At 39.9% G+C, this 57,671-nt stretch carries 49 protein-coding genes (1 of these 49 cut by a window edge); 20 read left to right on the top strand and 29 right to left on the bottom strand.

Annotated elements, in window-relative coordinates; translation table 11 throughout:
- Positions 1-524: 524 nt before the first annotated feature.
- The 5 genes from J2X77_RS19950 to spt are packed head-to-tail and all read right to left on the bottom strand — an operon-like array spanning position 525 to position 4,951.
- The gene (locus tag J2X77_RS19950; RefSeq protein WP_209580620.1) at positions 525-923 is read right to left on the bottom strand and encodes a GtrA family protein; all 399 of its coding nucleotides are present in this window, start codon (positions 921-923) and stop codon (positions 525-527) included.
- Between the two features lie 2 nt (positions 924-925).
- Positions 926-1,618: a CDP-alcohol phosphatidyltransferase family protein gene (locus tag J2X77_RS19945; protein WP_209580619.1), complete on the bottom strand. Its 693-nt coding sequence runs from the start codon at positions 1,616-1,618 to the stop codon at positions 926-928.
- 9 nt (positions 1,619-1,627) lie between these two features.
- Entirely contained in the window at positions 1,628-2,620 is a 993-nt protein-coding gene (locus J2X77_RS19940) for an NAD-dependent epimerase/dehydratase family protein (RefSeq protein ID WP_209580616.1), read from the bottom strand.
- A complete protein-coding gene (locus tag J2X77_RS19935) occupies positions 2,617-3,738 on the bottom strand; it encodes a hypothetical protein (protein ID WP_209580614.1) in 1,122 nt (373 codons plus the stop codon). Before J2X77_RS19935 ends, J2X77_RS19940 begins: the two co-directional genes overlap by 4 nt.
- A 13-nt stretch (positions 3,739-3,751) precedes the next feature.
- A complete protein-coding gene (spt, locus tag J2X77_RS19930; protein WP_293883857.1) occupies positions 3,752-4,951 on the bottom strand; it encodes a serine palmitoyltransferase in 1,200 nt (399 codons plus the stop codon).
- A gap of 411 nt (positions 4,952-5,362) precedes the next feature.
- Here spt and smpB point away from each other — a divergent pair, with 411 nt between their 5' ends.
- Positions 5,363-5,818: an SsrA-binding protein SmpB gene (gene smpB / locus J2X77_RS19925; protein ID WP_209580610.1), complete on the top strand. Its 456-nt coding sequence runs from the start codon at positions 5,363-5,365 to the stop codon at positions 5,816-5,818.
- Between the two features lies 1 nt (position 5,819).
- Here smpB and J2X77_RS19920 read toward each other — a convergent pair whose 3' ends face one another.
- Positions 5,820-6,722, bottom strand: a complete 903-nt coding sequence (locus J2X77_RS19920; RefSeq protein ID WP_209580608.1) for an AraC family transcriptional regulator — start codon at positions 6,720-6,722, stop codon at positions 5,820-5,822.
- A 174-nt stretch (positions 6,723-6,896) separates the two neighbouring features.
- Here J2X77_RS19920 and J2X77_RS19915 point away from each other — a divergent pair, with 174 nt between their 5' ends.
- On the top strand, positions 6,897-8,399 hold the full coding sequence (locus J2X77_RS19915) for an aldehyde dehydrogenase family protein (RefSeq protein WP_310082178.1): 1,503 nt from the start codon (positions 6,897-6,899) through the stop codon (positions 8,397-8,399).
- 138 nt (positions 8,400-8,537) lie between these two features.
- Positions 8,538-8,915, top strand: coding sequence for a DUF779 domain-containing protein (locus tag J2X77_RS19910; protein WP_293883848.1), 378 nt, complete (start codon positions 8,538-8,540; stop codon positions 8,913-8,915).
- Positions 8,916-9,075: 160 nt separating this feature from the next.
- Here J2X77_RS19910 and J2X77_RS19905 read toward each other — a convergent pair whose 3' ends face one another.
- From J2X77_RS19905 to J2X77_RS19885, 5 genes are all read right to left on the bottom strand, one after another.
- Positions 9,076-9,477, bottom strand: coding sequence for an acyl-CoA thioesterase (locus tag J2X77_RS19905; RefSeq protein WP_209580604.1), 402 nt, complete (start codon positions 9,475-9,477; stop codon positions 9,076-9,078).
- 68 nt (positions 9,478-9,545) lie between these two features.
- On the bottom strand, positions 9,546-11,369 hold the full coding sequence (locus tag J2X77_RS19900) for a MutS-related protein (RefSeq protein ID WP_209580602.1): 1,824 nt from the start codon (positions 11,367-11,369) through the stop codon (positions 9,546-9,548).
- Positions 11,370-11,495: 126 nt separating this feature from the next.
- Complete coding sequence (locus J2X77_RS19895) at positions 11,496-12,152, bottom strand: protein-L-isoaspartate(D-aspartate) O-methyltransferase (protein ID WP_209580600.1); 657 nt, start codon at positions 12,150-12,152, stop codon at positions 11,496-11,498.
- Positions 12,153-12,262: 110 nt separating this feature from the next.
- The gene (priA, locus tag J2X77_RS19890; RefSeq protein ID WP_310082176.1) at positions 12,263-14,746 is read right to left on the bottom strand and encodes a primosomal protein N'; all 2,484 of its coding nucleotides are present in this window, start codon (positions 14,744-14,746) and stop codon (positions 12,263-12,265) included.
- A 241-nt stretch (positions 14,747-14,987) separates the two neighbouring features.
- Positions 14,988-15,377 (bottom strand): DUF423 domain-containing protein, encoded by a 390-nt coding sequence (locus tag J2X77_RS19885; RefSeq protein WP_293883841.1) that lies wholly within the window; start codon positions 15,375-15,377, stop codon positions 14,988-14,990.
- A 404-nt stretch (positions 15,378-15,781) separates the two neighbouring features.
- Between J2X77_RS19885 and J2X77_RS19880 the strand changes: the two genes are divergently transcribed.
- From J2X77_RS19880 to J2X77_RS19870, 3 genes are all read left to right on the top strand, one after another.
- Complete coding sequence (locus tag J2X77_RS19880; RefSeq protein ID WP_310082173.1) at positions 15,782-18,421, top strand: hypothetical protein; 2,640 nt, start codon at positions 15,782-15,784, stop codon at positions 18,419-18,421.
- A 118-nt stretch (positions 18,422-18,539) separates the two neighbouring features.
- Positions 18,540-19,550, top strand: a complete 1,011-nt coding sequence (locus J2X77_RS19875; protein WP_310082171.1) for a DHH family phosphoesterase — start codon at positions 18,540-18,542, stop codon at positions 19,548-19,550.
- A gap of 23 nt (positions 19,551-19,573) precedes the next feature.
- On the top strand, positions 19,574-20,581 hold the full coding sequence (locus tag J2X77_RS19870; protein WP_310082169.1) for an FKBP-type peptidyl-prolyl cis-trans isomerase: 1,008 nt from the start codon (positions 19,574-19,576) through the stop codon (positions 20,579-20,581).
- Between the two features lie 77 nt (positions 20,582-20,658).
- Here the strand turns inward: J2X77_RS19870 and J2X77_RS19865 are convergent, their stop codons facing one another.
- The 3 genes from J2X77_RS19865 to J2X77_RS19855 are packed head-to-tail and all read right to left on the bottom strand — an operon-like array spanning position 20,659 to position 24,186.
- The gene (locus J2X77_RS19865) at positions 20,659-21,822 is read right to left on the bottom strand and encodes an ABC transporter permease (RefSeq protein WP_310082167.1); all 1,164 of its coding nucleotides are present in this window, start codon (positions 21,820-21,822) and stop codon (positions 20,659-20,661) included.
- A gap of 11 nt (positions 21,823-21,833) precedes the next feature.
- Positions 21,834-22,790, bottom strand: coding sequence for an efflux RND transporter periplasmic adaptor subunit (locus J2X77_RS19860; RefSeq protein ID WP_310082165.1), 957 nt, complete (start codon positions 22,788-22,790; stop codon positions 21,834-21,836).
- Position 22,791: 1 nt separating this feature from the next.
- Positions 22,792-24,186 (bottom strand): TolC family protein, encoded by a 1,395-nt coding sequence (locus J2X77_RS19855; protein WP_310082163.1) that lies wholly within the window; start codon positions 24,184-24,186, stop codon positions 22,792-22,794.
- A 358-nt stretch (positions 24,187-24,544) separates the two neighbouring features.
- On the opposite strand from J2X77_RS19855, the gene J2X77_RS19850 reads away from it, so the two are divergent.
- Both J2X77_RS19850 and J2X77_RS19845 read left to right on the top strand, forming a co-directional pair.
- Complete coding sequence (locus J2X77_RS19850; protein WP_310082161.1) at positions 24,545-25,312, top strand: TatD family hydrolase; 768 nt, start codon at positions 24,545-24,547, stop codon at positions 25,310-25,312.
- A gap of 12 nt (positions 25,313-25,324) precedes the next feature.
- Positions 25,325-26,344, top strand: coding sequence for an asparaginase (locus J2X77_RS19845; protein ID WP_209580582.1), 1,020 nt, complete (start codon positions 25,325-25,327; stop codon positions 26,342-26,344).
- Between the two features lie 96 nt (positions 26,345-26,440).
- Here the strand turns inward: J2X77_RS19845 and J2X77_RS19840 are convergent, their stop codons facing one another.
- The 11 genes from J2X77_RS19840 to J2X77_RS19790 form a co-directional block, all read right to left on the bottom strand.
- Complete coding sequence (locus tag J2X77_RS19840; RefSeq protein WP_310082159.1) at positions 26,441-27,748, bottom strand: folylpolyglutamate synthase/dihydrofolate synthase family protein; 1,308 nt, start codon at positions 27,746-27,748, stop codon at positions 26,441-26,443.
- An 11-nt stretch (positions 27,749-27,759) separates the two neighbouring features.
- Positions 27,760-28,587, bottom strand: coding sequence for an energy transducer TonB (locus tag J2X77_RS19835; RefSeq protein WP_209580580.1), 828 nt, complete (start codon positions 28,585-28,587; stop codon positions 27,760-27,762).
- A 58-nt stretch (positions 28,588-28,645) separates the two neighbouring features.
- Complete coding sequence (locus J2X77_RS19830) at positions 28,646-29,056, bottom strand: biopolymer transporter ExbD (protein WP_209580579.1); 411 nt, start codon at positions 29,054-29,056, stop codon at positions 28,646-28,648.
- A complete protein-coding gene (locus tag J2X77_RS19825) occupies positions 29,056-29,763 on the bottom strand; it encodes a MotA/TolQ/ExbB proton channel family protein (RefSeq protein ID WP_209580578.1) in 708 nt (235 codons plus the stop codon). The genes J2X77_RS19830 and J2X77_RS19825 overlap by 1 nt, the downstream gene beginning before the upstream one ends.
- A 25-nt stretch (positions 29,764-29,788) precedes the next feature.
- Positions 29,789-31,216: an SPOR domain-containing protein gene (locus J2X77_RS19820; protein WP_209580577.1), complete on the bottom strand. Its 1,428-nt coding sequence runs from the start codon at positions 31,214-31,216 to the stop codon at positions 29,789-29,791.
- Positions 31,217-31,256: 40 nt separating this feature from the next.
- Positions 31,257-32,999 carry a TonB-dependent receptor gene (locus tag J2X77_RS19815; RefSeq protein WP_209580576.1) on the bottom strand — a complete coding sequence of 581 codons (1,743 nt, stop codon included), beginning with the start codon at positions 32,997-32,999 and terminating at the stop codon, positions 31,257-31,259.
- A gap of 6 nt (positions 33,000-33,005) precedes the next feature.
- Positions 33,006-36,044, bottom strand: a complete 3,039-nt coding sequence (locus tag J2X77_RS19810; protein WP_209580574.1) for a tetratricopeptide repeat protein — start codon at positions 36,042-36,044, stop codon at positions 33,006-33,008.
- Positions 36,045-36,376: 332 nt separating this feature from the next.
- Positions 36,377-37,315: an aspartate carbamoyltransferase catalytic subunit gene (locus J2X77_RS19805; RefSeq protein ID WP_293883811.1), complete on the bottom strand. Its 939-nt coding sequence runs from the start codon at positions 37,313-37,315 to the stop codon at positions 36,377-36,379.
- Positions 37,316-37,408: 93 nt separating this feature from the next.
- The gene (gene pyrR / locus J2X77_RS19800; RefSeq protein ID WP_209580570.1) at positions 37,409-37,972 is read right to left on the bottom strand and encodes a bifunctional pyr operon transcriptional regulator/uracil phosphoribosyltransferase PyrR; all 564 of its coding nucleotides are present in this window, start codon (positions 37,970-37,972) and stop codon (positions 37,409-37,411) included.
- A 246-nt stretch (positions 37,973-38,218) separates the two neighbouring features.
- Complete coding sequence (locus tag J2X77_RS19795) at positions 38,219-39,616, bottom strand: amino acid permease (protein WP_209580569.1); 1,398 nt, start codon at positions 39,614-39,616, stop codon at positions 38,219-38,221.
- A gap of 308 nt (positions 39,617-39,924) precedes the next feature.
- Positions 39,925-42,939: a protein O-mannosyl-transferase family gene (locus tag J2X77_RS19790; RefSeq protein ID WP_310082153.1), complete on the bottom strand. Its 3,015-nt coding sequence runs from the start codon at positions 42,937-42,939 to the stop codon at positions 39,925-39,927.
- A gap of 801 nt (positions 42,940-43,740) precedes the next feature.
- Between J2X77_RS19790 and J2X77_RS19785 the strand changes: the two genes are divergently transcribed.
- The 3 genes from J2X77_RS19785 to pth all read left to right on the top strand — a co-directional run bounded on the left by J2X77_RS19785 (position 43,741) and on the right by pth (position 46,509).
- A complete protein-coding gene (locus J2X77_RS19785) occupies positions 43,741-44,697 on the top strand; it encodes a ribose-phosphate pyrophosphokinase (protein WP_293883805.1) in 957 nt (318 codons plus the stop codon).
- A 570-nt stretch (positions 44,698-45,267) separates the two neighbouring features.
- Complete coding sequence (locus tag J2X77_RS19780; RefSeq protein ID WP_209580563.1) at positions 45,268-45,864, top strand: 50S ribosomal protein L25/general stress protein Ctc; 597 nt, start codon at positions 45,268-45,270, stop codon at positions 45,862-45,864.
- A gap of 81 nt (positions 45,865-45,945) precedes the next feature.
- Positions 45,946-46,509 (top strand): aminoacyl-tRNA hydrolase, encoded by a 564-nt coding sequence (gene pth, locus J2X77_RS19775; RefSeq protein WP_310082149.1) that lies wholly within the window; start codon positions 45,946-45,948, stop codon positions 46,507-46,509.
- Between the two features lies 1 nt (position 46,510).
- Here pth and J2X77_RS19770 read toward each other — a convergent pair whose 3' ends face one another.
- The 4 genes from J2X77_RS19770 to J2X77_RS19755 all read right to left on the bottom strand — a co-directional run bounded on the left by J2X77_RS19770 (position 46,511) and on the right by J2X77_RS19755 (position 49,149).
- The gene (locus J2X77_RS19770) at positions 46,511-46,651 is read right to left on the bottom strand and encodes a type II toxin-antitoxin system YoeB family toxin (RefSeq protein WP_310082147.1); all 141 of its coding nucleotides are present in this window, start codon (positions 46,649-46,651) and stop codon (positions 46,511-46,513) included.
- 75 nt (positions 46,652-46,726) lie between these two features.
- Positions 46,727-46,930: a hypothetical protein gene (locus tag J2X77_RS19765; RefSeq protein ID WP_310082145.1), complete on the bottom strand. Its 204-nt coding sequence runs from the start codon at positions 46,928-46,930 to the stop codon at positions 46,727-46,729.
- Positions 46,931-47,000: 70 nt separating this feature from the next.
- Positions 47,001-48,782 carry a M56 family metallopeptidase gene (locus J2X77_RS19760; protein ID WP_310082143.1) on the bottom strand — a complete coding sequence of 594 codons (1,782 nt, stop codon included), beginning with the start codon at positions 48,780-48,782 and terminating at the stop codon, positions 47,001-47,003.
- Between the two features lie 4 nt (positions 48,783-48,786).
- Entirely contained in the window at positions 48,787-49,149 is a 363-nt protein-coding gene (locus tag J2X77_RS19755) for a BlaI/MecI/CopY family transcriptional regulator (protein ID WP_310082141.1), read from the bottom strand.
- Positions 49,150-49,485: 336 nt separating this feature from the next.
- Between J2X77_RS19755 and J2X77_RS19750 the strand changes: the two genes are divergently transcribed.
- The 9 genes from J2X77_RS19750 to J2X77_RS19710 all read left to right on the top strand — a co-directional run.
- Positions 49,486-50,856: a hypothetical protein gene (locus J2X77_RS19750; protein WP_310082139.1), complete on the top strand. Its 1,371-nt coding sequence runs from the start codon at positions 49,486-49,488 to the stop codon at positions 50,854-50,856.
- A 5-nt stretch (positions 50,857-50,861) separates the two neighbouring features.
- Positions 50,862-51,869, top strand: a complete 1,008-nt coding sequence (locus J2X77_RS19745; protein WP_209580552.1) for an SPFH domain-containing protein — start codon at positions 50,862-50,864, stop codon at positions 51,867-51,869.
- 6 nt (positions 51,870-51,875) lie between these two features.
- Positions 51,876-52,121: a hypothetical protein gene (locus tag J2X77_RS19740; protein ID WP_209580546.1), complete on the top strand. Its 246-nt coding sequence runs from the start codon at positions 51,876-51,878 to the stop codon at positions 52,119-52,121.
- Positions 52,122-52,310: 189 nt separating this feature from the next.
- The gene (locus tag J2X77_RS19735; RefSeq protein ID WP_209580544.1) at positions 52,311-53,597 is read left to right on the top strand and encodes a citrate synthase; all 1,287 of its coding nucleotides are present in this window, start codon (positions 52,311-52,313) and stop codon (positions 53,595-53,597) included.
- 250 nt (positions 53,598-53,847) lie between these two features.
- Positions 53,848-54,921: an NADH-quinone oxidoreductase subunit NuoH gene (gene nuoH / locus J2X77_RS19730; RefSeq protein ID WP_209580543.1), complete on the top strand. Its 1,074-nt coding sequence runs from the start codon at positions 53,848-53,850 to the stop codon at positions 54,919-54,921.
- Positions 54,922-54,927: 6 nt separating this feature from the next.
- On the top strand, positions 54,928-55,491 hold the full coding sequence (locus J2X77_RS19725) for a 4Fe-4S binding protein (RefSeq protein ID WP_209580541.1): 564 nt from the start codon (positions 54,928-54,930) through the stop codon (positions 55,489-55,491).
- Between the two features lie 3 nt (positions 55,492-55,494).
- On the top strand, positions 55,495-56,037 hold the full coding sequence (locus J2X77_RS19720; RefSeq protein WP_209580540.1) for an NADH-quinone oxidoreductase subunit J: 543 nt from the start codon (positions 55,495-55,497) through the stop codon (positions 56,035-56,037).
- Positions 56,034-56,342: an NADH-quinone oxidoreductase subunit NuoK gene (gene nuoK, locus J2X77_RS19715; protein WP_209580538.1), complete on the top strand. Its 309-nt coding sequence runs from the start codon at positions 56,034-56,036 to the stop codon at positions 56,340-56,342. The genes J2X77_RS19720 and nuoK overlap by 4 nt, the downstream gene beginning before the upstream one ends.
- Positions 56,343-56,345: 3 nt before the next feature.
- Positions 56,346-57,671, top strand: the 5' portion of a protein-coding gene (locus tag J2X77_RS19710; RefSeq protein ID WP_209580536.1) for an NADH-quinone oxidoreductase subunit L. 729 nt of this gene lie beyond the right edge of the window; 1,326 of the gene's 2,055 nt are visible here — the first part of the coding sequence; the start codon lies at positions 56,346-56,348; its stop codon lies beyond the right edge, outside the window.

Genomic DNA, 57,671 nt, shown 5'->3' with positions numbered 1-57,671 from the left:
TGATCGTATAGGGCAGCCGGCAGCTGCACCATGACGGAATGACTGGAGAGGACGAATTATGTGGAAAGGCACACCGCCGGGGCTCATGACCGGTATCTTGCCCAGATTGCATGCAGCAGGCAGCGCCGAGCTGACGTAAACGGCCGCAAACATGGTCGCATCGGGCGGCCAATGGAGGTCATTTAAAGCTACATCATATCATATGTTAGTTTAGGGTTTAGTTAGGGTTTAGTTAGGGTTAGTTTAGGTTTAGTATAGGTAAAAGCTATACTAAACCTAACTTAAGGCTAAGCTATAGGTAAACAAAAACCACACTAAAGGATAAGAGAATAGTAATGTGTTATCTTCGTATTAGCTCCACACAGAATCCGATTCAGGCATGCAATGGGGAAGCGCCCAAGATAGCCACCGCCAGCTTGCAAGGTGAGGCCACCCCCTAGCCTATCAGCGATAGAAAAAATAAGAGAAATAGAAAAGAGATTAAAAGCAGCTAGAAATGCTGCGTTAGGAAACAGTGAAATAAATTAGTGCTTTTCATCCGTTTTAAAAACCCAAAAACGTTGAAGTGTATAGTTGAAACCCAAAGAAACGAGCAACTCTACAACAAGTTTTGAGAAAAGGAAATTCATATGATATACATTCACTAAAAAATGAATCCCTGTAGACTTCAATGCAATGCTACCACAAACAACAATTACAAATTTCCATAGCTGGCTTCCCACAGACTTTTGTGTACTTCCAAACGACCAGTAACGATTGATCAAAAAATTAACAATAGCTCCAAGGCTACCGCTAATAGCATTAGAAAAAGGAGCGCTGATATGAAGTAACTTATAACAAGCTGAGTATACCCCAAAATCAAACAATCCGCCTAAAAAGGCGGAAAGCTGTGCTTTTAAAAAAGTAACAAACTTGGAAGACATCGTTAAATATCCCCCTCCTGCTGTTTCTTCAATTTATCCTCTTTATCTTTTTCATCCCCTAATTTGAGAAGTAGGCGCGTATCATTCGCATTAATTACAAATAGTGCAATACAAATTACAAGTACGCACCAATCGATGGATCCCGGCATTAACACTTCCAAGAGCATGACTAATGAAATAATCACTCGAATTTCAGTGGGACCCAAAATTCCAGCGTCTATTGTATATTTATCCGTAATTCTATACCTCAGCTGAGAAATAATCATCGCCCAACCATACAAAGCCACCAACGTAAATCCCAGATATTTGTAATCTCCTACAGTGTAAAGCACATATCCCAATCCAATGAAAACCGTACTGATCCAATCCATTACAATATCCAACGCAAAACCGTACCAGCGACGGGATTTATTCCGATAAAATGCGATCCGTCCATCCAATGAATCACCAAACCACTGCACAAAAAAACCGGGAATTCCTAGAAGTAAATAACGGATATCAACGTATTCGGCCAGTATAAAACTCCCCAATATCATTAAAGAACCTAAAAATCCGATTGCTGTAAGTCCATCAGAAGTAATCCAATTGGGGATCCGGGGAACGAGATACGAAATAAGCTTTTGTTCGGGTTCACTTAAGATATTTGTTCGCTTTCTATCCTGAAAAAGCTTTTTATTTATTTTTAACTCACTCATTATCTGCTATTATAGCCATTTATTTTCTTTATACCAAGCCAATGCCTCCATTAAGCCTTTCTTCAAATCATATTTAGGTTGGTATTTTATGTGACGCTGGGCAGCAGCGATATCACAGCCCCAGTTTTCTGCCGTAAGTTCATTTAGCCTTTCCGGATATAATACAGGTATTGCTTTAGATTTCCTATACAGAAGCTCAAAAATAACGGCTATAGTTTTCACAAGCCCCAAAGGGATATGCATACGAAACATTCTCTTTTGGCTAAACTCTTTAAAAATTTTCGCCATCTCATAACGGCTATATACCTGTCCGTCACTGAGGTTATACACCTGTTTCCCACCCTGGTCAAAACGACAGGCATCAATAATGGCCTGTACCAAGTCCACGACATAAATAAAGCTAAGCTTCTGTGGCGAGCGGCCAACATATGCGTCCATACCTCCGTTCATGGTTTTAAAAAGAATAAAAATATCCTTTTCACGGGGGCCATATACTGCAGTAGGTCGCAAAATTGTTATTGGATAATCTTTAAAGTCATTCAATACAAGTTCCGCTTTCTGCTTACTACGTCCATATGCTGTAACTGGATGATAGGGATTACTTTCATCGATTAGAATTGCATCATAGCGAACGGGACCAATAGCGGCCAAACTACTAACAAAAACAAATCTTTTGATGGGATTTTTTAATGAAAAACAAGCCGATGCCAAATTTTTTGTATACCCAACATTGACCTTTTCAAGGTCTTCTTCATGTTTGGCGCGGGTCATTGCAGCAGCATGAACTACATAGGTATAGTTTTCTGCTTCCAACAATTCTCTGATAGATCCTTCATCAGAGAAATCCGGGTAAACAAATTTATCTACAACGGAGCGAATTTCTGAAACATCACTTGACTTTCTCACCGCAGCATGAACTTCCATCCCTGCCGCCTTCGCTGCTCTTGTCAAATGATAGCCTACAAAACCACTCGCTCCGGTGATTAATATTTTTTCTATCATAATGATTTTTGATACAAACGATAACGTTTGTACAATTCTCCATTCATTTGCTCAATTGCGTGGTTCATCATATAATTGTGCTCCAACATCCATGAACATTCGGCCCCTTTAATATTGGAATCTTTTGATTCTTTTATAATTCGACCATACAAACATGCCTCAATACCTAGTTTACGGTAGTCTTCCAACACCCCTAACATGAGTACGCGAAGCAAATTTATTTTTTTCTTTCCAAATAACAATTTGAAAATTCCCGTAGGAAGTAAACGTCCGCGCTTCACCTTGATCAGGATCTGGTTAATATCTGGTATGCCCAGACCAAAACCAACAAGCTCACCATCTTTCTCAGCTACGATAGCAAATCGTGGATCGAGGATCATTTTTAGATCCTTGGCTGTATAATTAAACTCGTCTTCGGTCATGGGAACAAATCCCGAATTTTTATCCCATGCTCTATTGTAAATATCCCGAACTCTCGCCGCCTCATTTTTAAAATCTTTCACATTGAACTGACGCAAGGTGATACCAGATCTTTTCAGACGCTCCTCCAACCTATCCAAAAGCAATACAGAACGTTTATCAGCAGATTTCTCCATCACCAAATATGCGCGTAAGTCCACTTTATGACCATAGCCTGAATTGGTAATTAGATCGATGTAATAGGGAGAATTATAGGGCATCATAGCTACCGGTGGCATATCAAAGCCTTCAACCAATAAACCTACCGTGTCATTGGTAGACAAATTAATCGGTCCCACAATCGTATCACCACCTTTTGCTTTAACCCATTTTTCTGCTGTTTCAAACAATGCGTTTGCGACCTCCTGATCATTTATACAATCGAAAAATCCCCATTGCCCCTCATTCACATGATTAAAGGCGTTATGGTTGTTATTCCAGATTGCACAAATGCGGCCAACAATTTTATCGTTACGATAAGCTAGAAAAGGTTGTGCTTGAGAATGTTTATAAAAAGGATGCTTGTCAGGGGAAAGCAAATCGTTTTGTTCAAGAAATAAGGCGGGCACATAATTAGGATTTCCCTCATAGAGACTATGAGGGAAATCTATAAACAGCCGTCTTTGTTTCTTCGTTTCAACGGGTATAATCTGAATCATATACGATTAGATTTTATATTAATGTTTCAACTTCAGCTTGTTTGAATACTTTAACCATCTTTTCAATAGCCTCGTCGATTTGGTCATAAGTATGCGTCGCCATCAATGAAAAACGGATCAAAGACTCTTCAGCAGGAACTGCCGGAGAAACAACTGGATTGACAAACACGCCATCATCTTGGAGCATTTTTGTTACCCAGAACGTTTTTTCATTGCTACGAATAAAGATTGGTAAAATTGGACTCTCCGTCGCACCTAGATCAAATCCATGATCCAGTAACTGTGCTTTGGCATAATCTGTATTTTTCCATAATTTTTCAATGTGCTCAGGCTCATTCTGAATAATTTCCAATGCTTTCAATGTTGAAGCTACAGAAGCTGGAGTCATTGAAGCACTGAACATCACCGAGCGTGCATTATGTTTTAAGAAATCAATTACATCGGCATCACCAGCTACAAATCCACCTAAAGACGCTAAGGATTTACTAAAGGTACCCATGATCAAGTCCACATCGTCATTAAGCCCAAAATGCGAAGCTGTACCAGCGCCTTTGTGACCAATAACACCTAAACTATGTGCGTCATCAACCATTACTGCCGCATCAAACTCATTGGCAATAGCGGTAAGTTCAGGCAAATTAACAATATCACCCTCCATACTAAAGATACCATCCGTACAAATTAACTTCGCGCTATCCTCAGGTAGGCGAGATAACTTTGCACGCAAGTCCTCCATATTGTTGTGACCGTATTTAATTACCTTAGAAAAAGATAAACGGCTACCATCAATAATGGATGCGTGGTCGCGTTCATCTAATAAAATATAATCATTACGCCCCATTAGACATGACAAAGGGCCAAGATTTGATTGAAATCCTGTACTAAAAAGAATAGCAGCTTCTTTACCCACATAAGCAGATAATTTTTCTTCCAGTTCTACGTGAATATCCAACGTACCGTTTAGGAAACGAGATCCAGCACATCCAGTACCATACTTTTCCAAAGCGTCTTGCGCTGCTTTTATAATACGTGCATCAGTCGTTAACCCTAAATAAGAGTTAGAACCAAACATCAATACACGTCTACCATCGATTTTTACCTCGGTATCTTGTTTTGATTGAATAGGTCTAAAATAGGCATATAAGCCTTTAGCTTTCAACTCCTCAACAATCTTAAATTGCGATATTTTTTCGCCTAACTTTCCTTTACTCATGCGATAAAAAGGTATTTCTAAAACTATTTCTAACTTTTAGATGTTATTGTAACAAACAAAATTATCGAATTGGACTTTTATATAAAAAACTCGGTCTCCGATGAAAAATCTGCTATATCCACAATGTAAGCTAAAATTCTACGTTGTATATATTCACAATAATTCCAAAAAAACGTTGCAAACATACGAAAACATAATCTGACTTTCACTTAAATTTAGTCATATTTTTAACACATCGTCCAAAACAGTTAATTTTATTTTAATACTCCGCTAACATCCCTCCACATAATTCTACTTTAAAATAAGACAATTTTAATAATTATATTTGCGAACTTTAAATTATCCTATAATTAGTTACATTTAGGTTCATTGCAATAGCAATGGTGTAGACTTACTAATATACAACAATATATGGCTTTATCTTCAGATATCAATATAAAAAATAAAAAAGCTTCTTTTGAATATCACTTACTAGACAAGTACATAGCAGGAATTCGGCTATTGGGAACAGAAATAAAATCCATCCGCGAGGGTAAGGCAAATATTAACGATAGTTTCTGCAGTTTTTTTGAAGACGGACTCTACATTCGTAACATGCACATTGCCGAATACTCCATGGGTTCTTTCTATAATCATGAGGCAAAACGGGACCGTCAGCTGCTATTGACAAAAAGAGAATTAAAAAAATTGAAAGAGAAGGGGGAAGAACGTGGTTTTACCATTGTCCCTTTACGTATTTTTATCAGTCCGCGTGGTTTTGCTAAAGTTGAAATTGCCTTGGCACAGGGTAAAAAGGATTTTGACAAACGGGAAAACATCAAAGAAAGAGATGTCAAGCGTGAACTTGACCGTGTAATGAAATTCTAGGTTAACGCGCCAGGACATATGCACCTGGCGTAATGCCTACTCTGCTTTTAAAAAGCCGAACAAAGTAGTTGACATCATTAAACCCTGCACCATAGCAAGACTCCTTAACATTGCGGGTTTGCAAAAGCATCTTTTTCGCTACCTCAATACGCTGTTGGATCACATACTCCATAGGACTAAGTCCTAACTCACGGTTAAACATCCGCGTAAGGCTCGCCTTACTCATGTGAGCAGTCCGTTCGAGCAGTGCCATTGTGATTTTCTCCGTAATATGATTCTGAATAAACTCTTGCAAATGTAGCAGAATCTTGTTGGGCGATTTACCAATTTTCAATGCAATCGATGACTGAGACTGCAATAACCGAATTGTAAGCTCTTTAAAAGCGAGATCGGCGAGCACATCTTTTAACGGATTTTCGCTGATAATGATCTGAAATAACTTGTTCACTAAGTCCGCGAGCTCCGTAGAATTATAGAGATGAAAAAGGTCGGGATCAATACGCCACTGATTGACCTGCTCTTTGGGATAAAATTCATTTAAATAGTCCAAAACTGCTGCTATCTTCTCTTTATGAATTGTCAAAGCAGTACACTGCGTAGGCTTTTCCAAAGTTGCTTCAGGAAAATCGATGTGCATGCCAACAAGGGCGGGCAATACCATCATCTGCCCCGGCAGATAATCAAAAGACTTTATATGATCCAAATGCATGATCTTCTTCCCTTGAATCATATTAATCATAACGAGATCATCGAAACACAGGGGTACATGTTGCGAAACACGATACGTTTCGTAGATATTAAGCTCCAGGCTATCTAACGTGAATGCACGTCGGTTTTCCACTAATGTACTCAATTCCCGAGCCTGAGAAAATGGCAATGTATGAATTAACGTCCTGTCTCCCATGATGTACCAATTAAATAAAATGGCTTTAGATCAAATATAACAAAATAAATGGAACGTCGGTTTTCATCCATTTGAAACAATCGTGCTATGTTTTGGATCGATACTGCTACGGAATTGAATAATTGCTGGCTAACTTTGATAAGAAGGGAATAAAAATAATTAAAAATAAACCATATGAGCGCAATTAAAAGGCCATCGTTCAAAGAACGATATGACAACTACATTGGTGGTAAATTCGTCGCACCAGTACAAGGAAAATATTTTGATAACATCTCACCAGTAGACGGAAAGGTATTTACACAAGTTGCCCATTCCACAAAAGAAGATCTGGATCTAGCTGTTGATACTGCTGCTAAAGCCTTTGAAACTTGGGGAAAGACTTCAGCTACTGAACGGAGCATCATCCTAAATAAAATCGCCGACCGCATTGAAGCGAATCTAGAATATATCGCCGCCGTTGAAACCATAGACAACGGTAAGGCGGTACGCGAAACGCTAAATGCTGACATCCCATTAGCAATTGATCATTTTCGATATTTTGCGGGTGTAATCCGTGCTGAGGAAGGTTCCCTAAGTGAACTTGACAGTAACACCGTATCCTTGATTGTACACGAACCAATCGGGGTAGTTGCACAGATTATTCCATGGAATTTTCCGATTCTAATGGCGGTATGGAAACTAGCTCCAGCGCTTGCAGCAGGGAATACCGTTGTACTAAAACCCGCTGAAAGTACACCGGCATCTATTCTTATCCTGATGGAAATAATTGGTGATTTGATTCCCGCCGGAGTGGTTAATATCGTCAATGGTTTCGGTGCCGAACTTGGTCGCTCCTTAGTCACCAATCCAAAAGTTTCCAAAGCAGCATTCACGGGATCCACAGCAACAGGCCGTTTGGTGATGCAGTATGCCACTGAAAATATCATTCCAGTAACACTCGAACTCGGCGGAAAATCGCCCAATATTTTCTTCAGTTCGGTGATGGATGCCGATGATGCATTTTTGGACAAAGCGATAGAAGGCGCGGTGCTATTTGCACTCAACCAAGGAGAGATTTGTACGTGTCCTTCACGTTTATTGGTACAGGAAGATATCTACGATAGATTTATAGCGAAAGTCGTTGATCGGGTCAATAAGATCAAAGTCGGAGACCCATTAGATCCATCAACCATGATGGGCGCTCAGGCATCAAAAATCCAAAAAGACAAGATCATGTCCTATATCAAACTAGGCAAAGAAGAAGGAGCAGAAGTCTTGACCGGTGGCGATGAAAACAATGTTGGCGAGGGCTTTGAACACGGCTACTACATTAAGCCTACCCTATTCAAAGGCAATAATAAAATGCGGATTTTCCAGGAAGAAATCTTTGGACCAGTACTGGCGGTCACTACTTTCAAAGATGAGGAGGAAGCAATTGCCATCGCCAACGATACGATGTATGGACTAGGAGCTGGTGTATGGACCCGAGATGCGCATCAGCTTTATCAGGTTCCACGTGCTATTCAGGCGGGCCGTGTTTGGGTAAATCAGTATCATTCCTACCCTGCTGGAGCTCCATTCGGTGGATACAAACAGTCTGGTATCGGACGGGAAAATCATAAAATGATGCTCGCACACTATAGACAGGCTAAAAACATGCTGATTTCCTACAGCAAAGAAAAACTTGGTTTCTTCTAACAGAAGTTTAAGAGTAAGCTAACGCCGTACCAGGTGGTATCGTTAAACGCCATGCTGCCTGGTACGCTTTAAACACGCAATCGATCTTTCGCACTAAATTTGATGGGGGCTAATTTTAAAAAAACATGATCCAATTTTATGATGATAAATAGACTAGACGTTACGGATAAAGCAAAAGATCTTATTCATGAACTTGAAGCAAAACATGGTAAATTAATGTTCTACCAAGCAGGAGGCTGCTGTGAGGGGACTCAACCGCAGTGCTTTGAAGAAGGAGGCTACTTCCCCCGTACAAATGACGCCATGATCGGACTAGCGGAAGGCTATGAATTCTGGGTTGATCGCGATCTCTTTGAATACTGGAAACATGCACATTTTACATTAGATGTACTGGATGGATTTGGCCCGGGGGGCTTCTCGCTGGAAACGCCATTGGGTAAAACCTTCAAAGTTCACTACAGACTGTTTACATCAGAAGAGCTCAATAATTTAAGCCCCGTCAAGAGAAACGAATAGAAAAAACACGTAAATCCATAGAATCACAACCCTATCGGAGACGACGATCGAAATTCTTAGATCGATCTCTCCACAAAAAAAAGGACCTTGATTACGGTCCTTTTTCCATGTTATAAATGTTCAGAATTTCGTCTCGTACCCTAAAAAGAGACATCGAATTCTATTCAATATCCAAACCTTCAAGCACAGGGATCGGCTGCTTGCTTTCATCCAGAGCAACAAATGTAAAAACACCTTCTATTGCCAGCTCTCTGCCCTCCTTGTACATATGTTCCAAAAATATCTCGACCTTCACCTTTAAGCTGGTCCGGCCTACATGCTGAACTCTTGCGATAGCTTCTATAATACTTCCAGAGGGAATAGCTTTATTAAAGTCTATACGATCTGTTGATACAGTGACCAACGTTTTGCGACAAAATCGTGTTGCAGCCATAAACGACACTTCATCCATAATGGACATTGCCTTGCCGCCGAATAAAGTATCGTGATGATTTGTCAAAAACGGAAAAACAGTTGTACAAACATGTGTTTCAGACAAATCAATACGTTCTTGTAAAGTCATTTATTGTTTTATTTAGTGGATTTAAGAGGGGACAAATGTAAATTAATCTCATTTCAGTTGAGTCATTTCTATTCCATATTTTCATTGATATCCACACCGATACCCTTCAATAAGAGCGACGCATTGAATATCTTGCACTCGCCAATCTTCAGCTTATAATCAAACAGCATCTGACCTTCATCAACACGAATATCAAAATGATAATTTTTGATATCTCGAGGAAATTCCTCCTGTAAACTAGACAGCTGTAAGTCATGTGTTGCCACCATACCTTTACCATTTAACCGCACCAATTTCTTTATGATCGCCCGCGAACCGAGGTATTTATCCACCGAATTTGTACCCCGTAACATCTCATCAATCAGAAAAAAGCTATCGCTGTGTAGAGACACTGTATCTAATATGAATTTCATCCGATTCAGTTCCGCCTTAAAGGTCGACGTACTTTCATTCAGATTATCTTTGATCCGCATATAGGATATCAGTTTGTAAATCGGCAGCTGAAAAGATGTTGCTGCAACAGCCGCTCCAGCATAGGCCAAAATGGCATTTATGCCCACAGTACGCAGAAAGGTACTTTTACCAGCCATGTTGGATCCTGTTACCAAAGCAATACGATGATCCATACTGTTATAATCATTGGCAACTGCCTGATCGATCGGGATCAAGGGATGATATAATCCTTGCGCATTAATCTTATCTTGCAATGGGTTATCCAAAATTATCGGATCAATATAGGTCGGATGATTTCGCTTCCAAATAGCAAGACTCGTTACCGCCTCTACCTTTGCCAAAGTATCGAATGAAGTTAAAATTTCATGCTCATATTTATTCTTCCAGTCAACAATTGCCAATACCTGCCTAAAATCCCAAAGCAGAAATAAATTTAAAAAAATACCAACAAAGACATTATTGCGGGCATCCAGATTGTTAATTAGACCTGCAAGCTTTTTAAATGCAAGGGAAATGGAATCAGCACCTTGATGCTGTTTAAGTTCCCCGGCGATCCCCAGCATGGAAGAGGACTTCCACTCCTTGCTTTCAATCGATTGAATCGCTTCGGCATAAGAGCCTAGGACAGCACCGATCTTGTCTATTCGACAGGAAAACAGCCCCACACTTCCCGCTTTGGCTAATGCCCAAAGGATATGGAACAAGCCCAATAATGTTGCAATTCCAGCCAACTTTGGAACAAAAAAACTTCCGGCTAAAGCAAGTAAAAAGAGAATGGGACCTGCTTTGATATAGAAACGCATAAAACCGTTGCCGAATTGAAAATTACGATCCTGAAAGTAATTTGTCAGGAAAGCCTTGATGTCCAGCTTATGGTTCAGGTTCGCCAACAGTTTAGCCTGAAAATCCCAAATCCACTCCGATTCGTTTTCCAGTTCCTGAGTCGCTTCCTGATTATGCAGAATCTGATATTTTTGAAGCGGTTTATCAAGCCATGAAGCCAAAAGATCGATTCCCTGCTTTGTAGTTGCACGATTTATCTGGGCAAATAAAGAATAAGTTCCAAAGACATCCATATCAGCGCTATACGGATGACCCCCATCCTCAAAATGCTGGCCATGATCATACATATTTAATTTTCCTTCTGCCATCGCCTGCTCATTTGCCAAAACCTTAAGATAAGCTTCAAAATAATTTTTCTGAAGCTCCAGCTTGCTCTGCTTCCGCACGAGATAAGCGAACAAAAATAACAATGAAAAAAAACAGAAAAAGACCAAAGGCAGACTTTCGAGCTGAAAGGTATAAAATAATAACGCTCCCCCTCCCAGGATTACAAATAGACGCGACAAACTCAATGTGTTGACTTGCTTATTTAACTTGAGCACGGTTGAAGCTATTTCTTGATGCTTCTGATCATATAATATTGATGTTGGAGTCATAACGTGAATATTTAGTCTTTCACTTCATTTTAATTTAATCGAGGATCTTATCAGTTTTTTTTATAAAAGGAGGGGCCATAGGCGCTTGAGACCTTGGAGATGCACATCGAAGCCGCTTGAATGGCTTTACCAAGCTTGGTCTCCCACCAAAGGAACAAAACGAAAAGTATCCAGTTCGATACGGTCAAAATCATTTTCACCTACCCGGATAATGGTGACCATTTTTTGCGACTTTTCATCTCCGACAGGGATCACAAAAATTCCGCCCATTTTCAATTGCTTTAACATCACCTCTGGCACAAATGGTGCGCCCGCAGTCACGATAATCTTGTCATAAGGAGCGTGCTCTTCCATTCCCTTAGAGCCATCACCCAAAAAGAAATTAGGTTTATAGCCCATGTAGGGCAGTACCTGAATGGTGCGATGATACAGATTTTCTTGGCGCTCGATGGTATACACTTCAGCACCAAGTTCCATTAGAATGCAGGTTTGGTATCCAGATCCGGTCCCGATTTCCAAGACTTTATCCCCTTTTTTTACGTGGAGTAATTCGGACTGATAAGCCACCGTATAAGGCTGTGAAATTGTCTGCCCATCACCAATTGGAAATGCAATATCCCGATAAGCCTGATTCCAGAAAGTTTCATCAAAGAAAAAATGACGTGGTACTTTTCCAATGGCATCTAAAACTTTTTGGTCTGCAATACCTCGGCTTTTTAGATGTTCCACCAATTTCTTACGGGCACCTTTCTCCCGATAATTATCAATAAACTTGTAGGCCATGATGATTCAAATTTACCTTTTAAAAGGCACATTCAGCAGAACTAATCACAATTGACTCAATACCAATACAGTACACATTTTAAAGAGAATATGTGGGTATTTCCTCATGATTAATAGGGATCCACATCGACCTGAACGCGCACGCCTGTATTGCTTTTATCTATTTCAAAATCCAGCAGAACCGAACGGATCAATTCCTTGACCTTTGCAATACTAATATTTGTACGTTCTATCTTTAAGGTGATGGTCTGGATAAAATTATTGCGCACGCGTGAAACCAATGGTGGTTCCGGCCCTAATACCCTCGCTCCCAGCTGTTGGCGCAATGCTGAGGCAAAACGATTGGCCGAATCATAGCATTTTTGAAAATCAGCATGCTTAATATCAATTCGGATGAGACGGTAAAAAGGTGGATAAAGATAATTTTTTCGTTCTGTAATTTCAGTCATAAACATATCGTCATAATCGTTATTAACTACCTGCTCAAGCACTCTGTGCTTGGTTGTATAACTTTGGATAATCACCCGTCCGCCAGCTTCACGACGACCAGCGCGGCCTGCAACTTGTGAAAACAGTGAAAAAGCACGCTCATAGGAACGAAAATCAGGAAAGTTGATAATGGTATCCGCGTTAATAACACCAATCAGACTTACCCTTCCAAAATCGAGCCCTTTAGCTACCATTTGCGTTCCAATAAGCACGTCGAATTCATGCTCATCAAATGCTGTGATAATTTTATCAAATCCATATTTGCCTTTTGTGGAATCCAGATCCAACCGGCCGATGCGAATTTCCGGCATCAGAAGCTCAAGCTCTTCCTCCACCCGTTCTGTACCGAATCCTTTGCTTTCAATATGTGGCATTCCGCAGGCTGGACATACCCGCAAAGGTGGTTCCACATGACCGCAATAATGACAGTGCATCATATTGGAACTCTTATGATAGGTTAAGCTGACATCACAGTTGACACATTTTGCGACAAATCCACAGGTATTACATTGAATCATGGTCGTATGTCCACGTCTATTTTGAAATAAAATAATCTGCTCCTTATTTTTTACAGCTTCATCAATGGCCTTGAGTAAAGTACCTGAGAAATAGGAAAACATATTTTCCTTTCTTCCTTCTTCGGGGATATTTACCAGCTCAATACTTGGCAACTGCGCATTCCCGTATCGTTCTAGCAGTTGCACAAAACCGTACTTCTTCGCTTTGGCATTATAATAACTTTCCAAAGAAGGTGTGGCTGATCCCAAAAGTACCTTGGTCTGATGTAGGAATCCGAGGTAAATGGCCGTATCCCGAGCATGGTACCGAGGAGCCGGATCGAATTGCTTATAGGAATTTTCGTGTTCTTCATCGACGATGATAATGCCCAGGTCCTGAAAAGGCAAAAAGACAGATGAACGCGCCCCAATCACCACCTGAAACTCATTTTTCATCACTTTATGCCATACCTCGGCACGTTCATTATCATTAAATTTGGAGTGATAAACGCCCAGTTTATCGCCGAAATGCAACTTTAAGCGAGCAGTAATCTGCGCTGTAAGCGCAATTTCGGGCAATAGATACAAGGCTGATTTTCCCGCAGCGACAGCTTGTTCTATCAGCCGGATATAAATTTGTGTTTTTCCTGAAGCAGTCACTCCATGTAACAGCGTCACTTCCTTATCCTCAAATGACTTCTTGATTTCATCATAAGCGCGTTGCTGATTTTCATTAAATTGAAAATTGGCATCCAATTCGATATCTTCTCCCTGAAACCGGGAGACAACCTTCTCTCTGATTTCAAAAACGCCTTTGTCAATCAAAGCCGTAATAGCGCCGTTGCCGCAGCCTGAGGCCTCGGTTAACATCGGCCGTGTAATCTCCTCCGTTTTTTTAACAAGTTGCATAAATGCCAATACCGCATCTTGCTGTTTTGGCGCACGATTTAGACTATCCAGCAGCGCTCTTTTGGCATCTTCATTTTTAAAATCAGGAGCCAAACGTAAAAATGCTTTGGTCTTAGGTTTATATCGCTCGGTAATCTCTTCAGAAATCAATACTATTCCCTTGTCAAATAACTGCTTCAAAATAGGAAAAACAGTTTTTTGCCCCAGCAATTTCACAATATCATTCACCTTAAGTTCGCCAGCCACCTCCAGTGCTTCAATGATAAGATACTCCTTATCTGAGAGTGTAGAACGATCAAACTCATTAGCAATCGAAGGAACCACTTTGGTCTCACTGGCCAGCTTCAATGCTGCGGGGAGCGCTGCCTGCATCACTTCACCTAAGCTACACATATAATAATCGGCAAGCCAATCCCAAAGCTTGAACTGAGCCAAATTGACGATCGGATGTTCATCGATAATGTCCAAAATATATTTTGCTTCATAGTGCTTTGGTGCTTCCCGGCTAATTGACTTAACAAGCGCTGAGTAGATCTTATTCCTTCCAAATTGCACAATGACCCGTACTCCTAGCTGCACACGATCGTTCCAGTCGGCCGGAATACGATAGGTATATGTTCTTGCTAACGCTAGTGGTAAGACCACATCAACAAACAGCGTATCTCTTTCACTAAAAATCGTAGATTGTGGATTGGACATAAATTCAAATTATGGTATAAAAGTACAAAAAAACCTTCACGAAAAGAGATCAAACGACGCTAGCGATTATCAAAACCTACATCTCTTGATACTGTTATATAAGCGAAATCACAACCAAAAAACAATACATTCACCGTGTAGCTATAACCTAAAAGAGCCTTCCCGAAATCTATCCGGGAAGGCTCCTATATTTTAGATACACGTATCGATCTGTATCGAGTGATGCAATTAGCAAATGAAATTACGACTTGTTCTTCAGTGCCGCAATAAATAACGCTACCCAACCGATGATAAACGAAAGACCGCCCAAAGGTGTAATAGGGCCCAAAATAGACGGATTACCAAAACCTGTTATTTCTCGTACGCTTAAAATATACAAGGATCCCGAAAAAAATAGAATACCAATGAGAAAAGCAATAAAGGATACTTTAATCGAATACGTCTTGGCTCGGGAAAAAGTGGATAAAAATAACAAAGCAAAGGTATGATAGAAATGATACTGATTCGCCGTTTTCCAAGTTTCAATATGATATGTACTTACCTTTCCTTCTAGACCATGAGCACCAAAGGCACCTAATATTACAGCTAATGCTCCCAACAAAGAAGCGGCTAAAATGATTTTCTTATTCATTATGTTGATTGAATGCTGAAAATGAGTTTCTAGCGATAAATGTATTAAAAACCGATCAAAATAAGGAATTTTTTGTTAAATTTATGTGATAAAGAGGTATTATTGGAACGATTATCTGTCTCTTCCCATATATTTTTATTAGGTTTGTTTCTACGTATGGGTCTTCATGAGCATCATGCTGCTCACCGAGTTATTGAAAGACGTACAATGATTTTATCTCCATGAGAAACATTGGCTTCATGAATACTTCATCGCCATTAAAAATTCGAGTTTAACGTACGCTATTGCCTGCGGAAATAGCTTACTCATACATATTTGTTCTGATTAAATTTACATTAATCATATCGACGGTAAGTTAGCAACGATATAAGTCAATTGATCAGGCATAGAAAAAAATAAAAAGGATGAAAAAAACAATCATCATCACTGTGATATTATTCATCGCGGTCATCGCGGCCACGATCTACCTTTTCGGAGATTTTAATAAAAATAACAAACAAGATTCTAAAGCCTTACAATACCTTCCCGAAAACACATTAGCTATTGCTTCCTTTACAAATGATCAAACGGTGGATACGATCTTTAATGACTATGAACTTTTTAAAGCAATTATTGGCCAGCAAAATTTCAGTCACCTCAAACGCCTGAAAGAAGATTTATTGCAGAATGATCAGCTTGCACCACTAGTAGATGGACAGCAGATACTACTCTCTTTTCATCAGGAAAAAGAGCAAATCACACCTTTGTATAGCGTCCAGGTGGGGCAAAGTCTAGATGATAAGACCTTGGCAACATTACTTGGCAACGTGGGGAAAAATTATAAAATACAATCCTTTGATACCCTAGGGCACCGATTTTATGGGCTTAACCAAGGCACTAAAGACAGTACACTTTATTGCTCCTATTTTCACGAAATTATTTTTGCCAGTTATTCCAAAAAAGTACTCGCTCAGATCTTCGACAAAAATGTTAAGAAAATAAATACAAAACAGATTGAGTTTTTTGTCAACCACAACAATAAAAACACTCCCCTAAGTCTCTATTTTTTCAATGAACAGCTATCTCAGTTTGCCCGAATATTGATGAAATCCAAATTCGGCAATTATCTAGGCCTAATAGATTCGCTGAAAGGACAAACCTCCTGGAACATGAATTTTAAAAAGGATGCATTTATTTTTAAAGGTGAAACTGCGCTTACGGACAGCAAAAATAGCTACCTACAGTTATTTGCCACGCAGACCGCTCAGGTGCAGGCGTTGGGTAATTATCTTCCTAAAAATGCAGCATCTTATATCGACTTCAGCATTTCAGATCCTCATAGTTTTCGCAGTGGATTGAAAGCTTTGTTCGTACAACAAAAAGAAGACAGCCGATTAGCAAAGAGCATAAAAAACTTTGAAGACGACAGCCAAGTATCATTTGACAGTATCATCGCACCCATATTCAACGATGAATTTGCTCTTGCAGAGTTGGACAACCAGGATGCGATCGGTTTGATCAGCATTTCAGATTCGACACAATTTGCAGATAACCTCAAAAAATTCAGTACTGCTGTTGGCGATTCGATCTATCAATTTAAATATTCGAATCTTTTATATGCACTCTTTGGCGAACCGTTCAAGAGTTTTAACCGCCCCTATTTCACCGTTGTTGACAATATAATGGTGATAGCCAGCCGAACGGGGATTTTGAGAGACTATCGGGAATCTTTCCGGGAAAAACAATTTCTGTCGGGAACGGCGATTTTCAAAAATCATGCAGCATTACAGAACAGTCGTAGTAATGTGACATTTTATTTAGAACCTAAAGCTGGTAAGAGCACTATTTTGAATAACTTAAAAACCGAGTTTGCAAAGAATTTTAGAGATGAGGAGGAATATGGCTTTCAGAATTTTTATTCGTGGTCCTATCAACTCAGCGGCAATCAAGGCTCATTTTCCTCCAGTTTATATGCCCTTTATAAAAGCGATACGCGATTGGGGGGCAAACCTGAGTGGACGGTGCAGCTCGAAAGCCGGATTATTAATAAACCGTGGATCTTCGATCAAGATGGAAAGAACAAATTTATCCTGATTCAAGAACAAGATCATACCGTACACGCCTTCTCTCCGGATGGAAAAGAACTGTGGCAAAACCTCTTTCAAGGTGAAATTTTGGGCGACCCTATACAGTTACAGGATCTCAGTATTATCGCCGTAACAAAAAACCGATTGTACCGCTTTATGCCCGACGGGAAAAATATGACCGGTTTTTCGGTTGAACTACCGTCGAAAGCAACCTACGGGGCCACGCTCGCTAACTTCAATAAAGAACAACGCATTTACATTCCAGCGACAGATCGAATCTTGGCGTATACCTTAGCTGGTAAAAAAATAGAAGGCTTTGAAAACAATTCTGTGGATGGCCGAATTATATTTGATTTAAAAACCACCACCTTGGGCCAGACAAATTACATCATTGCAGGTACAAGCACAGCTTCGGTCTATTTCTTCGATCAAAACGGTAAAATTATCCATAAAAAGACATTGGATACGGATGGGGAAAGTGTTAAGAATCCAATTGGTTTAATGGCTGCATCTGACGAAAAAAATTCCTTCATTTATTTAGCCGACAATAAAGGCAGCATTTTCAAAGTACCGTTTGAGGGTGATGCAAAAAAAATTAAATTAGGCGATTGGAGCAGAGATGCTTTCTTTAATTTCGAAGATATTAGCGGTGGTGCTGACAGAGATTTTGTCATACTGTCCAAAAACAAGCTGAATGCATATAGCGCAAGAGACTCTTCTTCCTACTTTGAATATAAGTTTATCGAAGATGCCAGTAACAGACCCTTGTTTTTTAAACGAATAGGAAAATCTGATATCATAGGGGTTGGTACCGACAACCGCATGATTTATGTTTTTGGGTCCGATGGTTTAGTCCAGGAGGGATTCCCAGTAGAAGGCTTCTCGAAGTTCTATTATGGACCGATTAACTATGGCGACAATGCCAATTATTTAATCTGTATGAAGCGCGATTTCAAAGTCTATGTATATAAGTTTTAAAACACTGTAAATCAATTTTTTAAAATAACCCTCAAATGCAATAAGGTATGAAAAGATCTTTAGAAAAAATTTGTCTAATCTAATTTTTTTATAGTAGGTTTGCAGACTTAATATGACTATGCTGAAATCAGAAGAATTAAAAGAATTATTGGCTAAACCAAAACGCATTGTAATTACAACGCACTACAAACCAGATGGAGACGCATTGGGCTCATCGTTAGGTTTATATTTTTGGTTGGTCGCAAAAGGACACCACGTAAATCTGATTGTGCCTTCAGACTTTCCTACCTTTTTGGATTGGTTGCCAGGCTTAGAAAATGTACAAATTTATACGCAAAATATGGATCTGCACAATCAACAGATTGATGCGGCTGAATTTATTTTCTGCTTAGATTTTAATGGCCTTGCGCGGATTCACGATATGGCCGAACCCATTCGCCAAGCGAAAGGAATCAAATGCATGATTGATCATCATTTAGATCCGGAAGGATTTGAAGACTACGCCTTTTGGGATCCATCTGCAGCAGCGACAGCACAATTGATCTACCGCTTCTTAACGTATGAGATGCAAGATTCGGAACATATCAGTGCAGACATGGCGACCTGCCTTTATACGGGTATCATGACCGACACCGGTTCATTCCGCTTTCGTTCTACCACCGCCGAAATCCACCGTATTATAGCAACCCTCATCGATTGTGGTGCGCGAAACTGGGCGATCCACGAAGAGATTTACAATAGTTCCTCTGAAGGCCGTCTTAAATTCTTAGGTTTTTGCTTACTTAATCGATTGGAAGTCATTCATGAATATAATACGGCCATTATCCATGTGACAAAAGCGGACCTCACGCAGTTCGAAGTAATCACAGGTGATACGGAAGGATTGGTCAACTATGCACTCTCTATTAAAGGAATTCGATTGGCCGCGTTAATTATTGACAGAAATGAACAAATTAAACTATCTTTGCGTTCGATTGGAGAAGTTCCTTGCAATGAGATCTGTAAACTATATTTCAATGGGGGGGGGCATCTTAATGCTTCAGGGGGCAATTCGAAAGAAAGCTTAGAAGCGGTAGTGGCCAAATTCAGATCGGTTTTACCAAATTATAAAGAAATATTAACAAAATAAGATATAGTAACATACATTAGAAAATGAAGAAAGCAATTCTATTTTTCGCGGCTGCCGGTCTTTTGATGACGTCATGCCAAAAATTCAAAAAGGCTGAAGGTGGTCTTGAGTATAAAATCGTGGATGATAATGCAAAAGAAAAAGCGGTATCTGGCGATTTATTAGCACTTGACATGGTTGTGAAAACGGACAGAGATTCTACAATGCAAAGTACGTATGACATGGGAGTCCCTCAGATCGTTCAATTATATCCAGATAGTATTATTGCAAAAAACCCAGGTGACCCTACAGGTTTATTCAAATACGTAGGTGAAGGCGATAGCTTGGTATTCAAAATCAATTTGGATTCTATGGCGGCTAAAACTCATCAACCAAAACCAGAATTCGCGGATAAATTCATCATTTACTCCATAAAGGTCAAAAAACATTTCAAAAAAGGAAAGTTGACCGATCAACAATTGGGTGAACAAGTTCAGAAATACTTTGAAGAAGAATTGAACAAGCATAAAGCTGCTGAGCCTGCAAAATTGGAGAAATACATCAAGGATAAAAACTTAAAAACAACAAAAACAGCTTCAGGTCTTCAATATGTAATTACAAAACCCGGAACAGGAGCAAATGCGAAAGTAGGAGATTCTGTCCACGTAAACTACGTAGGTTCATTGACCACTGGAAAAGTATTTGATACAAACCTTCCTGATGTAGCTAAAAAAGAGAAAATCTTCAATGCACAACGTCCTTATGAAGCATTAAAATTCCAATTAGGTGTTGACGGCGTGATCCCAGGTTGGACTGAAGCTTTTCAATTGTTTAACAAAGGAACGAAAGCAACTTTAGTTATCCCTTCATCTTTGGCTTACGGCGATCGCCCTTCAGGTGTTATCCCTCCATATGCTCCTTTAGTATTTGAAGTAGAAGTATTGGATATCAAACCTGGAAAAGTTCCAGCGCCTACAGCAACAACTCCTGGTATGGTAGCACCTACAGGAACAACTGCTCCAGCAACAACTGCTCCAGCGACGAAAAAGTAATTTAACAGTATATTTTAGTACAACAAAAAAGCGGTTTCAAATTAATGAAACCGCTTTTTTGTTGTACCAGTATTTTTTTATGATTTAATCGTTCTTTTAATTTTCCTTATTTTCATCCACAGGATGACTACAGCCAACATAAAGCTAATGATCATAATGATGGTCAATGAAACAAGTGCTTTATTGGTGTGGTAATTTTCAGCATGCTGTATAAATAGCAATCTAAAGATCCGGAGATAATGTGTAGACGGAATAACATTGGCAATCGCCTGCACCCATTCTGGCATCAGGCTGGATGGCCAGGTAAACCCGCTTAGGATAAAAGCGGGCGTTGCAATCACCATAAGAACTTCTGTCGATTTGAGCTGCGAAGGCAGTAGTATACTAACCAGTACACCCATAAAACAGACAGCAAGCAAAAATATACCTGTACACAGCACAAATCGGCCGAAATCAGCTTGCAAAGGCATACGGTAGTACTGACCAAATCCCCAATATAGAATCAAAATACCGACAGACATCAATATATAAGGTAAAATCTTTACAAGAATAAGTCCGACAGGATTACCGATTTTACGCACAAGGTCCGGAAATGTGTTACCTTCAAATTCTGACGAAAAAGACAACGCCAAGCCAAGGAGCAATACCTGTTGCAAGACCGTAATTAAAACCCCCGGCAGCATAAAATAAAGGTAGTTGCCGCTTCGAATATTTTGCTTCACAAAGGTTGTTTTAAAAGGTTCATATTGTTGAGCAGCGATCTTGGCAGGAACACCTCGCTTCATCTGTGCCTGAATTTGGATTCCCGCCTTAAGTGTTGACGCACAAACATTCACCGCCATCATCGCCGTGTTGGAGGTCAATGTATTGGCTCCATCAACAAAAACAGTCATTTCGGGCAACCTGCCTTGCTGTACTCCAGAAGCAAAGCCTTTGGGAATATGTACAATGGTTGTTGCTTCGTACTGCATGGCGATATCTTTGGAATCAAAAAGAGAAGGCAATACACGGGCAACGTCAATACTCTCATTGTCGGAAAGCATATCAATGAAGGAACTGCTTAAGGGACTATTATCTTCATCGACAACAATGATCGGCATCTCCGTCACTTTGCCCTGTTGATAGACATGCCCCACCAAGATGCCGTACAAAACTGGCGCACCGAGAAAAAGCATCAACAGCACTTTGTTATTGAAGAAAAGTTTAAACTCCCGTTGGATTAATTCTATAAATTTTTTCACATTCAATCCCTTTAATTCGCATGGAGAACCACAAGCGTTTTGGTTAATAAATCTTTAGCGCCAGCACTATCCTCAGGAACAATCTTTAGCTCAAAAACAGCCTGTTGCGGATCAAAATCAGGGTAGGCAGAGGCAATGCTCGCATAAGAATTTAACGCCTTAATACTGATCACCTTCGCTTTAACTTTTTTGTGGTTCAAATAAGGGATGTCCACTTCTACAGCAGCACCTTTTTGAAATTTTCCAATTTGGTTTTCAGGCAATGTGAACCTAAAATAGGTTGTTTGATCAAGAGAGCCATTAATAATCGGATAACCTGCCATCGCCAGTTCACCAACTTTCAGATTAATGGTCTCCACGCTCATATCTTGTGGGGCAATGATATATTTTTCCCCCGCAGCAACCTTCACTTCAGACACCGCTCCGAGCGCACGTTCCTTCTGTCCCAAAGCCATAAGCTGCTGTTCCTTTCTAGCTCCCCCTTTAGCTTCGGCTAATTCAGCCTGAGCAGCAAGATACTGATTTTTAGCCCCTTGATATTTTGCATAGGTTTCATCATATTTTTGTTGTGGAATCAGGCTATCCTGCAAAAGTGCATCTAATCGACCTATCGACTTCCTTGCAAACTCATATTGTTCCCTCAAACCATCAACTTTTGCCTGAAGTTGTGTCAATTGCCCTTTTGTAGCTCCTTTGATGGCCATGTTATATTGTGCATCGGCAGATTGCAGCGCACCTTTTGCCTGTTCCTCTTTCGCATCTACCTCAGGGATACTCAAAATGGCCAACGTATCCCCTGTATGGACAAAATCCCCCTCTTCAACCAGCAGCTTTGCAATTTTTCCTGGAACTTTAGTCACAACTGTTACCTGCTCACGCTCCACCTTCCCCTCAATGGGCTTCTCTTTGTCTTGATTTGCACAAGAAACTAGGATAAACAGCAATAATATCCCATATAAATTCTTCATCTTACTCATGTATGGTTTGTAATAATTTTCCTGATGTATGTAATAACTCCACTGCTGCAGTACGTTGCTGCAACACATTATTAAAATAGCCTAAATTGACTTTGTACCAGTCATTTTCAGCAGCCAATAATTCAGTAACATCTATCAATCCAGCTTGATATTGCTTCACAGCCATAGAAAGGTTATTTTCAGCTACTTTTAATTGCTGTTCGCCCACTTTCAACTTTTGGTTGCCAGTCGTATAGTTAACCTTATTCTTGCTCAATAATAGGTTTAACTTTTCCTGTGTATCTTCCCGTTTGGTCGTATTGATATGTTGATCGAGTTTAACTTGCTTTATCTTATTGTGATGCTCTCCTCCCGTATAGAGATCCCATTTAACCCCTACACCGACCATTAGATTGGGGCTCCCCTTGATGGAATTAAGCGGTAAGTTGACTGTACCCAATAGGGGTTGGTCTTTAACAGTTAGCTTGGAATTGAATACATTCAGATAGTTTGCAGAGCCAAAGGCAAAGACAGCAGGAAGCGCCCCCCCTTTTTCTTTTTTGTACACGTACTCATAGGCTTTGGAGGAAGCATCCAGTGCTTTAAGCTCAGATCGCTGCTCAACATCACCAGGGAGCTCCGACAAAAATATAGGTTTAAGTCCATAATGAATCGCACCAACCTCCCGAAAAGATACCCCGGCTACTTGTTCAAGCTTTTGACACAACAGGTCGCGGTTGCCCGAAAGCTCCACTTTTTTTTCTTCCAGCTCCAGCAAGGCCAATTTCAATTTATCGCGATCGTAAGGTATTGCAAGTCCATTTTGAATGGCTTTATTTACCTTTTCTTGCTCTTTCTTTAATCGCTTTTCGGAATCCACGATCAATTTATCAACTTCATCCAACAACATCAGCTGATCGAAAGAAGCAATAATATCTTTTGAAAGTGTTTCCCGGCTCGCTGATTCCAGGTACTGCTGGGCAACAGCTTTCTCCTGCAATGCTTTTATTCCATTCGGAATCTGCAGCCCCGAGAAAATAATCTGCTTGACAGACACGCCTGCATAAGCAGCTTGGCCATGTAGGCTAAATCCCGTTGCTCCTTCAAATAAGCCTAAGTTTAGTAATGGAATATTAACGGTCGGAATATCAACGCTCCCATTGCTATGAACATAACCGTATAATCCGAGTGCAGAGACATGGGGCAGCCGATTTGCTTTTACACCCTCGGCTTCCAAACGTGCTTTATCAACTTCGTAGGCCTTCAATTTCAATTCTTTATTGGTCTGAAAAGCTTTTTGAATAATATCTTTTACCGACGGATCAATCAATGATTGCGCATGTAGTTTGTTTAAAAACAGAACCGATGCCAAAGTCAATAAACCCAGGCTTAACTTCTTATTCATCATATGATTCATTAATTCTTATAAAAATAGGACAATAACCGCCTCGCTTATCTGTTTAACAGTAAATCTTACGGTATGTTTGACTGCTAACTCTTTTTATTCAACATTCTTTTCAACGCGAGTAACATGCAACAATAGGACATTCATGCAGCAGTAACTGCCTATCAACAAATCGCTTTTTTGAAGAAGCAAAGAATGGAATCCAGTCCTTCAGCAGTAATCCGCTATTATTTTTCATTTTTGCTAATTAATAAGTTATCTTTGGAGATCGAATTGAAATTTTGGTAATTAAGCGCACCACTTTATTCGATAATAATAAAAACAACTTTTTACCCTAACCGCTGCGTCCACGCAGAAAACTATGTTGCTTACAGATACACATACACACATTTATTACCATGCAGGAACGACGAAACTGCAAGAAAGTCTTCAGCGTTGCTTTGATAATGATATCCAACGTCTTTTTTTGCCAAATGTAAATAGCGCTTCCATAAAACCCGTATTTGACACCGTAGCAGCTTATCCAGATCACTGTTTTCCCATGCTTGGATTACATCCCTGCGATGTCAAGGAAAACTATCTAGAAGAGTTAGAAATCATCCGAAAAAGCTTGGACACTTACAAAGTCTATGCCATAGGTGAGATCGGACTGGATCTTTACTGGGATAAAAGCACGCTTGAAATTCAAAAAAATGCTTTTAGGACGCAGGTTCAATGGGCTAAGGAATTAAATCTCCCGATCGATATCCACTGCCGTGAAGCCTTTACAGAATTGTTCGAATTACTGGAAGAACTTCACGACGACAAATTGTTTGGCGTCCTGCACTGCTTTACAGGATCCCTTGAACAGGCCAATCGGGCCATCGAGTTAGGTTTCGCTCTGGGTATTGGCGGAGTCGTCACCTTTAAAAAAGCAGGCTTAGATCAGGTGGTCAAAGAAATCGATTTAAAACACCTTGTCTTAGAGACAGATGCGCCCTATTTGGCTCCTGTACCGTTCCGAGGTAAAGAAAATGAAAGCAGCTATTTGATTTACATCGCACAGAAAGTAGCTGACCTTCACCAGATTTCCATCGAAAAGGTAGCCGAAATCACAACAGAAAATTCAAAACGTATATTTGGTATATAATTTCAACACTCAATGCATAATATCTTTATTATCTACACAGGTGGGACCATTGGCATGGTTAAAGATGAGACAGGAACATTCGTTCCTTTCGACTTTGAATTGATCAAACGTAATCTCCCTGATTTAAGTCGCTTAGACTATAAACTCACCGTGCACTCTTTCGAACCCATTATCGATTCATCCAACATGAAGCCCGAAATATGGATTGAAATGGCACAAATTATTAAGGATAACTATGCAGATTACGATGGTTTTGTGATCTTACATGGTTCCGATACCATGGCGTTTACGGCATCGGTATTGAGCTTTATGCTGGAAGGACTCCAAAAACCGGTTATATTATCGGGCTCCCAGCTGCCTATTGGCGAAATTCGAACGGATGCCCGAGAAAATATGATGACCGCCCTTGAAATAGCATCGGCAAAACAAGATGGTGTGTCTATTATACAGGAAGTTTGTATTCTTTTCGACAATAAATTATTCCGCGGTAATCGTTCTTTTAAATATAACTCCGCTAAGTTTGAGGCTTTTAGATCCCCAAATTATCCCGTATTGGTAGAAGCTGGTATTCACCTCAAATACAATACAGATGCTTTATTGAACAATATTAATAAAGAATTTATCTTGCATACAAAATTGGATAATCGGGTCGCAGTATTGAAACTATTCCCCGGAATCTCTGCGCAAACAATCAAAGCGGTATTAAACTCCGATGTCCGCTCCATTGTGATGGAAACATTCGGTTCAGGAAATACCACCACCGACACGTGGTTTCTGGATTTACTAAAGGAAGCGATTGAGCAGGGTAAAAACATCCTCAATATTTCTCAATGTAAAGTTGGATCGGTCGAATTGGGGCGCTATGAAACCTCACAAGGTCTTAAATCCATCGGCGTGCTCAATGGCTATGACCTCACATTTGAGGCTGCAGTAACGAAATTAATGTATCTTCAGGGCGAACTAGAAGATCAAAGAGAAGTTGCTTATTGGATTGAAAAGGATATCCGCGGTGAATTGACTGTAAATGACTAAGTATAAATGACAATAGATCACAAAAGACTTATCTATTGATAAGTCTTTTGTGATCAATGTATTTCCAAGGCATAGATCTCGCTACAATGTCAATTCTTATTGTTCAGTGGACAGGCCAGCAAGCACTTCCGCAACAACAAAATTACTTCCACCAACAAAAATAAGATTGCCCTGCTGATAAGCATTTTTTGCTGCATCAAATGCGGCCGCGACACTCGGAAAGTCCAACCCTTTTAATCCAAATCCAAGAGCTTCTTTACGCAATTCACTGGCTGGCAGCGCACGCGGCATATCCGGAGCAGAGAAATAATAAATTGCGTCTTTGGGCAAATGGGGGAGCATATGTGTTAAGTCCTTATCGCGCATCGCCCCGATGACAAAGTGAAGCTGATCATAGTTTGTAGTCGCCAGGTTTTTCAACACTTCATGAATTCCGTCTTCGTTGTGTCCTGTATCACAGATAACAAAAGGTTCTTTAGACAATTGTTGCCAACGGCCTTGGATCCCTGTAGTCGTTTGTACTTTCTTCAAGGCTTCATGAACGTGATGATCACTGATCTCAAAGCCCTGTTTACGCAATTCATCAACAGCAGACAAAACACCAGCAAGATTTTTCACCTGGTAAGAACCTTTCAGATCCAGCTGATATGATGATGAATGGCCAGAAGAATCGGTAGTTTGCACTGTCAGATAGTCTTGATCTACCCCCAACATTTTTGTCCGATATGTGTCGGAAGCAAATTGTATGGGAGCCTCCTCAAGTGCTGCTTTTTTCAAAAATACAGCAGCTGTCTCTTCGGCATACTCCGAAATGATCACGGGCGTATCTCTTTTGATAATACCTGCTTTTTCGCCTGCAATTTCCGCCAGCGTATTACCGAGGAGATTCATGTGATCAAACCCAATATTGGTAATCACCGACAATAGCGGGTGAATAATATTGGTGCTATCCAAGCGTCCGCCAAGGCCAACTTCAATAACGGCGATATCAACTTTCTTTTTCTCAAAATAATCGAAAGCCATCGCTACAGTGATTTCAAAAAAAGAGGGCGTTACTTGTTCGATCAGCTCGCGATGCGCATGAACAAAATCAACAACAAATTCTTTGTCACATAACTGGCCATTGACGCGGATACGTTCTCTAAAATCCAGTAAATGAGGAGAAGTATAGAGGCCCGTCTTATAACCTGCTTCTGCTAAGATAGCGGCTAACATATGGGAGGTAGATCCCTTTCCATTTGTTCCGGCAATATGCAATGTTTTGAATTTTTGCTGTGGATTAGCTAACGCAGCGCAAAGTTTGATGGTATTGTCAAGGTCTTTTTTGAAGGCTGAGGCGCCATCCCTTGTAAACATAGGCAATCGAGTATACAGATACTCGATTGCCTCATTATAAGCATTCATGTGAATGATTTTTATCTTAATCTAAAATTGAATACAATCCGTCCAGTCTGCGAGTCTGGGGCGTTCGGCAATTGATTCAACCGAGCACCTCTAACAGCACGCTCACATTTTTCCAATAGGGAAGGATCAGTAATTGTAGTTCCCTTCACACCAGCACGCGCATAGGTTATAATTCCCTGCTTGTTGACTCTGAACTCTACAGCGACCTTTCCCGCCTGCTGTCCATTGTCGTCGATACTTGGTCTTTGGGTGAAGCTGCGGTTTTCAATGGATAACATCATATTACCGTTTCCAGATCCCCCTTCGCCATAATTACTTGCCAAGGGATCTCCTAATTTGGAACCTTGATTACCCGGTGTTGTTCCTGTGCCGTCACCTGCTCCAGTACCGTTGTTTTTATTGCCTTTAAAAAGTGCTTTAGCATTCGCCTGTGGTGCTACCTCTTTGACTTCTTTGGTTGTTTCTGGTGCTTTTGACACCACTTTCTTCTCTGTCTTTGTAACCGCAGGAGCATCTTCCAGATCTTGAGTGACGACAGCCTTCTCAGCAACCTGTTGCGTTGGGGTCGGTGTCGGCGTTTCCACAGGATCGATACGGTCAGGACGCTCATTATTGGCATTCGGATCTACAGAAGGCTCTTCGACACTCATATAGTCATCCCCCATACCTTCTGGAGAAGTACCATAGTTGACAATAAGTCCTCCCATACCTATCATAGGAGGTTCTTCCGCCTTAAACACCACAAAAAAACCAATCAAGAGCAACGATGCCATGACCAGAGTCGATATCCCCAATGCCTTGGGGAAATTATTTTCTTCATGTTGAAGATGATATCTCATCGCATTAATCTCCTATATTAATAGCTGACCATTAAACTTAAAAAAAGTTTAATGGTGGTTACTTATCTTTTTTTGGCTCAGTTGCCAACACGACCTTCACTTTTAAGCGATTGGCTACATCCATCACTGAAATAACATTTTGGATAGGAACCGTATTATCGACGTAAAGCATAATTGTCAACTCCTCGCCGGCAGCCATTTGTGATTGAATTGCAGCTTCCAACCCTTCGATAGGAACTGGAGTTTTGTCAATAAAATAACCTAAATCTTTGGTAATCGAAACCGTAACGGTCTTTTTAGCAACAGATTGCTCTCCTGCGCTGGACTTTGGCAACAAGAGCTTAACAACCTGAGGATTAGAGACTGCTGAGGCCAACAGGAAGAACAACATCAAGAAAAACATGATATCATTCAGCGCTGAAGTATGAACCTCTGCAGATGGTTTATTTTTTCTACTTCGTAAATTCATTATCTTCCTGGTTCATCCAATAAATCAATAAATTCTACTGCATCAGTTTCCATACGCAAAATTAAACGCTCGACCATCATATTTAAAATATGGTAACCCAAGTAAGCTAAGATACCAACGGCAAGACCGGATGCAGATGACACCATTTTCACATATAAACCTCCTGACACAGATGCGATATCAATACCACCTGCTAATTCAACCTCATGGAAAATCTTAATTACCCCAAAAATCGTACCCACGAAGCCCAGCATTGGAGCAATACCGGCAATGATACCCAGGATATTAATATTTTTCTCCAATTTGGCAACTTCCAGCTTACCTACATTTTCGATGGCACCTTCAATATCTTTGATAGGTCTACCTACACGCAATAAACCTTTTTGCAACATACGTCCCAATGCAGAGTTACTTGAGCGACACACCGCTAAGGCAGAATCCAGATTTCCCGACAGTACATTCGCTTTCACCTGCGACATTAAGCTATTATCGTATTTTGCGGCACGACGAATGGTTAAATAACGTTCGAAAAAGATAACCAATCCAATAAAAAACAACAATAGGATCGGAATCATAATCCATCCCCCTTTGATCATCATATCGATCAAACTCATGTTTTCTGTACTTGCAGCGGCAGGTAACGGTTGTTGCGCAGCTTGATTAAATGAATCCACAGCAGCTGTTGCTGTATCCTGTACTAATGACATAATTATTAATAGTTTTATATAGTTTCTATAATGTTTCTACCCAAGCCCCCTCAATCTTTTTCTCTACAGATTTCTTCGCGAGGTCTGCCTCGGATTTAGTCATGTAGGTATTTAAGATGATTTTCTTTCTATTTCTTTTAAATTTTCCCTCTACAGCGCGTGCTGTTTTGTAGCCCATTGCCCGCAGACGCTTGGCCTCCTGCTCCGCTTGCGCCATTGTCTTTGCGGAACCTATAACCAATTGATATCTTGGCTGTGCCACGGGGATAGATTCTTTGATCACCGGGTTCGCGTCCAAAGCCGTCGGTTTGGCCGCTCCATTACTCGATGGTACAGTTGCTGTATTTTTAACAGAATCTTTCAAAGCGGTTGTAGCCAATGAATCTACTTTCTTTAAACTATCGGCTTGTTGTATATTGGTCACGGTATCAGCAGCTATAATTGGCTTTTCTTGAACAAGTGTATCTACCGCTTGTATAACAGGCTTTTTCGGACCAAATAACGAATCCTTCAACGCAGGATTAGTATAAACCACTGCAACGGCAACCATGACCAGCACAATAATTCCAGTTATCCAATACCAGATCGCATTTGAGTTACGTGGCTCCTCTTCATAGCTATTTGGTGCATATGTTGAGCTGGCATTAGCGGTCGCTATAGCACCGATTTCCTTGTTTGAATCTGTTTCTGCTTTTGGAGTAATAGATTGACTGTTATCAGCCACCATAGGTGCATTCACAAGTTCAGACTGCTGATCTTTGTCCTCCGTCACCGGAGATCCTTCGGTTTCGACATCGGTGCGATTGCTTGTTAATCCGGTCTCCTGCGCAGGCTCATCAACAACCGTACTCTTTACCGCTTCCAGTTCATCTGCCGCTTCAGCTTCCTCTTCGCTAACTTCTTCAACCACCGCCGTTTCATCTTCATCATGCCTATCTGGAATAGACTCCTCAACAAGCTCCTCTTGATGAGTGACTTCTACAATAGGCTCTTCTTCCAAAGCTGGTTCCGCAGGCTCGTCTTCGCCTTCCAAAGGAGAAACAACTGTTTCAATCTCCGGTGCAACAAGGTTGGTTACCGGTTGGAAGTCGAAACCCGATAGATCCAACGGTTTGAATACTAAGCTTGAACCGTAACTAATCAATAGGCCAAGATCATCCAGTTTAGCCTGTCCAAACTGACCCAAGTCAGCTCTCAGACTATCAACAGCATCCGATAAAATCTGCTGCGCCTGGTTTAGTCCCAAATTCTCCTGTTGTTGGATATAATGAACGATATTAAATCCATGCTGCGCAGAATAGTCAAGTTCGACATAGGAGATTGGCGGCAAAAATACATTATGCTGTTTATCGAACTGAGCCGGAGAATGAATTCGTTTGAACACACCTATTCCCGGCACGTATACTTCCGCATAACGTTTTAATAAACTATTGATGTTTTTGCCTAGATTCATTGCGAACTATTTTAAGATGCAAATTTATAATCTTAATTCGTTAAAACGAATAATTAAGACCACCAATTACATTAAAGCCCAATCGTGGGTAATACATATAACGTTCGTATTCTTTTCCAAAGATATTATTTGCTTTGACGAAAATACCAAATTGCTTTTTGACCCGATATTCTGCGCCTGCATTAAGATCAGCGAACGAAGCTATTGTTGCCTTATGACCACTGTCGGTAATACGGCTGCCATCTGTATTATAATCATAGATATATGCATACGTGTTACCCTGAGTAGAAAGTTCAGCATCTACGAAAAGCTTATCAGAGATATTGAAACGCGCATTGGCCTGCATGCGGAATTTTGGCAATCCCCAAGCTTCCTCTTGATCGCTCAAATTATAATCGTCGATATACACCCTACCTCCTAGATTAACCAGTTGTGAAAGGCGCACATTAATTTCACCTTCAAATCCCATATGCTTCGCCTTATTGATCACGCCATCATAAACGACATCGAAGGCCCAAGGAACATAACCATTTTGGGTATCACCAAATGCACTATTTTTAAATAAAGGCAGGCCCTCAATCTGTTTGTAGAATACCTTTACTTTATAACCAAAAGTTGCTCCGGCATTCCCTTTTAATCCCGCATAAATGTTCATTTTCTCGATCGAGTTAATCATTTTAGCGTTCGGGGCCAAATAAGGATTTTCTTTCGCAAAGCTGCGGAAAGAAGCTTGCTTTACTCCCCCATTAATTCCGGCAAACAAAGAGATATATTCAGGTGCCAAAGCAAAATCAGCTTCTACTGAAGGAAAAATATTGAACCGTGAGCTATCACCAAATTCGGAAGTTAAATTTGCCCCCAAGGTAACGTTATAATTATCGCCTTTAAAACGAATATATGGATTGACTACGGCCAAATGATTCTTTACTTCAGCGCTATCTTTCACGTTGTTCATCGTCACGCTCACATTAGCACCGACATTAAATGCACTTAAACGCTTGTTCAGATAACCGGATAATGCAATTGAGTTTTCTTTGGCTTTGTAGGCATCTTTAAATAAATAGCCATCAACTTTCGCCGAGTAGCTGATCGCCTGTTCATTTTTGGGATCTACATTACTCGATAGTTCACCATTTAAATAGATATCAGTAAATGTCTGTTTATCTGGACTTGTATTTAACAATGTTGTTCCCGATTGATCAAAGGTCTGACCATAGAAATTTGTACCATAACGATTGTAACCAAGGGTACCCTTTACTGTTACCGCATCCAACACCCGGCGGCCAAAAATACCAATATCTTGTGTACTGAATTTCTGTCCGTCAATATTACCCTTTTGGCTCAGATGCTTTGCAAATAAGCCGAATCGTGTATTTTCATACTGTTCAGAAGCTAAATAAGCCTCGCCCAATATACTGTTATAGTTACCGATACCCAACTTGACATAGTTGCTACTATGCTCAAAAGGTTGTGCAAAAGGAATCTCCTGCACATTTAACTGTTTCAACCCAGTATTGATATCCAATTTCTTATCCAAAATATTGTTGTAGGACAACTTGGGCTGGTATTCCCTTTTATTGGTCATATCCGGACTGCGGCGAATTTTCACAGCATCCGCAAGAATGGGTTTATAATCACGAACAACATCAAAAGAATCGATAGTGACTGGTTTCTCAGGATCATTCTTCTTGCCTGTTTCCTGTGCAAAAGAATTCAATCCCACGCCCATCAAAAGCGCTGCTAAAGTATATTTCTTCACGTTTCTATTTTGCAACTTCTTCATTGTATCCTATTTCTTTTTGTTGTTCAATTTATTTAGACGTTCTTTTGCTGCTGGCAAAATATCGTCTTTCGCATCATAGTTATCCACAATCGATTCAAGTGTAGCTTTCGCCTGGAAAGAATCTCCCTTACCTGCATAAGCATCAGCCATAGTAATAAAGCTTTTCGCCACCCAATATTCGTACGAAGAGAAATTATCAGATAGATCCATTGCTGTTTTGATACAAGCATCGTATTGTTTATTTTCCAATTGTAGTACCGCAACATTGTATTTTGCTTCGGCACCATATACCGTACGGCTCTTCAATGCAGCTAAACTGAATTCTTTCATTGCCTCAGCTTTCTTATTTTGCTTCACGTAACATTTACCGGCGTATAAGTAGGCGTTTGCGATCTCCTCTTCCGAAGATTTTTCATAATTTTTAACCGCGTTGGTATAATTTAATGCTTCTTTATAATCTCCAATTTGATAATAAGAAACCATCAGGTTGTTGATTGCAAAACCATAGTTGGATTTGTATTCAGAAGTAAGCTCGAGCTTTTTCAATAGCTGCGTAGCCTCATTATATTTCTTTTGTTTCAAATACAAATTAGACACAGAAATCAGCGTGCGCTCTGTATAAGGGGAAGTCCAGTCATTCAAAATAATATTGTAATCATGTAATGCATCCTCTGTATTTCCGAGGGCCGCATTACTTTCGGCACGTATAAAACGCGCATATTTTTCTTGATTTGGTTTAGGGAATTTATCAAAGTACGCATTTACAGCTTCTACAGCGCCTTTGTAATTTCCTCTTGAAAATAAAGTTGTCGCGGTGGAGAATGAACGGGAATCTTGCTCTGATTTCGAAACATCACCAAGGTTGGTACCTGTTGCATATTTGATATAACCAGTCGCGTCGCCCTTGTCCAAATAGATATTTTCAATGGAGCGCATAGCCTGTCTGGCTTCGTCCGTCGAAGCATACTGATCGACCACACGTTGGAATGTTGCCAGCGCAGCATCATTGTTATCTTGATTATACTGAACCAAACCAATCGTCACCAAAGCACGTGGTACATAACTGCTGCGCGGATATTTTTCCACCATAGTTTGGAGTCCGGCGATGGCCTGATCACTTTCTCCCATTAAGAAACGTGTATAAGGAATCTCAAAGGCAATATCGTCGGCATAATTAGAATTCGGGAATTGCGCAATAACAGCATTCAACGTAGCAATTTTACCGTTATTATCCCCTTGCAATCCTTGGATAATACCTCTTTGGAACAATGCGTAATCCTGACTAGGTGCTTTAGAAGAGATTAATTTATTATATTCTGTTAAAGCTCGGCCGTAATTTTTGGAAGAGAAGTACGAGTCACCCAAACGTGCGATGGCATCGTTACGTGTATTCATCTCTATACCCTTTGAGCCACCCGAGGCGAGAAAACGCTCGAAATAATTAGCGGCAGTATTATAATTACCATTACGGAAAGCAGCGTAGGCTAAAGCATAATTGGCATAACCATACACATCGGTTTTACTAGCTCCAGGCAAACGTAGAAATTTATTGAAATTGGTTACGGCTTCACCGTATTTACGAACTTCATACATCGCTTCTGCTTTCCAATACGTTGCTAAAGCATAAATTTCTTCATCATAACGAAACTGCTCAGAACGCATGAACAAGGAGATTGCATTTTCAAAAGCACGTTCGTTATAATATTCCAAACCCCTATAATAGGTTACTTTTTGATAGGCGGCGTTTGCTTCTTTCCCACGCTTAGGAATAGATTCCAAAATATCTACTGCCTCGCGGTAATTCTTTGTACTCAACAGCACTTCAGCAAGCAGGGTTTTCGCTTCCTCCAAACGTTTCGATTTTGGATACGTTTTCAGATATTCCTGTGTCGAAGCCAATGCGACCTGGTGAAATTCTAATTCATATGAAAGCTTCGCATAGTTGAACAAGCCCTCTTCTTGCATCGCTGGATCAAAATCCAGTTTCGAAGCACGGAAAAATGCGTTACGCGCAGATTGCTTATTGCCTTTCTTCAAAAAAGCATCCCCCAGGGTAATCATCGCAGACTGATAATATGCATCTGGATCAGTCATCTTTTCCAATTCAGTGATCGCCTTATCATAATCTTTCAATTTATAAGCGATATAACCGATTTGGTAGCTATCCTGATTATTCTGTGTTTTACCTTGATCTTGCGCCTGGAATTTATCGTAATACTCTTTGGATGTTTTTAAGTCGCCTTTGATAAAGTAGGTCGCCGCAACAATACGGAACATCTCTGTTTCATTTTCTTGCTTTGTACGCGACAAAATCGGCAATGCGTAATCCAGTACATCGTCGTAGCGTTTATCCAAGAAATATAAAGCAGTGATATAATAAGGGTAGCTATTTTCGAACTGCTTAGATCCATTGAGACGTTCAAATTCATTCAACGCCGTTTTATATTCGGCGTCTAGGTAGGAAAGATAAGCGTAATAATAAATAGATGCCTCCTGAAATTCAGTTTTCTGATCTTTTAAACTTTCGAATAAAGGTTTTGCGGCCTTATAATCTTTCGTCATAAAGGAAGCATAACCATATTTAAAGCGGTATTCTACATTCTCTTTACCCGCAAGATTTTTGCTGTCAATCTTGTTAAACCACTCTAGCGCTTTAACGTAGTCTTTTTTAGCATAGTAAGATTTACCGATCTGAAAGTAAGCTGCTTTGGCATTTGCACTCACAGGGAAATCTTTAATGTATTTCAAAAAACGATTTTCGGCATCAGACTCTCCCAATTCCAAGGCGCAAACAGCTTGATAATACCGGACATTTTCTTTCAATAAAGAAAGCTCCTCTGTCTCATCCAATTGCAAATTGGATTTTGTCCGCAAAGCTTCAACACGATCAAATTGCACTGAAGCGGCACTAAATTTTCCACGTTCAAACAACTCCATCCCCGTTTTATACGCCTTGTTGATTTGTTGCCATTCTGTCTGTTGCGCTAATGCTGGCGTCGCCATAACGGTTAATGCAACTCCCACCTGGTAAATCTTCTTATACATAATATGTGAAACCTTAATATGTTATTTATCTGCAAATGTAAATGAATCTCCTCCTAAACCCTGATAAAATTGCCCTGAAACGCGAGTATAATTAACAATCCTTACCTATTATAGGTTCTTAAGATCGCTTCAAATTTATCGAAATTCAATTCAAATATCCACTGCTAAAGAGATAGTTTTATTCATTTTACTAAATTATACTTTAATTGAGCTATTTTACACAAAAGTTATTAACATCTGTGAATAATACTGTATTATAACGGAAATTTTGCACAAAAAATATGCCCGACAAAAAATAAAGTCAGGCATAATATTGTTAAAGCCGATTTCGACTATCCGCGTTGTCCTGCCAATAAGTACAACACAGCCATACGTACAGCAACACCATTTTCAACCTGATCCAAAATAATGGAATGTTCACTATCCGCAACGTCCGATGTGATTTCGACGCCACGGTTGATCGGTCCGGGGTGCATAATCGTGATAGGCTTGTCCAAAGAATCCAAAATCTCTTTATTCAGCCCATAAAGCATGGAGTATTCTCTTAACGAAGGGAAATAAGCGATATCTTGGCGTTCAAGCTGAATTCTTAACATATTTGCAACATCACACCAATTCAGCGCCTTCCTCAAGTCGTGCTCCACCTTTACACCCAGTGAAGCGATATGCTTCGGAATTAATGTCGTAGGTCCACAGACCATCACTTCCGCACCCTGCTTTTGAAGACATAAGATATTAGACAGCGCAACCCGTGAGTGGGTGATATCACCTACTATAGCAACTTTACGACCAGCTACATCTCCATAACGCTCGCGGATTGAAAAAGAGTCAAGTAGAGCTTGAGTAGGATGTTCATGGGCTCCGTCACCTGCATTGACAATCTGCGCATCAACATGCTTACTTAAAAATACCCCTGCCCCAGCATAAGGATGTCGCATCACAATCATATCAACCTTCATCGCAAGAATATTGTTGACGGTATCTATAAGCGTCTCTCCTTTACTTACTGAGGACGAAGATGCTGCAAAATTAACGATATCGGCAGAGAGTCTCTTTTCAGCAAGTTCAAAAGATAGGCGTGTTCGCGTAGAGTTTTCAAAAAAAACGTTGGCGATTGTAATATCCCGTAAGGAAGGAACCTTTTTAATCGGCCTGTTTAATACTTCTTTAAAATTACTTGCTGTATCCAGGATCAATTGGATGTCGTTTTCATTTAGATCTTTGATCCCCAATAAATGGCGGGTACTTAGTTGTTCTGCTGCAGATGACATTTTAGAGTATTCAAATATTTACTAATCATTTTCTATTGAAAGTGCTCGTTTCCGAAGGGCAAAAATAGACCTTAGGACTTTGATGCACTTCTATTAATCGCCAGCTGACGTCTTCTTTTCTGTAATCAGAATAATGCTATCCTGATCATCCGACTCTTTCCAGTTAACAATTACTTTTTGCGAATCAATTGAGTCGACCTGTATGCCGATATAATCAGGTTGAATAGGGATCTGTCTCGAGAATCTACGATCGACCAAAACAAGCAATTCTATTCTTTTTGCACGGCCAAAGGCCTGTACAGCATCCATTGCGGCACGAATAGTACGTCCTGTCCATAAGACGTCATCTATAAAAATGACCTCCTTACCTTCTACAATAAAATTGATATTTGTGCTATTTGCTAAGAGTGGACCAGCATTTCCTTTTGTGCGGAAGTCATCGCGGTAAAAGGTAATGTCCAAATCGCCAACTAAAATCTCTTTCCCGATCATTTGTTCGAGCTCTTTAACAATACGTCTCGCTAAGAAAGTTCCCCGGGGTTGAATACCTATGACGACAGCATTTGAAAAATCACCGTGATTCTCAATCAATTGACGACATAGTCTTTGAATTGTGATTTGAAATTTTGGTCCGTCTAATAAAATCGACTGTTTCATTATGGGAATGTTTGAGCAAAGCTACACTTTTTTTATAAAAATAACGCCATGAACGGCAATTAATTTCACTATTTGCATCCAACTCGCACACTACTAAAAAGTGATTTAAACAAAGAATATCTTTCTTTCAGGAAAATTTACAAGCCTATTACTCCAGCCTATCAACAGATTTTACCGATCGAACATAACACTTACTAGCAACTATTTATGGAAAACTCCATAGCATCGACAGGTTATCTGCGAAGATTATTCCTCTCGCTCGACAGGTTTATTGTTCCGTGCAAAAAAATACACAGGCAAACCGATCAATACAAGTATAAATCCAGGCCAGGTATATTGCGGTTTATAAATAATCAGTAACACACAAAAAACCGTACCTATCAAAAGATACAAGACTGGTGTAACCGGGAATAGGAAAGTCTTATAGGAGCGCTCTAAATCGGGTCTTCTAACACGCTGAATAATGACACCGAGTACCGTGATCATATAGAATATGACAATTACAAAGGATATCATATCCAGCAAATTCCCATACTGGCCACTTAAACAGAGTAATGAAGCCCAAATTCCCTGTAGCCACAATGATCTTGCCGGCACATCGTACTTGTTGTTGGGAATTGCCTGTTTCAAAAACAAACCATCTTTGGCCATGGTCTGAAAAACACGCGCTCCTGACAATGCAAGTCCGTTGACACAACCAAAGGTCGAGATCATAACTAAAATCGCCATCGCTATTGTACCACTATGGCCTAATATTTTCTCAGCGGCCGCAATCGCTACCCGATCATTAGCGGCAAAAGCGATCTCCTCTCTACTCAAAGCCGCCAGGTAGATGTAATTACAACTGATGTAGAGCAGCATGACCAAGCTTGTACCGATCACCAAGGCGCGTACGACATTACGCTGTGGGTTGACAATTTCGCCCGAAACAAAGGTTACATTTTCCCAGGCTACACTACTGAATACCGAACCGACCATCGCAGCAGCCAATGCTCCCATCAAAGCGCCGCCAGAAATCTGCGACCAGCCTGCGCCCTTTAAATTCTGGAAAGAATGCCAGCCGTAAGACATGTTTTCCGAAAAATGATTTTCTTTAATCAAAAACAAACCACCTAAAATCAACAAAATCAAAGCAATGATTTTTGCAGAAGTAAAAAAAGATTGAACAGTTTTTCCACTCTTAATTCCCCTCGTATTGATAAAGGTAAGCAGCATAATCACGCCCATTGCGAGAATCTGGATCCAGGTAATCCTAAATTCCCCACGCTGGAACAGTGGTGGAGCGTCATTCAACTGCGGGATAAGATAGGCTGTAAACTTACCAAAGGCCACAGCTACCGCTGCTATCGTCCCCGTCTGAATGACTGTAAATAAGCTCCAACCGTATAAAAAGCCGATAGGCTTCCCAAATATTGCTGTCAGATAGGTGTATTGCCCACCAGCCTTTGGATACATCGATGACAATTCGCCATAGCAGATTGCCGCTGCGACCGTTGCCAATGCCGTCAACAGCCACACGACCGCCAACCAATATCCAGATCCCAGCTGCCGCATCATATCGCTCGATACAATGAAAATACCACTCCCGATCATCGACCCCATGACCAGCATCACTGCATCCCACAATTTTAATTGACGTTTCATATACTATTTGTTAACTATGATTTTCATTGGCAAAAGAACACCTTACATCCGGCATTCCGAATTACTTGCTCCATCATCGAGCACTCTACACCTTCTTAGATGACTATAAAGACAAGGCAATAGCTCCCAGGCTAGCCACATCTGTATGAGATGCTCTTCAAAGGGGGATATCCCCCTCATTCGGGCTGGTTTATGAGCCCTTAAGCTATGAAAAAATAATCAAAAAAAAGCTGCCCTTTGCGACAATTTTCTATTTTGAATATCTGTAGCAAAGGGCAGCCCTTATCTTAAAATGGTATCGCTAACAATTACTCAACACCATATTGTTGTTTATATGATTTCTCCAAATCGGTCACCTGCTGTAGCAACTGTTTTTCCGATGTGGTAGCCAAAATGCTCTTATAGGCACCCAAGGCGCGTAAAGCTGTACCAATATTAGAATATTCCAGCTCAGGCTTTGTTTGCGCAATATCCTGATACCACCGCATATTTTGCGTCATAAATTTCAGATTACGGTTTACGATCTCATTTGCACGTTTCGTTTCACCTGTTTCATACAACACATTGATAATTGGAATATACCCCAAAATATCACGCATCAGATAAACACGCTTCGGCATCTTTTCATAAGTTTCAACGGCAACTTTACGCGCCTCATCCTTATGTCCCTCCATCAATAACTGTGTTGCTGTACCCCCCATTACTGTATTTGTAATCATGGTAATCATACGGTAAGACTCTGGATCCAAGTAAGAAGCATGTGCCATATTACCCCATTGATATTTTGTGGTAATGTCTTTATAAGCAGACTGTGTATCGACCAATGTACCTTCTGCTCCTGCAGGAGTTGCGATCGGCATTAAGCGCAATGCAAAGCCCTCTTGCACCAAATACTTATCTAAACCAAGGTAATTATCATTTGGAACTGTCGCCGCAAAATAAATTGGACGTTTCCAATCGTTATTTAACAATACGTTTAAGATTGACAGCTCCGCTCTAGAAATATAATTTCTATTGTAAGTCCAGCTCATGGTATCCACAATCGATTCTTGCCATGCTTTAGGAACTACGTTATTTTTCAGAACGGATTCTTTGTTTACCGGAAGGCTAAAGTTTTTGGTCGGCAGGAAGTTTTCAAACTTACCACCTCTCAATTCCAATTTGTTCTTTTGATCGTCCGATAATAAAATTTGCATAATCAAATCCAGATCAACATGTCCCGGTACTTTCATATCCTGATAGTAAAGTACCTCACGCACGCCTTTTTTGAACTTTTCATCATCAATATTGATTGGCAAACCGTCGGCCTGATTCACTTTTTGCTTCATCTGACGCATGTACCAGTCCGAACTCAATAAACTTAAGTTCACCACGCGTACATCCGGACGATAATTTTCAACTTCCTGAACATACCACAACGGATAAGTATCGTTGTCACCATAGGTAAACAAAATTGCATTTGGCGCGCAAGAAGCCAGGTAGTTTTTCGCTAAATCGCGGGCAGTCGTCTTCTCCGAGCGGTCGTGATCATCCCAGTTCTGGAAGCCCAACAATACCGGAGCACCCAACAAACAAGCAACTGTAGCTGCACCAGCAGCAATTTTGCCATCCATTTTTTTGCTTAAATAATCGGCAATAGCGAAAACCCCTAGTCCGATCCAGATGGCAAAAGCATAGAATGAACCTGCATAGGCATAGTCACGCTCACGAGGCTGAAGTGGGCTCTGATTTAAATACAATACAATGGCTAGCCCAGTAAAGAAAAACAATAAACCGACGATTCCCGCATCACGTTGCCGCTTTCCAAAATGCCAGAATGCGCCAATTAAACCAATAATCAAAGGCAAGAAGTAATATTTATTATTCGATGGATCAGTCTTTAATGAATCCGGAATAGCATTTTGTCCACCATTATGCATTTGATCAATCGGCTTGATACCCGCCTGCCAATTACCCTCTGTAAATGACCCTTGACCTTGTTGGTCATTTTGCCGGCCGGCAAAATTCCACAAGAAATAACGGCCATACATATGTCCGATCTGATAACTGAAAAAGAACTTGAGGTTATCGGCGAAAGTCGGAGACTGCCCATCTGGAATTTTCAAATAATCACGGTAATATTCGATATGTCCTTGATCGCGTGAGCTGTAGACACGTGGGAAAAACATGGTCTTATCGTATTTATAGTCCATACCGTTTTCCACCTTCGTATACTTGTCTTTATCTTTTCTGTAGGTATAGGTCGGCTCAGCATCAACGACCTGCGCATCAAATGTAGGTCCATTTAAAAGAGGTTCACTAGCATATTGCTCGCGTCCCAAATAGCTTACAAAAGAAAATGCATTATCTGGATCACTGTTATTTAAGGTAGGATTCGCCTTGGCACGCACCATGATCATGGCAAAGGAGCTATAACCAAAAATGATAAATGCAGTACTGATCAAGATCAGATTCAACATGGGTTTAACCTTCTTGATCGAATACCAAATACCATAGACAAATAAAGCGACAGCTAAAATCATGAACAGGTTAAATCCAGTCCCAAAGCCCATTCCCAAGCTATTTACAAAAAATAGATCAAAATAAGCCGCAGCTTTGACCGTATATTGGATAATTCCCCATAAAATCAGGCCCAAAACAACCACACCTGTTAAAAATGCTTTTATTGCTCCCGAGGAGGTTATTGTTTTTGAACGCTTAAAATAAATCACCAAAGCAATTGCAGGAATTACCAATAAGTTGAGCAAGTGTACCCCGATAGAAAGTCCCATCACATAAGCGATAAAGATCAACCAGCGGTCCGCACCAGCCTCATCGGCATGATTTTCCCATTTTAAAATCCCCCAAAATACTACTGCAGTACATAAAGAAGACATCGCATACACCTCAGACTCTACGGCCGAAAACCAAAATGTATCTGTAAAAGCATAGGCCAATGCACCTACTGCACCCGAACCAAATATTTTAATTAAATCGGTCGACGTATACGATCCATCAACACCCTTTACAACGATTTTCTTTGCTAAGGCTGTAATTGTCCAAAACAAAAACAAAATGGTCAGACCACTACATACCGCCGATCCGACATTCATCCAGAACGCAATTCGTGTAACATCTCCACCAGCAAGGTTGGAGAATATATTCTGAATCATTAAGAATAAAGGTGCTCCCGGCTGGTGCACAATTTGGAGCTTGAAGGCTGAAGCGATAAACTCACCACAATCCCACCAACTCGTCGATCGTTCGGCAGTCATGACATATGCTACTGTTGCAATTAGCGCACATATCCATCCTAAAAGATTGTTGATTTTAGTATAGTTCATAAAATGATAACTGTAAAAAGTATTATTAATACGGCTCGAAAATAAGGATAAGTTAATAAGAAATGAACTTTATTCTGATTTTTTAACACATATTGATTGAAACAATTTCATTATGTGAACCAATATTGGCTGTAAAGAAAGGATACAAAACTGTACGCATATACTTTTATAGACCGACAGCACCACTGAAAAAGGATTGATGTAAAGATTTTTCGGCATCAAAGAAAAATTATTTATTTGAAAATCAGCCGAAATGCACTTTACAGGACATTTTTATTTGCAGAAATAAGAATAGTCCGTATATTTGCATCATCAAATGTGAACGACATCATCACGATCGAAAACACTTTTGAATTGTTTGTCCGATAGTATAAGGGTAGTACGACAGTTTTTGGTTCTGTTTGTCTTGGTTCGAATCCAGGTCGGACAACAAACAATAGAAAAGGCTTGCATTTGCAGGCCTTTTCTGCGTTATATGCAAGGCTTATATTTATAAAAGGGTTCAGATTTTTTTAAATTGCATTTTGATTTTTAAAACAAATCTCTATCTTTGCGTCGTCAAAAAGAAAAAGACGGAAACGTTGACTTTTTAGAGACATTGTCCGATAGTATAAGGGTAGTACGACAGTTTTTGGTTCTGTTTGTCTTGGTTCGAATCCAGGTCGGACAACTTTTAAAGTTAAGCATATATGGATTGTGAAAACAATCCATTTTTTTTAATGTTTAACTTTAAAAAATAGTCAGGGAATAAAAATATTGAATAAACGACAATACAACAACCCAACATAAATATACAAAACCATGCCTTTGCAATTCAACACGGTTAAACTATTTGCAGGTTCTGGCACTACAGAACTAGCCGAAAAAATCGCACAATCTTACGGGAAACCACTAGGAGACAAAACATTATCACGTTTTAGCGACGGTGAGATTCAACCATTCTACAATGAATCTGTTCGCGGAAGCGATGTTTTCATTATCCAGTCAACCAACCAACCTACCGACAATCTTTTTGAATTATTATTGATGACAGATGCAGCGAAGAGAGCTTCAGCGCATTACATCACAGCGGTAGTCCCTTACTTTGGTTTCGCAAGACAAGATCGAAAAGACAAACCAAGAGTTGCTATCGGCGCTAAAATGATTGCTAATCTGTTGACAGCTGCTGGTATCCACCGCATCATGACGATGGACCTTCACGCAGCTCAAATCCAAGGGTTTTTCGATATCCCTGTTGATCATTTGGATGGCTCTATTATCTTTGTTCCTTATATCAAATCATTAAAACTTCCGAATTTAACGATTGCTTCTCCAGATATGGGCGGTTCGTACCGAGCACGTACTTTTGCTAAATTTTTCAATGCAGAAGTTATTATCTGTGATAAACGCCGTAAGCGTGCGAATGAAATCGAATCGATGTCGATCATTGGTGACGTTACAGGTCAAGATGTTGTTTTGATCGATGATATCTGTGATACGGCCGGTACACTTTCAAAAGCAGCGGCATTGATTATGGAAAACGGTGCAAAATCTGTCAGAGCAGTTTGTACGCATGCTGTGCTATCAGGAAAAGCTTATGAAACCATTGAAAATTCTGTATTGTCTGAAATGATCGTGACGGATACGATTCAATTGGATCCAGAAAAAGCAAAACAATCGACCAAAATCAAAGTGTTATCCACAGCTGACTTATTCGCGAAAGCCATAAAAAGCGTCAATCAACACTCTTCTATTTCTGACTTATTTGAAGTAGAATAAGCGTTGCGTTTTAGCTATTAAATATTAGACTCTGGTACGTGAAGCCTTTAGCGAAACGACCAGAGTCTTTTTTTTGTATGGCACCATCCCCCCTTTTCTAAAAGCAACAACTATTTAAAAATACTATTTCGCGTGGTTCTTCTCTTTTTAGCCCTAGGCGAATAGCTTTCTAGTTCTTACATTAAGTGAACAATACTTGATTTATATCAATTCCTACATTACCGAGGGGTTAACAGGGGGGTAACAGTGGTAAAACCCCTGCTAACCCCCTACTAAAAGAGTCCTATTTCGGTTTTAATATAGGAAATGGTATCTATTTGTTCCTAAATTGAGCTAAGCAACAAATTTGAATAGGTATAAGCATGAGAATGGAAAAGTTCATAATCTTGAATAAGTGCCTGTTTTCGAGGTCATATTAATCGTATTTTTTGATAATACCAGAAATTAGATTATCTTTGCACCTCAAATTTATAAAAAATTAAAAGATGAAACCGAGATGTAAATAGCATTGTCAGAAAAACAATTGTTATTTACTCGAGCTCTCATCAACCATTAAAAAAAAATTAAAAGATGAAATCAATTGCTATTAGCGGTTCTGTAAGACAGAACGTAGGGAAAAGAGATGCAAAAGAATTGCGTTACCAAGGCTTAGTACCAGCAGTACTTTACGGTGGTACAGAGCAAACAGCTCTTTCTGTGTCCGCAGCTGATTTGAAACCAGTTCTTTACACTGCTGACGTAATCATTGTTGAATTAAACATTGAAGGTCAAACTAAAAGAGCTATCGTTCAAGACGCACAATTCCACCCATTAACTGATTTAGTTACTCACGTTGACTTTTTAGAGTTATTCGATGACAAAGAAGTATCATTGAATATCCCTATCAAATTGACAGGAACTTCTCCAGGTGTTAAAATGGGGGGTAAATTAGTTCAAAAATTACGTAATTTACGCGTAAAAGCCTTACCTGCAAACTTACCGCAAGAAATTGAAGTACCAATGGAATCTTTAGAGGTTGGTAAATCAGTTCGTGTGGGTCAAATTCAATTAGAAAACGCAAAAGTATTGAACAATGCTGATGATACAATCGTATCAGTAATCATGTCTCGTGCATTGCGTCAAGCTGAACAAGAAGCTGCTAAAGCAACTAAAGGTGGTAAAAAATAATCTGAACAAGATTTTAAGATACTGCAGAAAGCACCGGAATTCGGTGCTTTTTTTGTTTACTAAAATTTTTATTTTTGCATCATGAATTATCTTATCGTTGGATTAGGCAATATTGGCAGTGAATATGCCGACACAAGGCATAATATCGGTTTTATGGTTGCCGATGAGCTTGTTAAACAGGCCAGTGCTAGTTTCTCCTTGCTGAAATTAGCCTATTATAGTGAATTTAAGCAACGAGGGCATAATGTCACCGTCATTAAACCTACGACTTACATGAACTTAAGTGGAAAGGCTGTTAATTATTATATGCAACAATGTAAAGTCCCAATTCAGCATGTATTGGTAATTGTGGATGATTTGGCGATCCCTTTCGGCTCACTACGCATGAAGCCCAAAGGAAGTAGCGCTGGTCACAACGGACTAAAATCCATTGAACAGCTTTGCGGTGGACAAGCATATCCCCGTTTACGTTTCGGCATTGGAGACAACTACCCAAAAGGTAGACAGGTAGATTATGTACTTGGCCCTTTTGATAAAGATGAACAAGCAGAGTTACCGGCTCTGATAGACCATTCCGTTAAAATGATCCAGAGTTTTGTTAATATCGGCATCGAGCTAACCATGACGAACCTTAATACAAAATAAGTCACTTGTCGTTGTAATGCCCCAATGCTTGGATCACAACGACAGCAGTATCTTCTTCAAAAATTTCATAAATAAGGCGATCTTTCTTATTGATCGCCCTACTCCAAATTTCGCCGTCAAAATATTTTAATTGTTCGGTCAATTCTTGTCCTATCAGATTTACGTCCAGATTTTTTTATCATTTGCAAATCTCTAATCGCTTTTTTTGAATATTGGATTAAATACTTTCCCATATATTCTTGCTATCCAATTGGACTAATTCACCTCTTTCTTTCTCAACTCTAGCTTCTTTCACGCGGTCATTTAATTTCGACGATCTATCTTCAGACTCAACTTTTATTTTTGTCCCACCGAGTGCCTTTAGTACCGCTTTAATCTTTTCTACTTCAGAAGAATCTATTTGAAATGATAATATTGCCATAACCCTTTCGTTTTTAAGAAGTTAATAAAACAACTCCACAAACGGAAAAGCCAAATATATCGGCTTTTTCTTATCGAATGGATAATTGCCCCCTTTCTTTTTTAACCGCTTCTCCTTTTTCTTTCTCTAACTCAGTCTTAGTTACTTTTTTCCCTTTCCCAGAAAGACCGTCTTCTACATCAGAAGATGCTGCCTTAGGATGTTCCTCTGCATATGCCTTGGTGGTCACAATGATAACGCCATTCTCCGCCTGATCACCATATAGTGCCGTAGCAGGATTATTTTTCAAAACCGATATGTTATCGATTGTATTCGGGTCTAACCCACTTAACTGAGCGTCTTCGACAATTTTCCCGTCGACCACAAATAGAGGATTATCCTTAGCTCCATGAACTCCACGAAACTTAATACTGCGGACAGCAACTTTCCTCGATCCATCATTTGATAACCCAATGCTATTTCCAGAGATTTCCTCCGCTCGGCCTTTGAGCTCTGGTTCAGTCGTATTTACAGATTTATACCCCGCCACAACAACTTTCGTAGGATTTCCATTCACCTTAATCTTAGGATTACCTGCATTGTCCTTTTTATCATAAGTAAAAGTAGGGGGCTGATTCGTTACCACAGGTAAACCATTTTTCTTCAACGTAACAAGGACAACGCCGTTCTTGCCTTTTTCACCATATATTGCCTTACCATTATCCTTTATTACATTGATCGATTCGATTTCCGACGATGGAATAGCAGACATAATGGTTGAATAGAGCGGTTCCTTTTCAGACTTCATATTTGTCCGAAAATGAATCGTATCTATTACCCCTTTTGGCTTCAAGGTATCCTTTGTCATTTGCCTGGTAAGCAAATCTTCCGCTAAAGGCTTACTTACCTTGCTACTTATCGTTGCAGGCAAAGCAACATCAACTTGTAAGTCCTTGTCCAACTGAATAACAGCCGTCTTATTTACCTGCTCCACTACCCCTTCTATACTCCCCTCGGCTTTACTTAGTGTAAATGCGGCTCCCGTCAATAAAAATACCGGTAAAAGAAAGGCATATTTACTCAGCTCTATTTTCGATGATCGCTTCTTGTTCATCATCATAATACGACGTTTTAAAAGTTTAAAATTAAATTGATTGCTCAATCCCACCGAGCCCCCCTTTTTGGACACGTTCAATAAGCTGTACTGGTAGGTTTGCTTGTCCACTCCTTTATCAAGGACCTGTTGATCAGTCAAGAACTCCAAATTTTGGCGAATGGCCCTGCGCATTAGCCAAACGAAAGGATTGTACCAACAACACACCAATATCATTTCAAACAATAAAATATCTAGACTGTGAAGGCCTTTCACATGAATATCCTCATGCTTAAAAATATCTTTCAGTTCAGCCTCCTGATGCTGCCCCTTATTGACATATATTTTATTCAAAAACGAAAATGGAACAACCGGAATAAGCACATTCCGGAATAAATACGTCCGCCATTGATCGGACTTCGAATTCAGATGAATCCGCAATAAACTCAATAACTGAAATACAAATTTCAATAACAATAAAACTGCACCGGTCACAAACAGGATTTCCACCAGCCTTCCTAAAGATAGCTGTTGTTGGACCTCCGGCTCCGTCATATATAGTGAAATCTGCTCGCCTACTCCCCCCAGATTCAGCCCGCGCTGTACGAACAAAGACTTTAAATCCAAAAATGGATACATAAAAGCAAAAAGTCCACCCACTAGGAAGTATACCCGATTTAGCACATAGAATGTTAGCCCTTTCAATAGTCCAATATATCCTAAATAGATAATACCCAACAACAGATTGACTTGTATAATATAGGTGAGTAAGCTTTCCATGCTATCAAGATTTATTATGCTTAATCATGTCCATAATTTCCTTTAATTCATCAGCCGTTAGTTTTTCTTCCTGTACAAAAAATGACACCATATCCTTATAGGAATTTTTGAAATAATCGCCGACAAAGGAATTCATAAACTTCGCTTTATAATCTTCCTCACTCACCATCGGTTCATAGCGCTTGGCGTTGGCATAACGCACTGCTTTCACAAAATCTTTACGTTCCAGATTCTTTACTGTCGAAGCCAAGGTGGTATAAGGCATCTTTTCACCTTTGATATTATCTAAGATCTCCTTTATAAATCCTCCATTGAGACTCCAAATCGACTGCATTGCCTGTTCTTCCTGTGCTGTTAATTTTTCCATGCCTGTATCTACTTTATCTAATCTTTCACTAATCTACGAACAATTCGTAAATATAAAAAATCTTTTTATACTGAATTATATAATCGACAGTAAATAGCATCAGTCCTATTAGATCAAAAAAGAAATCGCTCATTTTCTGCGTTTTTAAACTCAAATCCCACGAATATAAGTTAGCTGGCAGAAAATTTGTTATAGGATTATTTTAATTCTAAATTCACTATAAATCGTATCCTGCATTGGAAAGAAAAAAAATCAATTGGATAAATTCACTGCAATCCGATCGATTGGAAGCATGAAAAGTAATAAGATGATTCAAGATAAATACAATTAAGATCAATGGCTAAAAATATTAAAGCGATCAAATGTCCGCATTGTGGGAGTATAAAAGTCACCACACTACGTCCGGATTATTATAAATGTGACAGCTGCGGAACAGAATTTTTTCTCGATAGCGACGATATCAATATCAATCACAACTATAACTATCCGCGCAACAATACAGATCAATATAAGGCCCTTCGGATTGTCCTATTCGCCGTTGTGGGATTTATCGCGGTCATGTTTATCATCGGGGCTATAAGTGCTATTTTTTCGAAGAAACCTGAGCCGAGTTATTCCACTTATAGTGGTTCCAACTCAGCGAACGAGAAAGAAGAAGTAGAACCGCTTGAATGGAACTATGCGAGTAATACGTTATTCATGGACAAAAATAATACGCCGCATGTTGTGGTCGTTGGTAATGTAGGAACTTTTAGGAAAAGAATGGATTCAAACAAAGACAATAAGGTATACATTGGGCTTTTTGATCCTAAAACAGGTAAAAAAGAATGGGTAAAAGCATTGATGGAGACTCCCGTTGAATTATCGAGCAGCGACGTTAAACTTCAGGTATTTGAAGACCAAAACCTTTACATCATCGTCAAGTCCAAATACATCTATCAACTTGACAAAAACACGCTCACGTATAAGAGTGTTTTGGAAAATTATGTTAAAGATGCTCCATCTTTAAGTACTGGCATAGCCAAAGTTGAATTTAAGTATGAAGACTATGGTTCCGCTTATCAAATTATCAACAATGAAGGTCAAAATCTGGCCTATTACCCGTTAATAAATAAGGCGATACCGGATAAAGTGCTTTACGAGGAAAGAAGAAAAAAACTTCCCAATCCGACGACAAAAACGGAGTTTACTTTTTCAAGTAAGTCCAGCTATTATCCAGAGGAAAAAATTCAGTTAATCCAGTATACTTACCATTATCAATATGGATATCCTAAAGATACCCCACGGTTTTCTTGGGATAAGGATTATGGTGGATCGGGTATTTTTACCGACCGAGATCCCTATAAAAAGGTATTGATCAATCCGTGGCAATTTAAAGGAGCGCGTTTGATTAACTTTAAAGACTTTACACCAGGCAGACTTTACTTTCAGCCTATAGTCATCGCCCAGAATGACAAAACGCTCCTTATCGCCTATAAGCCAACACCAGCTGAAGACGATCCTTTCCAGATCCAACTGCTGGATATCACAACTGGGGCTATACAAAAAACCTTTACTACTGACCTCAAGTCCATCTATGGAAATGGGAGCCTGTTAAAAGACGGCTTTATTGTAAGAGGCTCGAGTGACTATTATTATTTTGATAATAATGGAAAACAAATCAACAAATTTGAAGGGTATAATCCCAAATTCGACACACTAAATTAATAACTATGGGACTATTTAATCTTTTTAACAACCAACTTTCTGAAGTTATCGAGTGGAAAAACCAAGACCCTCGATTATTATGGTATAAATTTCCATCCGAAAGGAATGAGATCAAAAATTCCAGCAAACTAATCCTCGCCCCAGGGCAGGGATGCATTCTTGTGTATGAAGGTAAAGGCGAAAATCTGCTAACCGAACCTGGAACGTATAACCTCAAAACGGATAATCATCCATTTTTTACTACGTTAGCACGACTACGGCAAAATTTTGAATCAGAGCACAAACTGTATATCTACTTTTTTCGCACGGCTGCTATCGTCAATCAATCCTGGGGAACAGGTTCTCCGATCAAATATATCGACCCACAATACAATTTACCTATAGAAATCGGTTTGAATGGTACATTTTCCTACCTGATCAATGAACCGGTCCATTTCTATAAAAACATTGTGGCCAATCAAAATACAGTCACTACAGCCGTCATCCAAGACATACTCAATAATCGCATTCCTCAACAAATTACCGCACAGATTGCACAAAAGAAGCTAGGCTATAATGAGATTGATAGCCAACTAGCATTACTATCTAACGATATCAAGACTGCAGTGGAACAAGATTTTAAAGATCTCGGGCTCGATATTACAGATTTTAAAATCCTAGGAACCCAATTTGATGCCAATACCAAAAGGAGGATTGGAGAAATCGCCGATCTAACCACGCAAAATCAAGCCGCACAGCAAGCAGGTTTAAGCTATGTTGAATTAGAAAAGTTACGCGCGCTGCGTGATGCTGCTAAAAATGAAGGTGGGATTGCGGGAGTGGGTGCACAACTTGGCGTCGGTATGGAACTTGGTAAGCAGTTTGATCTTCAAAAAGAGGAAATCAAAGGTCATATTCAGCAAGAAGGCGACTTCGTGGAGAAGCTCCAAAAGATGCAACTGCTACTTCGTGAAAATATCATTACCCAGGAAGAATTCGACGCATTAAAAAAACAGATTCTCAACAAAATATAACCCATTATGAAATATATATTCGGTATACTATTTACCTTGGTGATTCTCTTCGTTGCTACCTATTTCCTTTTGGGAATGTGGGGCATTCAGCTGTTAGCTGCCGAAAATTTCAGTAAAATTCTATGGACAACTGGAATACTGACCGCAACTTCTATTATTCTTGTGTGTTTTGTTATACTTCCTTTCTTTGGATCAGGTAAACATGGGAATTATGAAGATAAAGGAAAGGTTGCTCAGCGAAAAATAGATTAGCGCTTTGTACAATAAGGTAATGTTAAATTTGGATAAATGATTTGCTTATTTAAGTAAATTGTTAGTAGATATTATCCAATATGACGTAGTCATGTCATTTTAATTCCACAAGAACTTTCAATTTTAAATATCAAATAGTTAAATTTGTGAGATTAGCATAACAAATCAGATATAAGATAATATATAAACATGTCAGATAAAGCATCTATAAATTTAGACGGAACTTCTTATGACCTTCCGGTCGTTGTCGGTACTGAGAATGAAAAAGCAGTTGATATTTCCAAATTAAGAGATCTAAGCGGATTTATTACATTAGACCCAGGATATAAAAATACGGGTGCTACGAAGAGTGCGATTACTTTCCTTGACGGTGAAAAAGGCATATTGAGATATAGAGGATATCCCATTGAACAATTGGCAGAGAAATCGACTTTCTTGGAAGTTGCTTATTTGTTGATTTATGGAGAGCTTCCCAAAAAAGAGGTATTGGAAAAATTCAGAGCTGACATCAAAAAGCAAATGATGATCCACGAGGACATGAAAAATTTCTTCGCTGGATTTCCTTCCAAGTCACACCCAATGGGGCAACTTTCCTGTTTAGTTGGTGCATTATCGGCATTTTACCCAGAATCTTTAAATCCAAACTTAACAGATGAAGAAGAGGATCAAACGATCATCAATCTTTTGGCAAAAATGCCTACAATCGTTTCTTGGATCCAAAAGAAATCATTAGGACACCCTGTTGTATACCCTAAAAATAACCTTGGCTACATCGACAACTTCCTGAATATGTTGTTCGGAGAAGTTAACGACGAAAAAACATTCGATCCGGTTGTCATTGATGCTATGCACAAGTTGCTGATTTTGCATGCTGATCACGAGCAAAACTGTTCGACATCTACTGTTCGCATCGTTGGTTCATCCAATGCAAACCTTTATGCATCCGTTGCATCGGGTATCAATGCATTATGGGGGCCATTACATGGTGGTGCAAACCAAGCGGTAATTGAAATGTTAGAAGCTATTAAAAATGATGGTGGTGATGCCGAAAAATATCTTGCCAAAGCGAAAGACAAAAACGATCCTTTCCGTTTAATGGGATTCGGTCACCGCGTTTATAAAAACTTTGACCCACGTGCTAAAATCATCAAAAAAGCATGTGACGATATTTTGGAAAAATTAGGTGTGCAAGACCCTGTATTGGATATCGCTAAGAAATTAGAAGAAGCAGCATTGAATGACCAATACTTCATCGACAGAAAACTTTATCCAAATGTTGATTTTTACTCTGGTATTATTTACCGTGCACTAGGTTTCAAAGCAGATATGTTTACGGTATTATTTGCCTTAGGCCGTCTCCCGGGATGGATTGCACAATGGAAAGAAATGCGTGAAAACAAAGAGCCTATCGGCCGTCCTAGACAGGTGTATGTTGGCCACACAGAACGTGATTACGTTGAATTCTCAAATCGTTAATTCGGTTTTGATTTATATCCGAAAAAGCATCCTTACAGGATGCTTTTTTCTTTTTATTGCAACTCCTGTGAATCCTTTGCAAGTACGAATGAGCTATTTGATCAAACAATAAACAGCTGCTCGCTGTAACGCTATTGTCACGATAATCTACTTGTTAAGTATATTTTAATTTTTCCTTATCTAAATTCCCTGTTTTTCGTTAAGTTTGCGTATTGATTCGTCTCTTATTAAAAATCATTATAAATAAGACTTGCTAGAAAATGTACTACATATCTTGGTTCCTATTGCTATTTTCACCTTTATAGCAGCATTTACCTTATTTGCAGTATATGCCGAGCGAAAGATTGCCGGATTCGTCCAAGATCGGCTAGGTCCTATGGAAACCGGAAAGTATGGTAGTCTTCAAACCATCGCTGATATTCTTAAATTACTCCAAAAAGAACTGATCACCCCTTCATCGGCAGATAAGATTCTCTTTAGGATTGCTCCTATCATTATTTTTGTTGCCGTCTTTACAGGATTTGCCGTTATTCCTTGGGCAAAGGATTTTATTCCAGCCGATACGCATACCGGTTTATTTTTCATTATGGCGATAATTTCCATTGATGCTTTGGGCATTTTAATGGCTGGTTGGGGTTCCAACAATAAATATTCTTTGTTAGGCTCCATGCGTGCCATTGCACAGATGGTATCCTATGAAATACCGGTCGGCCTTTCGCTGATTACAGTTGTCATGCTTACACAAACCCTAAACCTGAATGAAATCGCTATTGGGCAGGGAATCCTCACCAATGGGAGCATTAAATTCTTGGGTATTTGGGAAGTTAATGAGATTGGCGGTCTCTTCGCCTGGAATATTTTTCAGGCTCCGCATTTGATTATCACCTACATCATATTCTTTATCGCTACTCTTGCCGAGTGTAATCGTGCTCCTTTTGATATTCCGGAAGCCGAATCTGAACTGGTCGGTGGTTTCCATACGGAATATGGTGGAATACAATTTGCCTTTATCTTTCTGGCCGAGTACGCTATGATGTTTTTGGTATCGATGTTGGGCGTTGTCCTCTTTTTAGGCGGCTGGAACACGCCATTACCAAACATTGGGGCTGTACGCCTCGCAGATTGGACGACTGGTTTAGCTTGGGGAATATTTTGGACCTTAGCCAAATCATTCCTTATTGTAGGGATCCAAATGTGGATCCGATGGACATTACCGCGGTTACGTGCAGACCAATTGATGAGTTTATGTTGGAAAGTATTGACACCGCTGGCTTTTCTGTGTATGGCCATCTCTGCCATTTGGCGAATTTTAGTTATAGCATAGGATATTATGATATTTAAAACGGCTTCGCATGCATTTCGTACGGCAATCAAAGGTTTATCTTTGACTGTCAAGCACCTGTTTGGGGCACGTCGCTCACGGACGGAATTGAATATCAAAGAAGACAACTATTTTGATCGGCAAGAAGGTATTGTGACGGTGCAGTATCCGCGTGAAAAAATGCCCATCCCCGATGTCGCACGTTACCAATTGCAGGTTGATATCGACGACTGTATTGTATGTGATCTTTGCGCTAAAGCATGTCCTGTGGACTGTATCGAAATTGAAGCGATCAAATCGCCGGAAGCAATCGGAAAGACTTCAGACGGTAGCGTCAAACGGTTATATCCCGCCAAATTCAATATTGACATGGCGAAGTGTATGTACTGTGGCTTATGCACGGTGGTATGTCCGACAGAATGTATTACCATGACCAATGCATATGACCGCAGCTCGCAAAAGCTGACCGATCTTATTTATGGGTTTTCAGACATGACTGACGAGCAGGTAGCTCAACGCAAAGCTGAATGGACACAGTTTCAAGCTGAAAAGGAGGCAGCAAAGCAAAAATAGAAAATGGAAAGTATTTTGTTCTACGCTTTCGCTATCCTAGCAATCGGTTCGGCCCTTTTACTGGTCAATCTTAAAAATATCGCGCGCGCATTATTCCTGTTTTTTATTGTTTTATTTGCAATGGCAGGACTATACCTATTTGCGTTAGCTGATTTCGTGGCCATCACACAAATCATGGTCTATGTCGGAGGCGTACTCATTCTTATGCTGTTTGCCTTTATGCTGTCCAATAAAGAACTCCTAAAAGATCTTCAAGATAACAGCGGTTCCTTCTTAAGCATGTCCAAATGGCAAGCTATTCCGGTGGTAGTTGGTTTTCTGTTACTGATGCTTTATGGCATCTTTGAATGGCAACAGGCACCATCAACTTGGATCATTCAGTCCATAGAAAACGGAAATAATATTACTGCGACTGATAACAATATTCATCAAATCGGATTACGTTTTATGACTTTTTACGTATTGCCTTTTGAAATTATATCGATATTTCTGATGATGGCTTTAATTGGAGCTTCTCATTTATCCAGAAAGGAGCGTACACTATGATCACGCTGACCCATTTCTTGGTGGTGAGTGCGTGTATCTTTAGCATTGGACTCTACACCGTTCTTTCCAAAAAAAATGCGATTATGATTTTGGTTGGTATTGAATTAATGATCAATGCAGCTATCCTGAATTTTGTTGCCTTTGGGAAATATGATAAAGTGAGTTATGGCGGGCAAATTTTTGCGTTGTTTGCGATTGTTCTAGCAGCGGCAGCTGTAGCCGTTGGATTGGCTATTGTATTAAATGTTTATAGACATTACAACACCATTAATCCGGATGAGGTAAACCAATTAAAAGACAAATAAACATTGGATCAAGTTGTTCACATATCGCCCCTTTTGACCGCGCTAGTTACCGTAGTGTCCCCATTAGCAGCGTTCCTATATCAATCTTTATTAGGCAAACGTGACCAGTCAGGTATTGTCTCCCTCCTAGCCATCGCCCTCAGTTTTACCGGTGGTGGGCTCACCTGGTTCACCATATGGAATAATGCCCCCGTAACGGTTCAGGCGGATTGGTTCACTATTGGCGAAACCTCATTTAAAGTTGGTATCCTGTTAAATAATTTAAGCACCTTAATGCTTTTCTTGGTACCTACTGTAGCATTGCCGGTGCATGTTTATTCCCGGGCATATATGAAAGGTGATCCTGGCATTCATCGCTATTGGATGTATCTAAGCCTGTTCTGTTTTGCCATGTTGGGATTGGTCATTATGGACAGTCTTTTACTGATGTATGTCTTTTGGGAGTTGGTTGGGTTTGCGTCCTATCTCCTTATCGGATTTTGGTTTACGCGCGAAACAGCTGTACAAGCCAATAAAAAGGCATTTTTGGTTAATCGCATCGGTGACCTCGGCTTTCTAATCGGCCTTGCGATCGTATTTACGCAGTTCAAGACACTTAATTTGGTCGATTTATTGGGTGATAATGGACTGATCTATCAATCCACAATCGTCGATGGACTATGGGTATCTCCAGTCAATAGTTTACCTCAGATCTGGTTTACCCTAGGAGGACTAGCCTTTTTCTTGGCTGCTATGGCCAAATCAGCGCAATTTCCATTACATGTATGGCTTCCGGATGCCATGGAAGGTCCTACATCCGTATCGTCCCTGATCCATGCGGCGACTATGGTCGCAGCCGGCGTATTCCTATTGGCTACAGTATTTCCATTATTCAGCGAATCGGCATTACTATTTATCGCTATTATCGGTACCATCACGGCAGCTTCGGCAGCATACTTCGCCTTAGGCCAATATGACATCAAGCGTATTCTTGCCTTTTCGACCATATCGCAACTAGGCTTTATGATGGTTGGGATCGGCATTGGAACATGGGATGCTGCTTTGTTTCATCTCACGACGCATGCTTTCTTTAAGTGCCTTCTATTTCTTTCGGCCGGCGCAGTCATTCATGAAATGGCCCATCTGAAAACACATAGCCACCTAGACTTTGACCCGCAGGATTTACGTAACATGGGTGGATTACGTCAGTATATGCCGAATACCTTTCTGCTCATGAGTATAGCTTCATTGGCACTTGCAGGATTTCCGTTGACTTCGGGTTATTTATCCAAAGATAGTATCATCATTTCTTCATTTGAATGGGCACTTTCAAAAGGTAGCGTCTATCTT

It is taken from the genome of Sphingobacterium sp. 2149 (genome assembly GCF_031455655.1).
Classification (GTDB): Bacteria; Bacteroidota; Bacteroidia; order Sphingobacteriales; family Sphingobacteriaceae; genus Sphingobacterium.
Note: the sequence above shows the minus strand (reverse complement) of the source record. Positions and strands in the feature narration are given on the sequence as shown.

Coding starts and splice junctions, on each gene's coding strand:
- J2X77_RS19950 (WP_209580620.1), bottom strand. CDS start 923: ATGTCTTCCAAGTTTGTTACTTTTTTAAAAGCACAGCTTTCCGCCTTT.
- J2X77_RS19945 (WP_209580619.1), bottom strand. CDS start 1,618: ATGAGTGAGTTAAAAATAAATAAAAAGCTTTTTCAGGATAGAAAGCGA.
- J2X77_RS19940 (WP_209580616.1), bottom strand. CDS start 2,620: ATGATAGAAAAAATATTAATCACCGGAGCGAGTGGTTTTGTAGGCTAT.
- J2X77_RS19935 (WP_209580614.1), bottom strand. CDS start 3,738: ATGATTCAGATTATACCCGTTGAAACGAAGAAACAAAGACGGCTGTTT.
- spt (WP_293883857.1), bottom strand. CDS start 4,951: ATGAGTAAAGGAAAGTTAGGCGAAAAAATATCGCAATTTAAGATTGTT.
- smpB (WP_209580610.1), top strand. CDS start 5,363: ATGGCTTTATCTTCAGATATCAATATAAAAAATAAAAAAGCTTCTTTT.
- J2X77_RS19920 (WP_209580608.1), bottom strand. CDS start 6,722: ATGGGAGACAGGACGTTAATTCATACATTGCCATTTTCTCAGGCTCGG.
- J2X77_RS19915 (WP_310082178.1), top strand. CDS start 6,897: ATGAGCGCAATTAAAAGGCCATCGTTCAAAGAACGATATGACAACTAC.
- J2X77_RS19910 (WP_293883848.1), top strand. CDS start 8,538: ATGATGATAAATAGACTAGACGTTACGGATAAAGCAAAAGATCTTATT.
- J2X77_RS19905 (WP_209580604.1), bottom strand. CDS start 9,477: ATGACTTTACAAGAACGTATTGATTTGTCTGAAACACATGTTTGTACA.
- J2X77_RS19900 (WP_209580602.1), bottom strand. CDS start 11,369: ATGACTCCAACATCAATATTATATGATCAGAAGCATCAAGAAATAGCT.
- J2X77_RS19895 (WP_209580600.1), bottom strand. CDS start 12,152: ATGGCCTACAAGTTTATTGATAATTATCGGGAGAAAGGTGCCCGTAAG.
- priA (WP_310082176.1), bottom strand. CDS start 14,746: ATGTCCAATCCACAATCTACGATTTTTAGTGAAAGAGATACGCTGTTT.
- J2X77_RS19885 (WP_293883841.1), bottom strand. CDS start 15,377: ATGAATAAGAAAATCATTTTAGCCGCTTCTTTGTTGGGAGCATTAGCT.
- J2X77_RS19880 (WP_310082173.1), top strand. CDS start 15,782: ATGAAAAAAACAATCATCATCACTGTGATATTATTCATCGCGGTCATC.
- J2X77_RS19875 (WP_310082171.1), top strand. CDS start 18,540: ATGCTGAAATCAGAAGAATTAAAAGAATTATTGGCTAAACCAAAACGC.
- J2X77_RS19870 (WP_310082169.1), top strand. CDS start 19,574: ATGAAGAAAGCAATTCTATTTTTCGCGGCTGCCGGTCTTTTGATGACG.
- J2X77_RS19860 (WP_310082165.1), bottom strand. CDS start 22,790: ATGAAGAATTTATATGGGATATTATTGCTGTTTATCCTAGTTTCTTGT.
- J2X77_RS19855 (WP_310082163.1), bottom strand. CDS start 24,186: ATGATGAATAAGAAGTTAAGCCTGGGTTTATTGACTTTGGCATCGGTT.
- J2X77_RS19850 (WP_310082161.1), top strand. CDS start 24,545: ATGTTGCTTACAGATACACATACACACATTTATTACCATGCAGGAACG.
- J2X77_RS19845 (WP_209580582.1), top strand. CDS start 25,325: ATGCATAATATCTTTATTATCTACACAGGTGGGACCATTGGCATGGTT.
- J2X77_RS19840 (WP_310082159.1), bottom strand. CDS start 27,748: ATGAATGCTTATAATGAGGCAATCGAGTATCTGTATACTCGATTGCCT.
- J2X77_RS19835 (WP_209580580.1), bottom strand. CDS start 28,587: ATGAGATATCATCTTCAACATGAAGAAAATAATTTCCCCAAGGCATTG.
- J2X77_RS19830 (WP_209580579.1), bottom strand. CDS start 29,056: ATGAATTTACGAAGTAGAAAAAATAAACCATCTGCAGAGGTTCATACT.
- J2X77_RS19825 (WP_209580578.1), bottom strand. CDS start 29,763: ATGTCATTAGTACAGGATACAGCAACAGCTGCTGTGGATTCATTTAAT.
- J2X77_RS19820 (WP_209580577.1), bottom strand. CDS start 31,216: ATGAATCTAGGCAAAAACATCAATAGTTTATTAAAACGTTATGCGGAA.
- J2X77_RS19815 (WP_209580576.1), bottom strand. CDS start 32,999: ATGAAGAAGTTGCAAAATAGAAACGTGAAGAAATATACTTTAGCAGCG.
- J2X77_RS19810 (WP_209580574.1), bottom strand. CDS start 36,044: ATGTATAAGAAGATTTACCAGGTGGGAGTTGCATTAACCGTTATGGCG.
- J2X77_RS19805 (WP_293883811.1), bottom strand. CDS start 37,315: ATGTCATCTGCAGCAGAACAACTAAGTACCCGCCATTTATTGGGGATC.
- pyrR (WP_209580570.1), bottom strand. CDS start 37,972: ATGAAACAGTCGATTTTATTAGACGGACCAAAATTTCAAATCACAATT.
- J2X77_RS19795 (WP_209580569.1), bottom strand. CDS start 39,616: ATGAAACGTCAATTAAAATTGTGGGATGCAGTGATGCTGGTCATGGGG.
- J2X77_RS19790 (WP_310082153.1), bottom strand. CDS start 42,939: ATGAACTATACTAAAATCAACAATCTTTTAGGATGGATATGTGCGCTA.
- J2X77_RS19785 (WP_293883805.1), top strand. CDS start 43,741: ATGCCTTTGCAATTCAACACGGTTAAACTATTTGCAGGTTCTGGCACT.
- J2X77_RS19780 (WP_209580563.1), top strand. CDS start 45,268: ATGAAATCAATTGCTATTAGCGGTTCTGTAAGACAGAACGTAGGGAAA.
- pth (WP_310082149.1), top strand. CDS start 45,946: ATGAATTATCTTATCGTTGGATTAGGCAATATTGGCAGTGAATATGCC.
- J2X77_RS19765 (WP_310082145.1), bottom strand. CDS start 46,930: ATGGCAATATTATCATTTCAAATAGATTCTTCTGAAGTAGAAAAGATT.
- J2X77_RS19760 (WP_310082143.1), bottom strand. CDS start 48,782: ATGGAAAGCTTACTCACCTATATTATACAAGTCAATCTGTTGTTGGGT.
- J2X77_RS19755 (WP_310082141.1), bottom strand. CDS start 49,149: ATGGAAAAATTAACAGCACAGGAAGAACAGGCAATGCAGTCGATTTGG.
- J2X77_RS19750 (WP_310082139.1), top strand. CDS start 49,486: ATGGCTAAAAATATTAAAGCGATCAAATGTCCGCATTGTGGGAGTATA.
- J2X77_RS19745 (WP_209580552.1), top strand. CDS start 50,862: ATGGGACTATTTAATCTTTTTAACAACCAACTTTCTGAAGTTATCGAG.
- J2X77_RS19740 (WP_209580546.1), top strand. CDS start 51,876: ATGAAATATATATTCGGTATACTATTTACCTTGGTGATTCTCTTCGTT.
- J2X77_RS19735 (WP_209580544.1), top strand. CDS start 52,311: ATGTCAGATAAAGCATCTATAAATTTAGACGGAACTTCTTATGACCTT.
- J2X77_RS19725 (WP_209580541.1), top strand. CDS start 54,928: ATGATATTTAAAACGGCTTCGCATGCATTTCGTACGGCAATCAAAGGT.
- J2X77_RS19720 (WP_209580540.1), top strand. CDS start 55,495: ATGGAAAGTATTTTGTTCTACGCTTTCGCTATCCTAGCAATCGGTTCG.
- nuoK (WP_209580538.1), top strand. CDS start 56,034: ATGATCACGCTGACCCATTTCTTGGTGGTGAGTGCGTGTATCTTTAGC.